Raw genomic sequence first — 57495 nt, 5'->3', positions numbered from 1 at the left:
AAACGGGCTCGGTGAAAAAGTACCCATACCGCCTGTGTTCAGTCCCTGATCTCCGTCTTTGGCACGCTTATGATCCTGTGCGGATGTCATCGGACGGATCGTCTTGCCATCCACAAAGGAAAGGACAGACACTTCACGTCCTGTCATAAATTCCTCGATGACCATTGTATTTCCTGCACTGCCGAACTTCTTGTCCTCCATGATCTCCTTAACTCCGGCTTCTGCTTCTTCCAGAGTATTGCAGATCAGAACACCCTTGCCGAGTGCAAGCCCGTCTGCCTTGAGCACGATCGGGAACTTGACCTGTGTATGTAAATAATCCAGTGCTTTCTGTGGATCGTCAAAGTTTTCGTATCCCGCTGTCGGAATTCCATATTTTTTCATGAGGTCTTTGGAAAATGCCTTGGATCCCTCCAGGATCGCTGCGTTCTTGCGAGGTCCGAACACCTTGAGTCCGCGTGTCTCGAACACATCTACAACACCGCCAACCAGCGGGTCATCCATTCCGATAATTGTAAGATCAACAGAATTCTTCTCCGCAAAATCAGCAAGTTTCTCAAATTCCATTGCTCCGATGTCTACACACTCCGCATATTCAGAAATTCCTGCATTTCCCGGTGCGCAATAGATCTTGTCTACCTTTGGGCTCTTGGCCACGCTCCAGGCAATTGCATGTTCTCTTCCGCCGCTTCCAACAATTAATACTTTCATATCTTTCGCTCCTCTGCAGAAAATCAATTATTGATGATAACTTTACCGTCCTGTACGGATACTTTGCCATTGGCGATCAGATCGATCGCAGCCGGCAGTATCTTCCATTCAGCCTCTTCCATAACACGTCTCTGAAGTACTTCCGGGGTATCTCCCTGGTGTACCTCTACCGCCTTCTGAAGAATGATAGGACCGGTATCTGTACCTGTATCTACAAAATGAACCGTCGCACCGGTCACCCTGACGCCTCTGGAAAGGACACCTTCATGGACATGAAGTCCATAATATCCTGTTCCACAAAAAGACGGAATCAGTGACGGATGGATATTGATGATCCGATTTGGATATGCTTCCACGATCATCGACGGCACTGCCACCAGAAATCCGGCAAGCACAACAAGATCTACCTGGTTCTCCTGAAGTTCTGCCAGAAGTGCCTTATGAAATTCTTTTCTGTCTGCATAGTCCTTCGGAGAAATGCATCTGGCAGGGATTCCCTTGTTCTCCGCTCTCTTGAGGGCATACGCACCCTTGTTGTTGCTGATCACGAGACCAACCTCTGCATTGGTGATCACACCTGCATCGATTGCGTCCATGATCGCCTGGAGATTTGTACCGCCTCCGGATACCAGAACACCCAGTTTTAACATAAGGTCACTCCCTTTTCGCCAGCCTCAATGCGGCCTACTACGTAAGGAGTATCTCCTTCTTTGCGGATTGCTTCCATCGTCTTGTCTACATCCTCAGGAGCTACTGCGAGGACCATTCCAAGACCCATGTTAAATGTATTATACATCATTTTCTCTTCGATGTTACCTTTTTTTGCAAGAAGTTTAAAAATTGGAAGAACCGGATAGCTGTCCCTCTCTACAACTGCATGTGTGCCTTCTTTGAGCATACGCGGAATATTTTCGTAGAAGCCGCCGCCTGTGATATGGCTGCATGCATGGATTCTCACGCCTGCATCGCGGATGCTCTTGAGTGCTTTGACATAAATCCTGGTCGGAGCGATCAGTGCTTCACCAAGTGTTGTTCCCAGTTCATCATAGTAAGTGTCAAGAGATTCTCTTGTCATCTCGAATACTTTGCGGACAAGAGAGAATCCGTTGCTGTGGACACCGGTAGAAGCCATACCGATCAGCACATCTCCAGGATTCAGTTCTTCTCCTGTGAGAAGATCCTTCTTGTCGATCACACCTACTGCAAATCCGGCAAGATCGTACTCATCTTCCGGCATAAGTCCAGGATGCTCTGCTGTCTCTCCACCGATCAGTGCCGCACCAGACTGTACACAGCCCTCTGCCACGCCGCTTACAATCTCAGCGATCTTCTCCGGATAGTTCTTACCGCATGCAATGTAATCCAGGAAAAACAGCGGCTCTGCGCCTGCACATGCAATGTCATTTACACACATGGCAACTGCATCGATTCCTATGGTATCATGTTTGTCCATGATCATGGCAAGTTTTACCTTGGTTCCGCATCCGTCTGTACCGGATACCAGTGTAGGTTCCTCCATGTTCTTAAATGCGCTCATGGAAAAAGCTCCGGAAAATCCGCCGATTCCTCCCAGTACCTCCGGTCTCATGGTTTTTGCGATATGTTTCTTCATCAGTTCAACTGACTTGTAGCCTGCTTCGATATCAACACCTGCGTTCTTGTAATCCATAGTTCCTGCTGCTAAAACATATACCAACAAGTATATGCTTAGATGAATAGCTACACTCTCACGATTTGTAGTTACTGCTTCACCGTGTATGCTTTTGTGATTATCAAATAATTCACTACTTACAAGTTCCTGTACACTCCACAGTCGTAAATTCCCGACAAGCCATCGGTACACACCTATTGTTATAGGTCTTCATCTAAAATAGCTTTTCCTTTCTTAAGATTTTAATATTATGCCACTTGGTTTTCGTGGCCGTATATTTAATAAGCCTGATATCCAACTTCCTGAAGGCGGGCATCCTTTGCTTCTACCTGTTCCTTCAGTTCCTGGCTGTATGCTTTCAGTTTCTCAAGAAGTTCCGGATCTGAAGTAGCCAGTATCTTGGCTGCCAGCAGTCCTGCATTTGCCCCTCCGTTGATTGCAACTGTTGCAACCGGGATTCCGGATGGCATCTGTACGATAGAATACAGTGAATCACGTCCTCCCAGAGAAGTGGTATGCATTGGAATACCGATCACAGGCATCGGGAAAATCGCTGCGCACATTCCCGGAAGATGTGCTGCCATTCCTGCACCTGCAATAATTACTTTGAATCCTCTTTCTTCTGCACTTCTTGCATATTCAAAGAACACGTCCGGTTCTCTGTGTGCAGAGATGATCTTCATTTCGTACTCAACGCCCAGCTTGTCAAGAATTGCTGCCGCTTTGCTCATAACCGGCATATCTGAGTCGCTTCCCATTACAATTCCAACTTTTTTCATTGGTGGCCTCCTTTTTTTCTATCCCAGGTTGATTCTACTAAGATTCTAAATTTGTGTCAACATAATTCCGGAAAAGAAATATTTAGATACGCAAACTCTTTTTGTATATAAAGTTTACTCTTCAAAAGGTTTATTGAGTTCTTCTGTACCAGGAAGTACAAAACATCCGTTCTCGATGATCGGAGTGCTTTCGCCTTCTTCGTCGATCACGCTGATATTTCCAAGTTCCTCATATGGAATGGTAATATCGGTGTGGCAGCCATAATATGCCATGCTGATATCTTCTTTACGCAGTGCGGAGATCTCGTTGTCGCGGGCAATAATCTCTCTTCCGTCCGGGTTAAATACCGGAGTATCTTCTGCCCAGCTGTAGCAGGTGTCGCCCACTGCAAAATGCGGTCCCATCTTTTCTGCAATCAGGATCGGAAGTTTGTCCGCGATGCCGTATTTCTCAGCAGCAACGTAGGCTGTCGTGTTGGTACCGATCGCAAATTCGCCCATCGGGATCTTGGCGTGATGGAACAGGATATTGTCCTCGATATACGCGCGGTTCTCTTCTTCTGTCTCAAAGTTTGAGCAGGTATAATCGATGACCTGTCCGCAGTCAAATACCAGTTTGAGATCACGGAACTGCAGACCATTTAAATATACTTTCTTGACATGAAGGATTCCGCCTGTTCCTGCAAGTACCGGAGATGTAAATACTTCTCCTACCGGAATGTTCACATCCGCTACACAGTTTTCGAAATTCGTCTGCTTCTTCACATCTTCGAGATCATGCAGGTGGATGATAAGGTCCGTCTCATTGTCGCCGCGTCCCTTGACTTCTACCCACTGGCAGGTGTCCAGAGTCTCAATGATCGTCTGCTGGATCCGCTCATATAATTTGTAATCCAGAGTGTTGATCTTGACGATCTCTGCAAAGATCTCCGGGAACTTCTCTCCGATCTCAGGAATCGGATAAGCAATGATCGTGAAGCTTCTCTCATCTCCCTTGATATAGCGGTTGACGATCTGTCCGGATTCATTGTCAAGTTCCACCTGCTGCTTCTGCTGTGTCTCGGAAAGTGTCCACGCCTCAGCCTTGGTCTCCGGTGCAAACGGTTCCTCTCCAAAAGTCTCAATGCATGCCGGACCGCCGTGTACTGCTGCCAGTTCCTTATAATTCTCGTAAGCATTCTGCATGGAGCGCAGTTTCCGCTGTACAAAATCACTGTCGAGGAAAAGTGCCTGGTCCTGTCTGTGATCATACTCATACTGCGGGTTTGCAACGCCGCCGGTAAAGCCGATTCTTGCATTTCCCCGCTTGTTGACTACATGTGTCGCATGACGGTAGATGACAGGTTCCAGTCCCATTGCACGGAATTTCAGGATCGCAGATCTTACCATTCTCTCAAATCCGAGATTATAGCGGATGTTGACTGTTTTTTTCCTGGTAATGTCTTTTCTTCCGTTGATAAAGCCGATGCGATATCCTTCTGTATAGGTTTCTGCCATGCTGTCGATCTGTTCCTGGGAAAGGCTGTTCAGAAATTCTGCCACACCTCTCTCATTTGCAGAAACATATTCTCCATAAGCGTAGAGATATTTAAGATCTGAAAGATCAGAATCCATGATAATACGGACTGCAAAATCGAGTTGCGGGTCAACGGCCTCCGCGATTCTCTGTTCCATCAGATCCTGGCAGTAGTCATTCACATAGGAGCGCAGAATATCCTCCACGGTCTTCACTGCCGGAAGTTCGCTGTCCTCAAAGGCAGCATAGATTTCCAGAAAAAGCTCTGCAGCGATGGTATAATCCCACCATTTTTTCTCATATGCATATGCGATCGTACCGCGGAGTTCTGCATACAGGAAACAAAACGCCTTGCCGTATTCGCCCAGTTTCACTGCTGCGTAGGAAGGATTTCCATAGCAGGTCCCATAGTTTTCCGGAAAAAGTTCTTCGTAGAGTTCTCTGTTTTCCTGTGCGAGTTCTTCTTCTGTCAGTCCTTCCTTTTCTCTCTCGAGAATAGCCGCCGTCTTTGTCAAAAAAGCGGCTGTCTTTTTGAAAAAGTCCTCAAAATCTGGCTGTGCTGTCTTTTCTGTGCAGATCTCACTGATCCGGTCTTTTGCCAGATGATAACGTTCCATCAGTAATTCGTCCAAATTCGTCTTCCTTTCTGTTTCTTATTCATCGATCACATGTCCGAGTTCGACATGTTTGTCTATTAATTTCTGCATATACTTCCAGATTTCCCTGGAACCTTCTGAAGTATGCTCATTTCGTTTGTAGATCTGGCTTTTGCGGACACCGTGTTCTGCCCAGCTTCTGCCATTGGAAGCATCGTTCAGAAGAAGCGGCTGGCAGTTATCAAGCACGTGTGCAAATTTGGCGTCTGCACTCTCATATGCCTCAAATTCGTCCCAGAGGTCCCGGAACCATCTGCCCTGATCTTCCGGAAGCATTCCAAAAATGCGGTCTGCCGCCTTTGTTTCCCGTTCCACTTTAGTCTGCGCGCCTGCTTCATCATATGCGTAGGTGTCGCCCGCATCGATCTCAACCAGATCGTGGATCAGCACCATCGGTACAACTTTCTTAAGGTCTACTTCCTCGTTGGAATATTCGCTGAGAAGAACTGCCATCAGTGCCAGATGCCAGGAATGTTCTGCATCGTCTTCCTTACGGCTTGCATCTGACAGATAGGTCTGCCGGATGATCTGCTTTACTTTGTCCACCTCAACGATAAAATCCATCTGTTTCTGTAAACGTTCCATATCCATCTCTTATACTCCCATCAAAAAAAAGACCAGCCATCCTACTGTGATCACTCCGTTCAGGATCGATCCCACAACGCTGGTCCGATGCATGCACTCTTCATCAGAAAAGCTCATAAGTCCCATCACAAAGCCGTAAGCAGAAAGCAGCACTGCAAACAGACAGAGCCCGCCTACGATAAAACCAAATTTCTCCTGTGCTATATAAGCCACGGCCACTGCCGCTACAAACAGAAGGAGGGAAGCAATCGCCAGCCCCACTGACAGCTTCCCCTTACCTGGTTCCTTTTTCTTTATGATCGCATATCTATATCTTCTTGCCATAACGTTTTCTCCTCAGGTAATTACAAACGGCAAAAGCCAGATACCCCAGTGCCGCTCCCAGTGTGTTCAGGATCAGATCATCCACATCGAAACATCCGACCTTCGTAATAAGCTGGATCGTCTCCACGACGAGGCTGAGTCCGAATCCTGACAAAATGATAAAAAATCCGCTGCGGCACTTCCTTGCTATGACCGGAAGAATAAATCCGTAGGGAACAAATCCAATCACATTCCCGAACAGATTTGTAACAACCGCAAACACCCCGAGTTGCTCTCTGTAGGTCCAGAACCGCCTGATCTCCACGAACGGGATCAGGTTGTACCGGTATACTCTTTCTTCTGCTGCGACCCGTCCATATTCCTCTGAAAAGAAAAGGAAATAGATCAGCAGCAGAATGTATAAGACAAACAGCATAGTCCCCAGATGTTTAATCCTGCGCTTTGCACTGTTTTTTGACATATTATATTATCCTAACCTTATACCGCCTCCGGTTCTTAGATCAAAATGTCGCCTTTTCTTTTGAGAAGGCGTGCGCCGCTGACGATCATGAGGATTCCTGCGGCAACTCCGGTAACAAGAGTGACGATCCCGACTGCAACGCTGCAGCCTCCTGTTCTCGCCATTGTTTTGTAGATTTTTTCGTTCAACTTCATTCCTCCTGAATATCCTTCTGACAGCAGACTCTTTTATTTTGCGCCGTACTGTGCGTAATATGCATCGATTGCTTTCTTGAGGTCGTCGTTGATGATGATCTCTCCTTTGTATTCTTTATTATAGAGATGTTCGATGACTTCTTCCATTGTTACGATGGCATTTGTCTCAAATCCGTACAGATCATGAACTTCTTCGAGTGCACACTTCACGCCGCCCTTGCCGACTTCCATACGGTCAAGAGATACCATGAGTCCGATGATCTCTACGTTTGCTGCTCCTCTTACCTTCGGAACAGTTTCTTCCATGGATTTACCGGAAGTTGTTACGTCTTCGATCATTACGACACGGTCTCCATCCTGAAGTTTGCTTCCAAGGAAACTTCCCTTATCTGCGCCGTGATCCTTCTCTTCCTTACGGTCAGAGCAGTAGCGGATCTCTTTACCGTATAATTCGCTGAAAGCGATCGCTGTTACTACGCTGAGCGGAATTCCCTTGTAAGCCGGTCCGAACAGCACATCAAAGTCATCACCGTATTTGTCGTGGATCGCCTTTGCATAATATTCTCCGAGTTTCTTAAGCTGGGAACCTGTCACATATGCACCTGCATTCATAAAAAACGGAGACTTTCTTCCGCTCTTGAGTGTGAATTCTCCAAATTTCAGTACATGGCTGTCTACCATAAATTCAATAAATTCCTGCTTGTATGCTTCCATGATTCATTCCTCCATATTAACTGTTCATACTTATCAATTGTTGAATGTCATTTTATTTTATCATACTTTTGTTCAAATAACAAACTGTTTACTCCATTCACTGCCGCCTGATCAGATACGTTTCACATATACTCTGTTTGGTTTGTAATTCGGGCGACCACCTCTGCCGCTGAGATTGTAGTCCATTCCACAATACCAGTCGATCCTGCCGGTTGCTTTTGCCCAGTTTGCATCATAAACTCTCCCGTTTACTTCTGCCCATCCATGTCCACCAGATGAAACTGCATATGATGTATACCCTACTGCATCAGCCAGGTATGCAAATGCACATCCAAATCCGAAGCAGTCACCTCTTCTTCTGCTAAGCACCCTGCTGCCATAGTAAATATCCCAGTTTGAACCTCCGGCAAAATCTCCACCGTCTCCATAATTATAATTTACAATATAGCGGAAACATGCTCTTAATTTCTGTGGTTTTGTCATTCTGTTATTGGTAATTCCATCTACGATCTGGTTTGCCCTGACCATAAGATTCAATTTCTGAAGCTGTGTCCTGTTATAAGATGCGCTGCCATCCTTTCTTACCTGAATCCCGTTAATTCTGGCAGAAGTTCTCATGTAACCAGCCCCGCCATTTATCTGTCCGAAGAAATAATATTTCTGTCCGACCTTACGCCATCCAGTACGTAGGATTCCTCTTGAATCCATATAATATTTCCTGCCCTTTACAGTTATTATTCCTTTCGCTTTTACACCTTTGGAATTAAAATAACTGATATTTCCATTCTGTGCCTTTACAAATTGATTTCTGTAACTCACTGCCGCTTCCGTATTTCTCGCCGGCAGAAAACAGATGCACAGTGCCAGAAGCACAAATACAAATATTCTTTTCCCTTTCATAAAATCCTCCTTATCTTCAAAATAATCTGATAAGTTTATTGTCACATAAAACCTGGTATTTGTCTATAAATAAATCTGCCTGATTTTTGATTTTACGCTGTCTACTCTGCCTTTGTGCTGTATTTTTTCATAGTATAAAAATAATACGGAATCAGCGGGATCAGTGCTGCGATCCATGCTGCCGGGTCTGCGAGACAGACTCCGGCAAAAGTTGTATGGCCTGCGACTAATACAACGATCAGGGTTCTTGCGACCAGTTCAAAAACACCTCCGAGCATCGGAACAAGTCCGTATCCCATTCCCTGCAGTGCATTTCGGAATACGAAGATCATGTCCAGGAATGGATACGCCCAGAATACCGTGTGGAAATAAGTCACAGACACCTGGATCACCTCTGTCTCGGACAGATTGATAAACAGGTAGGTGAAATATTTTCCTCCGAAATATACAAGAATCATCTGGATCACGCTCCAGACAAGAAGCATGATGCAGGAATATCTCACACCCTGTTTTACGCGGTCCATACGGTCTGCTCCACGATTCTGTCCGACATAAGTCGCGATCGTCGCACCCATGGAAACAGCCACCATGCCGATAACATTCTGGATCTTTCCTGCCGCAGAAAATCCTGCCATGTGGGTAGCCCCGTAAATATTTACCGCACTCTGTACGATAATGGTTCCGATCGCTGTGATAGAAAACTGAAGTCCCATCGGGATTCCAAGGATCAGAAGCTTACTCATGCTGCCTTTGCGCAATTCAAAGTTTTTCTTCTCCAGATGAAGGATCGGATATTTTTTCTTGATATAAACCAGACAGCAGACTGCCGAGACTCCCTGCGCGATCACAGTTGCATACGCGCAGCCTTCTACGCCCATTCCCACAAAACGGATCAGGACAACATCAAGGATCACATTGATTCCTGCGGAAATGATCAGGAAATACAACGGGGATTTGGAATCACCCAGCGCACGCAGGAACGCCGCAAGTGTATTATATGCCGCTGTCACAAGAAGTCCTGCGTAGATGATCCCCATATATCCTGCGACATCCCCCATCAGATCTGCCGGTGAATTCATCAGTTTCAGGATCGGTACATTGAATACCAGGAATCCAACCGTCATCGCTGCCGCAAATCCAAACATCAGATAGATGGACATCGCTACGAAATGTCTCATATCATCATATTTCTTAGCTCCAAACATCTGTGCCACAATGATTCCGAATCCACTGCTGAGGCCATTCAGCCATCCGGTCACAAAGAACATCAGCGAACCGGTACTTCCGATCGCTGCAAGTGCATCTACACCGATAAACTGTCCGGCAACGATCGAATCCACAATGTTATAAAACTGCTGAAAAATATTTCCCAGGAACATCGGGATCATAAACATAATGATCAGTTTGATCGGATTCCCTGTTGTCATGTCATTTGTTCGATTTTTTTCCACTTTTACTCCTCTCCCACAAAAAGCAGGAAAAAGCACTGTGCTCTTTCCTGCCATTTTGTGATCTTACATTTACTTATTACTATGCTTTGATACTTTTTATTTTACTGCTCCGATGAGCTCGTGGATATCCTCCACATGCTGTGCTTCCATAAATTTCTCAATCCCCTCTGCAATCTCAACAGTCGCATACGGATTGAAGAAGTTTGCAGTTCCCACAGATACTGCTGTCGCACCTGCCATGATAAATTCCAGTGCATCCTCTGCTGTTGCGATTCCGCCCATTCCGATGATCGGAAGAGAAACAGCCTGCGCCACCTGATAAACCATGCGGACTGCGATCGGCTTCACTGCCGGACCTGACATTCCACCGGTCTTGTTTGCCAGTGCGAAGGTCCTTCTGTTAATATCGATCTTCATTCCTGTCAGAGTATTGATGAGGGAAAGAATATCTGCGCCGCCTGCTTCTGCTGCCTTCGCCATCTCTGTAATGTCAGTCACATTCGGGCTGAGTTTCATGATGATCGGCTGTTTTGCATACTTCTTAACTTCCTTAGTGATCGCTTCCAGAGCTTTCGGGTCCTGTCCAAAAGCAATTCCACCTTCTTTGACATTCGGGCAGGAAACATTGATCTCAAGGAGGTCAACCGGTTCATTTCCCAGACGCTCTACAACTTCACAGTAATCCTCGGTGCTTTTTCCACATACATTCACAACGATCTTTGTGTCATACTGCTTCAGAAACGGAATGTCTCTCTTACAGAAAAGGTCGATTCCTGGATTCTGAAGTCCGATTGCATTCAGCATACCGCTTGCTGTCTCTGTTACTCGCGGTGTCGGGTTTCCCGGCCACGGCACATTGGCAACACCCTTGGTCACAACTGCACCAAGACGGTTCAGATCTACAAACTCACTGTATTCGGCTCCGGATCCAAAGGTTCCGGAAGCTGTCATTACAGGATTTTTTAATTCTACTCCCGCAAGAGTCACGCCTGTTTTTATCATAACTCTACCTCCGTGCTTAAGAATACCGGGCCATCCTTGCAGACACGTTTGTTGTGCACCTGAGAATGTGCGTCGATTTCTTTTGATCTGCAGACACATGCAAGACAGGCTCCAACGCCGCATGCCATACGCTCCTCCATGGAGATCCAGCATGTGATATTTTTTTCTGCTGCATATTCCTTGAGGGCACGAAGCATAGGTGTCGGTCCGCAGGCAAAGATCACCTCTGCTTCCAGGGCTTTCTCCTTGATTGCGTTGAGGACATTCCCTTTGGTTCCTGCACTTCCATCCTCTGTCGCCACATAGACATCTGCATATTTCTCAAACTCATCATTCAGAAAAAGCTCATCTCTGTAGCCGAGAACGGCTGTCTTCTCTGCCTTAAGTTCTTTGGCAGTCTGAAGCATCGGCGGAATTCCGATGCCTCCTCCGATCAGGAACACTTTCTTTCCTTCAGCTTCTTCAAGCGGAAATCCGTTACCGAGAGGTCCCATTGCCTCCACCTGGATTCCAGGGTGAAGTCTGGAAAATTCCTCTGTTCCTGTATTTTTGCCTGTCACACGATATACAAGACGGATCCTGCCATTCTCTCTGTCAATCTCGCAGATACTGATCGGACGCGGAAGGAGTTTGCTTCCATTTCTTGTGTATAAGGATAAAAACTGTCCCGGTCTGGCAGCTTCTGCCATACGGTCAGCCTGAAGCCACATACTGAAGATCCCTGTGCCGATCTCCTCCTGACTTACGATCTTAAGACTTTCTTTTGTCTTTGTGCTCATTTGTCTTCCTCCAAAAATCATCTTAGCGGTTGTTAAGTGCTCCGCTGATATCCTCGATCATCACCTCTACTGCCTTACGGGATGCATCTGCATAGTTCAGTTCTCCGAAAGATGCGTATGCTTCCTGCTTGTATGCAGCAATGATTCCTCTGGAAGAGTTTACGATCGCGCCGAGTCCGTCTTCATTAAAGAAGTGAACAAGATCTGCGCCCTTGCCGCCCTGTGCACCGTATCCAGGTACAAGAATAAATGTCTTCGGCATCAGTTTACGGAGGATTTTGCCCATTTCCGGATAAGTTGCTCCGACAACAGCTCCGATGTAGCTGTATTCTTTGCCCATGTGGTCTTCACCCCACTGTGCAACCTTCTCTCCTACCCATTCATAAAGCGGTCTGCCATCGATCACTCGATCCTGAAATTCACCGCTTGATGGATTAGATGTTTTGACAAGGATAAAAAGTCCCTTGTTTTCTTCTTTGCAGACATCGATGAATGGTTTCACACCATCAGATCCGAGATATGGATTGACTGTTGCAAAGTCCTCATCAAATCCGGCATATTTCTTACTTCCTACCTGCACATGTCCGAGATGTCCGACTGCATATGCTGCGGATGTAGATCCGATGTCACCTCTCTTGATATCGCCGATCACTACAAGGTCTTTGGATTTGCAGTAATCTACGGTCTTTTTATATGCCTGAAGCCCTGGAATCCCGAACTGTTCGTACATTGCGATCTGCGGTTTCACTGCCGGGATCAGATCATAAGTTGCATCAACGATGCCTTTGTTAAACTGCCAGATTGCCTCTGCAGCACCTTCCAGTGTCTCCCCGAATTCCGCAAACGCATTCTCCTGGATATGCTTCGGAATATAGTTCAGCATCGGATCCAGTCCTACTACGATCGGTGCATTTGTTTTACGGATTTTTTCAATAAGTTTGTTAATCATAACGGCTCCTCCTGGAATTTATCTTTGTAATTATTTATGTACAATTACGTTATCACCAACATCATACACGAAATATTTGATTTAATAAAGTCTTTTTTAAATAACCTTGACAATTTTATCCACCGGATATATAATTCAGTCATAGACCAATAGATTCTTAATGTAAAATCACTAGTTTTTAGAGATTATATATTATTAATATAGTCTGTAAAATCTGGTGATTTTTGTCGTCAGATGGTCTTTTAACTTTTTATTTTTTATGGAGGTAACATCATGAACAAGGGAACTGTAAAATGGTTCAACGCAGAAAAAGGCTATGGTTTCATCACAGGAGAGGATGGAGCTGACGTATTCGTACACTTCTCTGCAATCAATGGCGAAGGATTCAAATCCTTAGACGAAGGACAGGCAGTAACTTATGATTTAACAGAAGGCGCTCGCGGAATGCAGGCTGCTAACGTTACAAAATTATAATTAACATCCGATACTTCAGGTTTTATAACCATTCAACAAAAAACCCCAGCTGGATCAGCCGGGGTTTTTTATTGTTCATTTTCATTTGGCTTATTGTGTATCGGAAGAAAGTCCTGACACATAATTATCGATCGCTGAAGTATCTACAACCGTTTCCTTCACTACGGAAGCTTCCTTGGCAGTTATCTTTGCATATGCGGAAAATCCGATCCATGCAACCATACACACACAGATTGCTACCCATGCAAGGATCTCTAATCTGTCGATCAGTTTCTCTTTTCTGGCTGCTCTGCTGCGGTTGTTCTTACCAGCTTTGTAGCTGTCTACTTTTTTCTGACTCATTTGCGAATCTCCTTTGCTGCATATAAGTACTCATTGCATTATAGCACAGGAAAGTCCAAAAGTGAAGTACCTTTCCGGGATATTCCAGGCTTATACGGCAACGATCACGCCTCCGTCATTTGCATACATGCTGCTTACACCTGCAGTATCCAGGATTACAATATCCTTCACGTTCATGCGCTCCTGAAGTGCATTTCGAAGAAGGACTGCTCTCTCATGGCAGTTGCAGTGTGAGATCGCGAGTGTCTTGGTTTCACTATTCTGTGTCTTGGCTACGATCTGTTCTGCCATTTTGACCAGTGCTTTATTCATTCCGCGCGCCTGATCAAGCTGACAGATACTTCCTTCATCTGTAGATCCCATGACCGGTTTGATCTTCAGTGCGCTGGCAACAAGTGCCTTTGCTTTGCTGAGTCTTCCATTCTTGCGAAGTGTTTCCAGATTATCCAGTACAAAGAAGGTGTGCTGTCCTGCAATATATGCATCCACAGTCTCAATTACTTTCTCAAAGGAATACCCGGCTTCTTCACACTCCTGGATCTTCATCGCGATCAGGGTCTGACCGACAGAAGCCGATCTGGAATTAAAAACATGGATCTGTCTGCCCGGTTTCTCCTCATTCAAAAGATTACTTCCCAGAACTGCACTGTTATAAGAACCGCTGAGTTCTGCTGAGAGTGTCACTGCATAGATATGATCTGCTTCACAGTCAAAAGCCCTCATATAACGTTCCGGAGAAGGACACGCTGATTTCGGGCACTCCGGGCATGCAGCTACTTTCTTAAGGAAATCTGCCTGATCAAAAGTCTCATCATCTATAATATTCTCGCCGCCTACATTCAAAGTAAGCGCTACCGATTCAAAATGTTCATTATTCTTCCATTCTTCTAACAATTCACCGCAACTATCTATAATAATCTTATAACTCAATTATATCGTCCTCTTTCCCGTAATATGTAGTTTCGAATACCACATCTATATTAACATATAGCCCATTGTTTGAAAAGAGTTTTTGTAAAAACTATATTCTTTTTTTCAGTTCTGCTTTATAATAGAAGCAACAGTAAACAGAAAGGAGTTCTTTAATGCTTGCACTCAAGATCAATACTACCAAAGCTTTTATGCACAAATTACTGATCGGAGATACCTTCCATATATTTTCTCTAGCCGAAGCATCCATTACAACCTTTAACCAGTTCCATATAGACGGAAAACTGCATATGGATTTTTTTGACACTGATACTGCACAGCAGTTATCTGAAAACGGTGACATTTACTCTTCCTGGAAAGATGTAAAATCCTATTGTTATTCCATCATACGGGGAAAGCTCCCGCCTCTCCAGTTTAAATTTGTAATGCGTCTTTCGCCCCAACAGATGATGCTTCTTCCTCTTTCAGAAGACCCGTCTGTTCCCGCCGATGAAATTTCGGATCTGTTCCTGAATATTCAATACAAAAACCATGAATTATTCTGTACAACGGGTACCTTTTCCAGACTTTTTACACTGGACAAAACTTTCGAAACTACATGGGATAATGCTGTGATGAATTTTTTCAGAGGACATCAGATTGATTTCACCATATTATAATCTGGATATAATTTTCTGTCAGAATGCGTCGTCTCAATTTCCATCTGCATCAGATAATATGCCATCATATCTATAAATTCGCTGTTTGTCGGCTTATAACGCAATGGATAACCGGCAATTTCATTCATGGCTTCTTTATTTGATTCCCAACAGACATTGATCACCGTTCGGATATCATGTTCCACATTTACCGGTGTGGACTTAAACTGTTTTGCCAGAGATGGATATATATCTTTTGTGATTTTTATAGGATGATCCTGAATTTCCATGAACATTCTTACCGCTTCTGCCACATAGTAATAACCTTTATATTTGGAAGTTACTCCTAATTGCCGTATCAACCGATATACTTTTCTCATACCTTTTTCCCTCCGGTTTTTTCTTTCTCAATATTATACGACATATTTTGCTTCATTTCTCATATCCTAGCAAAATAGTCTTTCCTCGATAAAAGATTACATTTCCGGAAAAATATCTCGATTTTTCGACAAAAACAACATCTACATACAAAAATAGCATAAAAATTTTTGTACCATTTGTCAATCATGCAAAAGAAATTCCCGGATGTGGTTTTTGACTGTTGTCCACATCCGGGAATTTGGAAATTAATCTTACATTTTCTAATGAAATTTTATTTAGCAATCATCATCAGGATGTCATTGCTTCTCTGAACAAACTTGGTCATCTCATCTGGCGAAAGCTGTTTATGGCTGATCATAGCCAGATCATACAGTTGCTCGCAGATCACTGCTGCATGTTCAGACTCCTGATTCTTGCCGAGGAACTGTACCAGCGGATGGTTTGCATTGAGTACCAGTGTCTCCTGTCCACCAAACATGGACGGATCCATTCCATACATGTTGTACATCTTCATCATATCCTGCATACGGCGGCTCTCCTCAGAAAGCATCATCATTGCAGCTACGGAGTCATTCTTGAGGTTCTCTACTTTGACTTCGAGTTTCTCTTTGCCAAGGCTCTTGCGGAACAGATCTGTCAGAGTCTTTGTTGTCTCTTCATCTGCAGCGCCCTCTCCCTTGAGTTCTTCTGTAAGATCAGCATCAATTCTCTTGAACTGGATGGTCTGGTCCTTCTGCTCAAGATGAGAAATGAAGGCAGTGTCGATATTGTGTGACAGGATCACTGCATTCTTGCCTGCTTCCTTGAACATGTTGATGTACTGGCTCTGCTGTACCGGATCTGTTACATAGAAGATGGTTGTCTTCTCCGGCTCTTTGTTCTCATCATCATCTTTCTTTTCTTCTGACTCTGCTTCTTTTGTTTCGGAAGTCTCTTCTCTTTCTTCTTTCTTGTTCTGCTCGATGCAGTCCTTGAGAGTCATATATTTGTTATCCAGGTCTTTGAACAGAATGTAGTCATGCAGTTTCTCTGCAAACTTCGCATCCTTGATGCAGCCATATTTGATGAACGGGCTGATGTCATCCCAGTATTTCTCATAGGATTCACGGTCAGTCTTGCACATGCCTGTCAGCTTGTCTGCAACTTTCTTGGAAATGTATTCAGAAATCTTCTGAACAAATCCGTCATTCTGCAGGGCACTTCTGGATACGTTCAGCGGAAGATCCGGGCAGTCGATCACGCCTTTGAGAAGGAGCAGGAATTCCGGAATGACTTCCTTGATATTGTCTGCGATGAATACCTGGTTGTTGTACAGTTTGATGGTTCCTTCGATGGAATCATATTCTGTGTTGATCTTCGGGAAGTACAGGATACCTTTGAGGTTGAACGGATAATCCATGTTCAGATGGATCCAGAACAGAGGCTCCTTGTAATCCATAAATACTTTGCGGTAGAAATCCTTGTAATCCTCATCGCTGCATTCATTCGGATGTCTCATCCACAGCGGATTCGGATCACTTAAGGATACCGGGCGTTTGTTGATCTTTACTTTGTCCTTTGCAGGTGAAACTTCTACGACTTCTTTCTCGCCGTTTTCGTTTTCCTTTTCTTCTGTCTTGGCGTCTTCGTGGATGTGTTCTACAACTACATCGTCATCGCGAAGTTCAGATTCATCAATCGTCTCATATTCCTGCTCTGCGTTTGCTTTGGACAGGTAGATGTTCACCGGCATAAAGGAACAGTATTTCTCGATTACTTCACGCATGCGGTATTCATTACAGAACTCCAGGCTCTCTTCGTTCAGGAATAAGGTGATCTCTGTACCTGGTGTGGTTCTGTCGCCGTCCTGCATATCATATTCTGTACCGCCATCACAAGTCCAGTGTACTGCTGTTGCTCCATCCTTATAGGAAAGTGTATCAATGTGCACCTCATCAGCAACCATGAATGCAGAATAAAATCCCAGTCCGAAATGTCCGATCATCTGGTCATCTGTTGTTTTATCTTTGTATTTCTCAAGGAATTCTGTTGCACCGGAAAAAGCGATCTGTGTGATGTATTCTTCTACTTCATCACCAGTCATACCGATACCGTTATCAATGAATTTCAGGGTTTTGGCATCCGGATCCACTACTACCTGAACTGCTGCTTTATAGTCATCCGGGAAAGTGTACTCTCCCATTACTTCCAGTTTCTTAAGTTTGGTGATCGCATCACATCCGTTGGATACAAGCTCTCTTACAAAGATATCATGGTCTGAATACAGCCATTTCTTTATGATAGGAAAAATATTTTCACTGTTAATTGACAAATTTCCATGTTTTGCTGCCATAAAAAACACGCTCCTTTGTTTTCGTAATTTCATTTTTTATATATACTAATACCATTTTTTATAAAAGTCAAGGAAAAATTAGCACTCATTTAAAATGAGTGCTAACAAAATATATTTTATTATTTCTTTTTCTTCTTGTAATAGATCACGCCGTATACAGCTCCTGCTGCAATAATCAAGATGACCACAAATGGAATGATATCCGTTGGATCATTTGTCTTGACAGATTTTTTCTGATTTGCAGATGGAGTAAGATTTGTTCCCGGTGCTGTGACCTTCGCCTCTGAAATACTGAAAGCTACCTGTTTGGTATCCTGACTGTCAGTATTTTTCCAGTTTTTGCCATTGTACTGCTGCTGCTGGAAAACGACTTTCAATGTATAATCACCGCTCTTGGAAAGTCCGAAGCATGCTGTATAAGGAGCTTTATCCCATGCATTTGTATTGATGACAGTCCAGTTCAGCGGAACATAACGGATATCACCTTTCTTAGGAGAATTGTTGTCCATTCCTGCTCCTACTGCTGTGAAAGAGATTTTGGACTGAGTTGTATAAACGCCATTTACCTCAATTCCTGTTATCTTATTATCATCTGCGGAGACAGTCTTTGGTGTATAGGCTTCTACATTTACTTTAACATAGGCTAACAGATCTATATTATTGTTATTGTCCACGCCATCCGGAAGTGTTACTGCTCCTTTGACTGTAAAACTCTGTGCTGCTGTATCAGCGGCATTATAAGAACAGTTCTTGACATCCCAGGCTACTTTGGCTTTGGCCTTTCCTCCGGTAGTCTCGATCACTACTGTGGACGGCAGTTTCAGCTTCTGTGCATCTTTGGCTGTGCCATTTGCAATTCCGCTGATCTCTGATGGATTCTGGATCTTTGTAAGAGAAACAGTTCCTTTGAGTACCTGGAAGGATGCCTTGCACACAGTTTCTGTCGCCGCTGAAGCAATCGTGATATTTTCCTGATAACTATTTACGTCCAGGCCATCCTTCGGTGCTACTGTAAATACCGCTGATTCTCCTGGCTGGATTGTCAGTCCGGTGGCTGCTGTTATCGTGAAATATTTTGCAGAAGGCTGTACAAGTGTCTCTGCCACATTTCCATTGTTTGTAACAGTGATCTGCTGTGCACTGACTCCGCTGTATCCTTTCTTTGCACTTGCAAAATCAAGTGTATCTGTTGAGATTCCAAGACTGTGGCTCGCTGTATTTACAGTAACCGTTGCCGTGATCACGATCCCCTGTCCGGAAGTTGTATCATTGATCGTAAATGCCTCTGTATAGGTACCGGCACTCAGCCCATTCTTCGGGCGCACGGTAAATGTTGCTGTACCTCCATTTGCACTGATTTCCTGTGCAGATAATGCCGCATCAAAATATTTAATTTCTCCCTGATCACTGTATATATCTGACAGAACTGCATCTGCATTGCCTTCATTGGTCAGTGTGATCGTCTGTGCCTGCGGTGCCTCTGTATAGCCTTCTACGACACTGCCAAAATCTGCCGCGCCTGTATCGGCATTTACCTTACTCACTGCCGGTACCTGTGTCGGTTCCGATGTTGGTGTATCCTGTGGTGTCTCCGTCGGCTCCGGTGTCGGTGTATCTTGTGGTGTCTCTGTCGGTTCCGGTGTCGGTGTATCCTGCGGCACCTCCGTCGGTTCCGGTGTATCTTCACTTTCGACAGTCATTTGTGCTTTGAAAGAAGCTGTTGCTCCTTCTTCTGTCTTATATGTGATCGTATCCTCATAACTGCCAGGCTCTGTTCCAACCCGCGGTGCGATCCATACCTGTACGCTCTGACCGGCTTCCAGAGGCTCGGTGATATCCTGGACTGCAAAATGCTCCGGGCTTATATCTATGAAATTCAGAGTTTCTGTACCGGTATTTTTGATGGTCACATACTGTGCCTGTTCGTCTTCCTGTCCTGAAACAACCGTGCCAAATGCCAAAACATCACTGCTTCCGTCGCCGACTTCTGCTTCTGCCTGATAAGATGCCTCATCTGTATCTGACGGACTTTCTGTTTCTGTATTATCTTCTGTGTTATTGTATGTTCCATCTTCTTTTGCTTCCGGGATTCCTTCTACAGAAGTGCTTCCAGCCTCCTCTGAATCCTGTTCGTTCTTTTCTGTGCTGCCAGTTTCATCCGCAGGCTGTAATTCTTCCTGATATTCGTTCTGTTCCAGTTCTTCTTCAGAGTTTTCATTCTCCTGCTCTGATGATTCTGCATCATTTGTTGCTGCCGGAATGCCATCTACAGATTCTGATCCGGCCTCGTTATCATTCGCTGCCTCCGGAATTTCCTGTGTTTCCTCTGATGAAGCATCCTCTGCTGTGGAGGTATCCTGATTCTGTTCCTCTGTTGAAGCTTCTGTATTCTGTTCTGTTTCTGCTGCTTTAGGATCTGCTGTCTCTGTAACAGTCGCTGTCACAGCTGTCAGACTGCCGCTGAATCCCTTATCCTCCAAACCGGTAATCGTCAGAACGATCTTTGAATCTATATCATCTTTGGTGATCGTATAAGTTTTTTCTTTACTGAGGGATTTCAGTTCAGGTTTCTCTCCCTGCTGTTCTTTCTTTTCATCATCGGAAGTTTTGCGAAACCACTGATAACTGACACTGTCCTCTGTTATCCCTTCGTTCTTTATCCCCTGCATATCTGCTTTCAATGTCGTTCCTGCTACTGCCGTGCCCTGGATCTTGAGCTGTCCATCCAGCACAGCGGCGGTTGTCTCTGCAAATACTGTCACCGGCAGCAGCGACAATATCATAAACACAGACATAATGATCGCCAGAAATCTCCTTCTGTTCATAATTTTCCTCCTTTTTGGGTTTCTATCACAAATATTCACGGATATGACCCTTTTATTGATACTATATTCCCCACTTCCCGTATCGTCATTATAGCATGACAGGGAAAGGCTATGTAATTTCTATTTTACATAACCTTTCCCTGTCATAAAAAATTTCTACTTCAAATATCGGCTCACCCTTCTACCAGAAGATATCCGCCTGACGGAAGAACAAATACTTCACTTGCATCTTCCAGTTCCTCATCTGTCATTCCACTGATGTCTGCACCTGCTTCATCAAAGTATGCACGTACTTCTTTGAGCGTTTTCAGCTCTACCGCCATACAGTCTTCAAGGAATTCTTCTGCTTCCTCATAGGAAGATGCAACTGCTTCGTCAAAAAGCTGTCCCTGGTTTTTGAGAAATGTTTCTACGCTTTCTTCTGTATACATTATTTAATTACCTCCTCTATGTTTCCACCTGCGCGGATCAGTTTCTTAAGAATATATTCTACGCGCTCTGTCTGATAAGACGCTGCTTTTTTGACCCCCGGCTTCGCGTGAGCCATGGCAAAACTGTATGGTACGGATTCCAGCATCGCAATGTCATTATACTCATCACCAAACACAATACATTCTTCCGGTCTGATACCAAGCAGTTTCTGATATTCCCTGAGACCTTTTGCCTTATTGGTCTCAAACGGGATAAAATCAACCCAGGCAAAACCGGATGTCACTACCGTACATCTGTCTCCGAACCGTTCCTTCCAGTACCGGATAGAATCCTCCTGGATTCCTTCCCTTTCGTATACAGCTACTTTCATGCATGGCTCTGTTATCTCATCAAAGCTATCGATCTCTTTGCAGTTATTTTTGACCACATTCAGCATCAGGTCTCTGTAATGCTCTGTCTTTGGACGGATGTAATAAAAATCCTTAGTCGAACAGGTAAAGTCGGCATCCTTCTTATCATAGATCGCTTCTACGATTTCTCTGACAAGTTCCTTCGGAAAGCTGTCCTGATAGAGTACTTTCTCATTCTGGATCGCCAGACCGCCGTTTTCAGCAATAAACGCCATGTCATCCACCACCGGTGCAAACATGCGCTTCATATTTGCATACTGTCTGCCGCTTGCTGCCACAAACAAAATGCCAAGTTCTTTTAGTTCTTTTATTAATGGAAAAAGTTCTTCCGGCAGACTCTGCGCTCCGTTGAGCAGCAAAGTCCCATCCAGATCACTTGCAACCAGTTTAATCATGATTCAGTCCCTCATATATCTTAAGTAAATCTTCTGGTTTCTCCGCAACGATCTCTGCACCGCTGCTTTCAAGTTCTTCTCTGTCACGGAATCCCCATAAAGCACCGATCGTATGCATGCCTGCCGCTGTACCGGTTTCCATATCTGTCCTGGTGTCTCCGATATACATACACTCTTCTGAAGAAGCACCGAATTCTGCTGCTGCTTTAAGCGGACCGTCCGGTGCCGGTTTCCTGCGGATCGCATCGCTCTGTCCGATCACCAGGTCAAAATATCCCGGGAACATCTTGTCGATCACCTTGACTGCGGCTATATGCGGCTTGTTGGAGCAGACAGCAAGCTTCACTCCTGCATTCTTCAGTGTCTGAAGTGTGTCCCTGATTCCTTCATACGGAACTACCTTATATAAAGGATCCTCGTCAAATTTCTTTCTGTAAAGAGCCCTGCACTCCTCAAAATGGGTAAGTTCCGGGTCTCCGGCATCTTTGAGGCAGCGGCGTACCAGCATATCTGCTCCCTCACCGCTGTAATATTTAAAATTCTCTGTCGGCTGTTCCTTAAGTCCCATTCCCCTGAGGATCTCATTGGCAACGTATGCCATAGAATCCAGTGTATTTGCCAGGGTGCCGTCCAGATCAAAAATACATGCTTTTATCATGATCTTATCCTCGTAATTCTATTCCATGTTTCTTCGTTTCGTAAAACAGTCTGCCCACAGGAAGGCCTACTACATTTGTATAGTCCCCGCGGATTCCCTTTACATAAGCACCAAATCCGCCCTGGATACCGTAGCTTCCTGCCTTGTCCATCGGTTCGCCTGTTGCTACATATGCCCTGATCTCTTCCTCGGAAACCGGATAGAAAGAAACATCTGTACATTCTGCAAAAGTGATCGTTTCCCATTTGGAATCCTTACGTTCCATAACTGTCACTCCGGTATAGACCTGATGCGTATTCCCCTGGAGCATGGATAATGTATTTACCGCATCCTCTTCATTCTTTGGTTTGCCAAGGATCTTATTATCAAAAGATACGATCGTATCTGCTCCCAGAATGACCGTTCCTTCTTCCATGTCAAATTTCAACGCCGTCGCCATTGCTTTCTGCAGGGACAGTTCCTTTACGATGTCTTCCGGAATCTCCTTCGTGATCTTTTCCTCGCTGTTCCCAGGACATACCTGAAAGATCACTCCGGCATTCGCCAGAAGTTCTCTCCTTCTCGGAGATGCCGAAGCAAGTATGATTTTTCTCATAATTCAAGTCTTCCTTTACTTTTCTTCTGTTCCAGTATACCCTGTCCCTTTCAAACTGGCAACTATCAAAATAGCAAAAAGTATTCCTCAAAAAAGATCAAAAAAAGTTAAAATAAAGTGTTGACAACTTCTTGTACTTCTGTTAATATTATCAACTGTGAGCGGCAGATAAACGCTTCACAAAGTAATTGCTGATGTGGCTCAGTCGGTAGAGCGTCGCCTTGGTAAGGCGGAGGTCACGGGTTCGATTCCCGTCATCAGCTTTATTTTTTTGCCTATTTTACAGTGTTTTCGGTTACTTTTTCAGCACATCCCTCTTATCCCCTCACCATCTCACACTCATCTTGCACAGTGATACCTGCAAGCCAGCATATAGATATTTTCATCATCTATCTGATAAATAAGCCTGTCCTTATCATTAATGCGTCTTGACCAAAATCCTGCCAAATTACCTGTCAATGGTTCCGGCTTACCGATTCCCTGATTACCATTCCTGCATATATCCTCTATCAGAGCATTAATCTTCTTCAGTGTCTTTTTGTCTTCTGTTTCCCAGTAAACGTAGTCTTCCCATCCGTTCTGTGTGAACACTTTATTCATCATTCAACCTCTTTTAACTTATGAATACCTGCTTTTCCTGCCTGTAACTGTTTCTTTGATTCCATGATCCAGTCATAATTTGCCCGATCTTCCATAAGATAGAGATTTTCCATAAGATTATTGTAGGATTCTTCCGACATCATTACCACGTTTCTATTGTTTTTGCGAGTAACTATCATGGTTTCGTAATCATCTGTGACCTTATCCATATAATTTTTCATATTCTCTCGTAAATTTGTATAGTTCACCGCTAACATATGCAGTCCTCCTTTTCTGTACAGTATTCTGTACTTTTATTATACGTACAGTATATGCGGCTGTCAATGATCTATACGAAAGCTGACCAAAAAGAGAGGCAACTGAAAACTCAATTGCCTCTCTCTGATATGCTTCTCTCTAAAATATTGTCGGATTGTATAATACCGTTTCTTCGCCTGTTTCATTCTGTTATTTGTCATATGTGTGGGATTTCCTCCTTGTTTTATTTTGAATTATGTTATACAATATAAAAGTTATTTAACTTTCTATACACTTTGCATTTATACTGTGATATAATGCAAAGTAATCAAAACCAGATTTTCGATGAAAACCTTGTATTTTCTTGATTTTTTGACTGTTAGGATAATCAAAAGTAATCAAGCCGAAAGTCTGGAAACCATTGAATCACTCAGGAGGGACAGAGATGGAAAACGAAACTGTTTCCAAAAATTTTATTGAGAACATCATTGACGAGGATCTGGCCGAAGGTGTTTATGATACCGTACACACCCGTTTCCCACCGGAACCGAACGGGTACCTCCATATCGGACATGCCAAATCCATTCTTTTAAACTATGGACTTGCACAGAAATACAACGGCAAATTCAACATGCGTTTCGATGATACCAACCCGACCAAAGAAAAGAGCGAATTTGTAGAGTCCATCAAAGCGGACATCAAATGGCTCGGTGCTGACTGGGAAGACAGACTTTTCTTTGCGTCTGATTATTTCCCGCAGATGTATGAAGCTGCTGTCAAGCTCATCAAGAAGGGCAAAGCTTATGTCTGCGATCTGACTGCCGATCAGATCCGCGAATACCGTGGTACTCTTACAGAGCCAGGCAAAGAAAGCCCATACCGTAACCGCAGCGTCGAAGAAAACCTTCAGCTTTTTGAAGAAATGAAAGACGGCAAATACCAGGATGGAGAGAAAGTTCTCCGTGCCAAGATCGATATGGCATCCCCGAACATGAACATGCGTGACCCGGTCATCTACCGTGTTGCTCATATGACTCACCACAGAACCGGCGATACCTGGTGCATCTATCCAATGTACGACTTTGCTCATCCGATCGAGGATGCGATCGAGGGAATCACACATTCTATCTGTACACTGGAATTTGAGGATCACAGACCGCTTTATGACTGGGTAGTAAGAGAACTGGAATACCCGCAGCCACCGAAGCAGATCGAATTTGCAAAATTATACCTGACAAACGTTGTTACCGGCAAGCGTTACATCAAGAAACTTGTTGAGGACGGCATCGTAGACGGATGGGATGATCCGCGTCTCGTTTCCATCGCCGCTCTCCGCAGAAGAGGTTTCACTCCGGAATCCATCAAGATGTTCGTTGAACTCTGCGGTGTATCCAAGGCCAACAGTTCCGTTGACTACGCTATGCTTGAATACTGTATCCGTGAGGATCTCAAGTTCAAACGTCCGCGTATGATGGCAATCCTTGATCCGATCAAACTCGTGATTGACAACTATCCGGAAGGTCAGGTTGAATACCTGGAAGCTCCGAACAACATGGAAAACGAAGCTCTCGGAACACGTAAGCTTCCATTTGGCAAGGAGCTTTATATCGAGCGTGAGGACTTCATGATCGAGCCTCCACGTAAATACAAGAGACTTTTTGTAGGTGCTGAAGTTCGTCTTATGAACGCTTACTTCGTTACCTGTACAGGATATGAAGCAGATGATGACGGTACTGTACGTGTTGTACACTGTACTTACGATCCTGCTACCAAGGGCGGCAACGCTCCTGACGGACGTAAAGTCAAAGGAACGATCCACTGGGTAGAAGCTTCCAATGCAGGCAAAGCAACCGTTCGTCTCTACGAAAACATCGTAGATGAAGAAAAGGGTGTTTACAACAAAGAAGACGGTTCCCTCAATGTGAACCCGAATTCTCTGACCACCGTAACTGCTTATGTAGAGCCAGTTCTTATGGAAGCCAAAGGATACGACAGCTTCCAGTTCGTAAGAAACGGATTCTTCTGTGCAGATATCCACGACTCCAAAGAAGGCGAGCCGGTATTCAACCGCATCGTTTCTCTCAAGAGTTCCTTCAAGCTTCCAAAAGCCTGATCCAGATTCACGCAATTACGCAAAAGTGCCCCGCCGGTAGTTGATCCGGCGAGGCACTTTTTATTTAATGAAATTATTCTTCTGTTTCAGGAGCTTTTTCTTCTGCTTCTTCTGTTTCCTGAACTTCTTCTTTTATTTCTTCTTCAAGAGCTTCTTCAGCCTCTGTTTCCTCTGCTTCTTCTTCCGCAGATTCCTCTACAGCTTCTTCGCTTTCTTCCCATGCTTCAAAGGATTCGTGAGCTTCTTTCTTTTCTTCTTTCTTCGGCTCTTCCTCTTCTTCAAAGTCATCATCGAAATCGTCGTCAAAATCGTCCTCGAAATCCTCGAGAGGTTTCTTCTTGAATGCCAGTGCTGCTACAGCTCCTGCCGCTGCGGCTGCTACGGCTCCGACTGCAACAAATCCCCAATATTTGTTTAATTTTGCCATAATACTCTGCTCCTTTCATATAACAGTTTGTTCTTTGTCACAAAGATTAGAATAATTATACTATTTTTTGTCCCAAAAAGAAAGGGAAAAGTTTCGTATCTTGCCTCTTATCCTCTGAAGTGCATTATCGATCGACTTGGGTGTTTTTCCCATAATCTTTGCGATCTGGATGTAACCATAACCCTTAAGATAATACTCCAGCACCTTATTTTCCATTGGACTTAATGTCCGGTGGATCTCCTGTTCAAGGCTCCTCGTGCTTTCCTGGTCAATGATGATATTTTCAGGATTTTCCCACCAGGAACCTTCCAGCTCATCCGTTTCCTCCGGTTCTTCACTAAGTGAAATATAGGAGTTCAGAGGCATATGCTTCTGCCGGTTTGAATTTTGGATAGCACTGTAAAGCTGTCGGTCAATGCACATCCCCGCAAATGTCCGAAAAGAAGCATCTTTGTCAGGCTGATAACTCTGTACCGCCTTAAAAAGCCCGATCATTCCTTCCTGTATCAGATCATCGGTCTCACCGCCGATCAGGAACATGGCTCTTGCTTTCTGGCGGACAAATCCTTTGTATTTTTCCATCAGATAATCTGATATCTCTTCCTCACCAGATCTCAGCCTGGTGAGCAATTCTTCATCTGTGCATTTTTCATACTGGCACATAGAGAATCTCCATTTCTTATTTGCTTTCTGCCACGAGACGCTGTCTTACGATCTCATACGCAAGGACACCTGCTGCAACGGATGCATTTAGAGAATCGATATCTCCCTTCATCGGGATAGATGCGGTAAAGTCACATGCCTCTCTCACAAGACGACTGACTCCTTCGCCCTCGTTTCCGATCACAAGACCGATCGGTCCCGTCAGATTCATACGGTACATGCTCTCTCCGCCCATATCTGCACAGACGAACCAGATGCCTTTTTGCTTAAGTTCTTCCATGGTACGTACCAGATTGGTAACTTTGGCAACCGGTGTGTAATTGATCGCACCGGCAGATGTCTTGGCAACTGTGGAAGTCAGTCCGACAGCTCTGCGCTTCGGAATGATAACACCATGTGCACCTGCCAGGTTAGCTGTACGGATGATCGCACCAAGATTATGCGGATCCTCTACATTGTCCAGAAGGATCAGAAACGGCGGCTCACCCTTCTCCTCTGCCTTGGCGAGGATGTCTTCTACGGTGCTGTATTCATAAGCTGCAACCTGTGCGATCACACCCTGATGTGCATGTGTCTCACTGAGCTGGTCCAGTCTTTCTTTGGATACATAATTGATGATCGTGTCTTTTTTGCGAGCCTCTCTTGCGATCGTGCGGACTGGTCCGTCCTGGCATCCATCCAGGATAAAAAGCTTGTCCACGCATTTGCCTGAACGAAAAGCTTCCAGTACCGCGTTGCGGCCTTCTATCTGTTCACTCATAATCTGTCCTCTCCGATTCCCATACGGACAAGTTCAAGCATCCGTGTGTAATCTCCCTTTAAATATAAGTATCCCATCAATGCCTCAAAGCCTGTTGCCCTTCTATAATCAGCCATGGTTGCATGCTTTGCCATTGTAGGAGAATGTGCGTTGCGGCCTCTGCGGTAGATGTTATGCTCTTCCTCGGTCAGTTTCTCCTCTATCACTTCCATGATCGCTGACTGAGAAGCTGCCTTTACCAGACTGCTTGCTTTTTTGTGAAGCTGGTTGACCGGACAGTTGCCCTTCCTGACAAGGACTGTACGGATGATCAGCTCATAGATCCCATCTCCGATATACGCCAGAGTCAGCGGAGAATAACTCCGCAGATCCTGGTTTTCAAGATGAAACAGTTCATCAAGCTGCATCAGATTCGTTTCCATTTTACGCCCTCACGAGTATCTTTCAGTTCGATGCCTTTTTCAAGAAGCAGTCCACGGATCTCATCTGCTCTTGCGAAATCTTTGGCTTTTCTTGCTGCCTGACGTTCTGCGATCAGGTTTTCGATCTCTTCGTCAAGGATCTCTTCTTTCTTCTCAAGAGTCAGTCCGAGAACATCGCAGAGTTTTGTCATAACTTCCAGAGTGTGTGCTGCAAATTCTGCGGAGCTTCCTTCCTGTACATTTGTGTTGGCAAATTTGACAAGTTCAAAGATCGCAGCCAGCGCATCAGCTGTGTTGAAGTCGTCATCCATAGCTTCCTCGAACTTAGTCACAAATGCAGTTTCTTCCTGCATCAGTTTCTCCTCGTCTTCTGTTGCTTCCTGCACAGCCGCTGCTGCCTTGCGGTCGCGAAGTCTTGCTGCTGCCTCTGTGATTCTCTCAAGCGCGTTCTTGGAGGATTCCATCAGATCTGCACTGAAATTGAGCGGGCTTCTGTAATGTGCGTTCAGCATGAAGAAACGAAGCACCTGCAGATCATACTGTTCACTGATCTCACGGACAGTACGGAAGTTTCCAAGAGACTTGGACATCTTGCGGTTGTCAATGTTCAGGAATGCATTGTGCATCCAGTATTTCGCAAAAGGAACTCCATTGCAGCATTCACTCTGTGCGATCTCATTCTCATGGTGAGGGAACACAAGGTCTTCGCCACCGGCATGGATGTCGATCTCCTCTCCAAGATATTTCTTGGACATAACGGAGCACTCAATATGCCAGCCCGGTCTTCCGTCGCACCATGGAGAGGTCCAGTATGGCTCTCCTTCTTTCTTCGGTTTCCAGAGTACGAAATCCAGCGGATCTTCCTTCTGATCCTCACCGGATACCTGCAGGGAACGGAATCCTGACTGCAGATCATCAAGGTTCTTATGAGAAAGCTTACCGTATTCTTTGAATTTCTTTACACGGAAGTATACAGTTCCATCGGCAACCGGATATGCATAACCCTTGTCGATCAGTGTCTGGATCATATCGATCATTCCGTCAATCTCCTGTGTTGCAAGCGGATGTGTGGTAGCCGGTTTTACGTTCATGCCTGCCATGTCCTTCTTGCACTCTGCGATATAACGCTGTGAAACTTCCTCTGCGCTTACGCCTTCCTCGATCGCTTTCTTAATGATCTTGTCATCTACGTCTGTGAAGTTGGATACATAGTTTACTTCGTATCCTTTGTACTCCAGATAACGGCGTACCGTATCAAAAATGATCATCGGTCTTGCATTTCCGATATGGATCAGGTTGTACACAGTCGGTCCGCATACATACATGCGTACCTTGCCCTCTTCCAGCGGTACAAATTCTTCTTTTCTTCGTGACATTGTATTAAAAAGTTTCATGTCTCTTTCCTCCGATATTATTTTGTAACAAGATCAGTCCTGGATCTCTGTGAGCAGGCAGATTGCCTGAGAAGAAATCCCTTCCCCGCTTCCGGTAAATCCAAGTCCTTCTTCTGTAGTTGCCTTGACATTGATCTTTGATTCCGGGATTCCAAGAGCATCCGCCATATTTTTACGCATCTGCGGAATATGCGGTGCCATCTTTGGTTTCTGGGCGATGATCGTCGCATCAATGTTCCCTACTTCATATCCATGTTCCTTAAGAAGCTCTGACACATGAATCAGAAGCTTCACACTGGAAATCCCTTTGTATTTGGGATCTGTGTCCGGGAAATGTTTTCCGATATCTCCAAGAGCCGCAGCCCCAAGCAAAGCATCCATCACTGCATGGATCAGCACATCCGCATCAGAATGTCCGAGAAGACCCTTTTCCCACGGGATCTTGACTCCCCCGAGGATCAGGTCACTGTTTTCTGTCAGCTTATGTACATCATATCCCATTCCAACTCTCATAATCATTCTCCTTCTATTTCGAGCATTCTGCTGACTCTCAGAAAACTGAGGCGCCGTCTGACATAAGGAGCCAGTTTCAGGCTCTGTGGTATGATTTCCTCTGTGAGTCCGATCTCGTATACACTCTGCTTACATCCAGCCTTATCCATCGCATGAACAAGTTCCTCTTCTCGCGGAAGTTCTTCAATTATATCTGCAATTTCAGAAAGACAGGATTCCAGTCTTGCCGGACTGACTTCCTCCAGTGGATCCGGTGTGTTTTCTTCGATAATTCCCTCCAGCAGATGTTTCTTACCGAATGTTTTTTCAAGAAGTTCTGTATCATCCTCACGTTCTGATAATACCCTGCATCTGCCTTCACGGATTGCTCTGGCAATACGGTTATATTCTCTGAGAACGATCAGGGTTCCAATCGAGACTTTCTCACCGTGAAGCGCATCCAGCGGTCCATTGATCACTTCCATCTCCCACAGATGAGAAAGGTGATGTTCTGCACAGGAAGCCGGTCTGGAATTTCCAACCATCTGCATCGCCAGCCCGGACAGAATCAGCGCATACATCAGTTTCTCACAGCTTTCTCTGTCACCTTGTGCAATATCATCCAGACAGGAGCGTACTGTCCTGAGTGCTTTTTCTTCCAGTTCAATAATCTCATCACAAATGTATTCATCTGTCAGCATATGAGCAATCTTCCAGTCTGCAAGACAGATATATTTTCCAAAAAGATCAGATACACCGGATGCATTCAGCCGTCTCGGTGCCGCTGCAAAAATATTTGAATCAGCATAAACTGCAATAGGCGGTGCCGCCGGCACTGTTTTTTTGAGCCCATTCCAGGTCATTGCTGCAACTGTAGATACGAATCCGTCCACGCTTGCCGCTGTTGGAACGGAAATAAAGGGAATTTTGTACTGAAAAGCCACATAACGGCTGATGTCATGGATCGTACCTGTTCCCACTGCCAGGATCAGGTCTATATCCTCTTCCATGTTATTCTCTACTACTTCGATTGCATGCTGGTCTGCATGAAGACCCTCAGCATCCAGCACAAGTACCTGACATCGGTCATAGATATCTTCCATGATCTCCTCTGTCACCTTGCATGTGTTTGTGTCACAGATCAGAAGCGGTGAAATATATTCCTTGAGAAACCCGTCTGACATTGCTTCTTCCAGCTTCTCCACTACTCCTTCTTCAATTAAAATTTCCTTTACTTCTATATGGTGATTCTTCCCGCACCCACAAGGTCGGGCAAAGTCATCCGTATCGACTCGCATGTAATTTATTCCTCCTGATTATACTCTATTTATCGAAATCTCCAAGTTACTGTTCACTCCACAGTAACATATCCTGTCCTGGAGCAGACAGTATTTACTGGTCATCAGACCAGTTTGTTACAGTTCGATATTATACATGATTTCCTGTCAAAAAGCAACGCAGGCATGCAGGAAACCAAAGATTTACAGGTTGAGGTAATTATAGACCATACTGGAAATATTCTGGATGTTCTGCACTGCATCACCGCCGCTTTTCCAGCCCTCTGACATCACACAGAGAATGTATGTGGTCTTTGCTCCGTACACGATCGCGATATCATGCTGGTCCTCATCTGTCTCACCTGTCTTGTTTGCTGTCGGAACTTCTGCCTTGATCCCTGCAGGGATCTTGCTGGTATTTTCCTGCCGTTTCAGAAGGTCCAGCATCTGTGCAGATGCTTCTTCACTCACGCATTCTCCCCTGTAGATCCGCTCCAAAAGAAGTCCGCAGTCTTTTACCGAAGTCATATTTCTTCCACCAAGACTGATCTTTGCTGAAGAAGACGGATGAAGCGTACTCTGGTAACTCGTCTCGGAATAGCCTTCTTTTTTGAGATATTCATTGACCTTCTCTGCTCCGTCAAGGAAATCATGTTTTTCCGACTGCAGTCTGCCAAGTTCATTACAGGATTCATTGTCACTGACTGTGATCATGTTTGTGAGGAGATTATCGATTTTTGTCTGTACTGCTGCATTTGCGGCATCGGTCTTCATCTGCTTCGCTTCGTTCTCCAGAACAAGATCCATATCCTCAAACGTCTTTGCCATCACGAAAGCTTTGATAAGACTTGCTGAATACATCGGCTCGTCATTGATCACAAACTCTTCCTCTGTTTCCAGATCCTTGACGTAAACACTCCAGTTTCCATCATAACCGGATACCGTCGCCTCAAGCTGCGGTTCCAGATTTTCAATTCCAAGTGCATCAAGCCCCTGCACTTTGCCTGTTTCATCCACCGGGAATCCATCCGGCGTAGTCCCTGCTTTCTGCTCAAGAACACCATTTGCCCCACCGAAATAATACGTTCCGGAAAACATCTGACCATTCGAAGTCATCTCAAGTTCATGTGTTCCCGGCTCCGTCACCATCCGTCCTGTCTCATCAAAATAATAATAGCCGTCAAAGGTCGTCCCATCCATTGTCAGACCATCTATATATCTCACCTGCGGCGCGGCAGAAAGTTTTCCAAGATTGTTTACCATATAGTATCCGTCAAACGTATACTCTGCCGGCTCTCCCGTTTCATCTGTCCCCATACAGGTAAGCTTGCTGATCTTTACCATATGAGGGCTTGCCGCCAGATAGCATCCGTCCGCATCATGATAATAAAAACCATCCAGTACAGTGCCGTCTATTTCCATTTTGTCAAAATAATGAACAGATACCGCTGTATCCTTGCTTCCGTCTTCTTTGAGGCAGTAAAAACCGTCGCTTTTCATAAGGTATCTGCCGGACCCATCCCCGATCGGCTGAATCTGTGCTTCTTCTGTTACTGACAAAAGACTGTCAGAAGCCGCAGCCACACCCACAGGTGTACCGGCTAATGTCAGACACAGACACAATGCCAGAACCGTTCGTCTCTTCATCTTCTTCTCCTTTTGTATCTATCCCACGATTACTTTTTTGCAAACTGATTGTTCATAGTATACCTGAAATCACACATATGTCAAGCATCCGCGCCATCCTCCTGCTCCGGCCCGGTCCCTTCGTTTCCACAGCTTTCCATTTCTGAAACCTGCTCCCAGAAATCCTTAAGCGATGCCTCCACCGTCCCGATCGTGCACGTTTTTACAGACGACCACTCACGCGGAAAAAGCATCCGGTATTCCCGGTTCATGAAACGTTCATCCATAAGCAGGATCACGCCGATATCTTCCCGGGTCCTGATCACGCGGCCTGCCGCCTGGAGCACCTTGTTCATGCCAGGATAACGATAAGCATAATCAAAGCCCGGCTCCCCTTTCTCGTCATAATATTCTTTCAGGATCTCTCTTTCGCAACCGATCTGCGGAATCCCTGTTCCGACAACCGCCACGCCGATCAACCTGTCACCGATCAGATCGATCCCTTCCGAAAAAATCCCTCCCATGACGCAGAAGCCAAGAAGTGTTTTTTCACCCTGCGCCTGAAATTCTCTGAGGAATTCTTCCCGCTCCCGTTCATTCATTGAAGCCTGCTGACAGATGCAGTCCACCCAGTCAGCCGAAAATTCCTCCTGATAAACTTCAAACACATCTTCCATCAGTTTATAGGACGGAAAAAAGATCATATAATTTCCTTTTTTCTTCCAGGACATCCGCGCAATGTATTCTGCAATCCTGCGGTATTCTTCATACCCTCTTCTGGTGTATCTGCTGCTGACATCGCGGCACAGGAGAAGGCATCTTTTTTCTTCCTCAAAAGGAGAATTTACATACATGCCGAAATTTTCATTTCTGGTACTCAGCATCTTCCTGTAGTAAGCAAGCGGCAGAAGTGTTGCCGAAAAAAATACCGTGCTGACTCCACGGTCCAGGCATCTCTGCAGATTTGCCGCCGGATTTACACAAAACAGTTTCATACGGAACTTTCCGTCTTCATCCGTCGAAACATACGTCACATAATTTTCATCCACCAGTTCTGCAATGTTCAGGAAATCCCGTACCGCAAAATAAAATTCCAGGATTCCATCCACGAATTCCTGTGACGGCGGTTCTTCCAAAAGTTTGTCCATCTCTCCCTGAATACTCAGAAGCGTCACAGGAAGTGTCCCCGCATTTTCCAGCACCTGCCAGGAGGAACTGCTTTCTTCCTTCAGTACTTCCAGTTGTTTTGCAGCTTTGCCAAGCATACGATACAGTCTGCTACTGTGTGCTCTTACGAATCTGCGGGTGCTTTCTATCTCTTCTTTGCACAGGGAAGCACTGTACATTTCTCTTCCACGGTCCACCAGATTGTGTGCTTCATCGATCAGGAAGAGATATTTTCCTTTTATATTTTCCCCGAAAAACCGTTTCAGATAAACATTTGGATCAAACACATAATTATAATCACAGACGATCCCGTCCATCCACACTGCCAGGTCAAGTGTTATCTCAAATGGACAGACACTGTATTTCTCTGCCTGTGCAAGAATCGTCTCACGGTCAAAAGCTTCTTCTTTCGTCCACAGTTCATAGACGGCATCGTTTATCCTGTCATAATGCCCCTTCGCATAAGGACATTTCTGCGGGTCACAGTCCATCTCATCACAGAAGCACATTTTTTCTTTTGCTGTGATCGTGATAGATTTGAAGTGCAGACCTTTCCCGCGGAGAATTGAAAATGCATCCTCTGCCACAGTCCGCGTGATCGTCCTGGCCGTCAGATAAAAGACCGTCTCGCCTTTTCCCTGTCCCACAGCACGGACTGCCGGAAAGATTGCAGACATCGTCTTACCGATCCCGGTCGGAGCCTGGATAAAAATCTGCGCCTCTTCTGAGATCGCATGGTAAACTCCGGCAACCATTTCTCTCTGCCCTTTGCGGTATGGAAACGGGAATTCCAGAGTTTCCATGGATGCATTTCTCTCTTTTCGCCAGGCGAGCTGATAAGAGACCCATTTATAGTACTCATCTGTCAGATCCTGATACCATTTCTCCAGTTTTTCTCTGGCGATCGTTTCCCGGAATCTCCGGATTTCCTCCGTATCAAGCTGACCATATGTCATCTGGATATCAATCCTTTCCAGATCATGGGCTTCCATATAGATCCAGCCATAACAGAGTGCCTGTGCACGATGGATCTGCACCGGTTCTTCCAGACTGTCAAGACTTTTGTAAATTCCTTTGATCTCATCGATACAAACAGTTTCGTTCTCTGCAAAAATACCGTCAGCTCTTCCCTCTACACACAGGATCAGATCTTCATATTCACTTTCTTTTTTGAGCGGAACTTCTGCCTGATAGGTGCTGCCCATCTGTTTCTGGATCTTTCGGTGAAAGCGGCTGCCCTTGAGCATGGCTTCTTTGTCTGCTGCCGTTCCGCTCCTGCTTGTCAGATCACCGCTTCTCAAAATAAATTCTACCAGATTTCGAACTGAAATACGGATTACCGGTTTTTCCATCCTGCTTTCTCTCCTGCTTCCCATACATTCAAAAAGGCACATATCCTTTCTCTGAATATGTGCCCGCTCCTGCCAAACTTCTGATACAGTTATGCTACTGCAAATTTGTCCATAACTTTATTGAATTTCTGGCTCTCTCCATAACATCTGACTGTCAGTTCCCGTGTAAGGTCCATGCTCAGGATTCCCAGAAGAGACTTGGCATCAATGATGATACGGTTATAAGAAATATCAATATCAAAGCTGCATTTTGCTGCCTCGTTCACAAATTCCTGTACATCTTCTGTCGCGTTTAATTTAATCTGTCTTGTAATCATATAATTCCTCCTCGTGTTCTGACTCAAGTGCAAAAAGACCCGGTTTCCCGGATCTTTTTATTTATTAGATCTGTGTCAGAACAAAAATGTCGTAAATTGCCTTCAATGCTGTCTCAAAATCTCTGTTTTCAACACCGATGATGATATTCAGCTCACTGGATCCCTGGTCGATCATCTTTACATTGACATGTGCATGTGCCAGAGCTGCAAATACACGCGCTGCAGTTCCTCTCTGGGACTTCATACCACGGCCTACGACTGCGATCAGCGCAAGGTCAGATTCCATCTCCACGAAATCAGGCTGTACTGCTCTGTGGATTCCGGCGATCACCTGCTGTTCTTTTTCTTCAAATTCGTCCTGATGAACATAGATCGTCATGGTATCAATACCGGACGGTACATGCTCAAAGCTGATTCCCTGGTCTTCAAATACCTGGAGAACCTTTCTTCCGAAACCAACTTCGCTGTTCATCATGGATTTCTCAATATTGATAGAGCAGAATCCCTTCTTACCTGCGATACCTGTGATCACATATTTCGGTTTACGGCATGTGCTCTCTACGATAAAGGTTCCTTTATCCTCCGGACGGTTGGTGTTACGGATGTTGATCGGGATTCCCTCTTTACGGACAGGGAAGATCGCATCCTCATGAAGAACAGTTGCACCCATGTAGGAAAGCTCTCTCAGCTCACGGTATGTGATGGTCTCGATCACTGCCGGATTATCCACGATCCTCGGATCTGTTACCAGGAAACCGGAAACATCTGTCCAGTTCTCGTAGATGTCTGCATGGATCGCTTTGGCTACAAGAGAACCTGTAACATCAGATCCACCTCTGGAGAAAGTCTTGACAGTTCCGTCTTCCATACCACCATAGAATCCCGGAATAACTGCCTTTTCGCATTTCTGAAGACGTTTTGCAAGAAGTTTGTCTGTCTTGTCTGCATCAAAGTTTCCGTTCTTGTCAAAACGGATCACAGTTGCGGCATCTACGAATTCATATCCGAGATATGCAGCCATCACTTTACCATTCAGAAACTCTCCTCGGGATGCTGCGTACTCTGCGCCTGCCTGTGCTTTGAAATCAGCTTCGATCTGACGGAACTCTTCCTCGAGGGAAAGCTCAATCTTCAGACCCTTGATGATCTCATAAAAACGTTCTTTGATCTCGTTGAGGATACCTGTAAAGTCAGCACCTGCTGCGGCCTTGTCATAGCATGCATACAAAAGATCTGTTACCTTGGTGTCTCCCGAGTATCTCTTACCCGGTGCAGACGGAACCACATAACGTCTGCTCTCCTCGCTTCTGATGATATCCCCTACTTTTTTGAACTGTTCTGCGTTCGCAAGGGAGCTTCCTCCAAATTTCACAACTTTTTTCATAATAATTCTCACCCTTCTGTGTTCCTCTAAAACTAAAAAGTGCTAAAAGCTGTTTTATATTGTATTGAAAAACAGAAAGTTTTGCAAGTATTTCTTACGAATATTGACGAAAAATCCTGAAAAAATTATTATGCACAGTACTCACGGAGAATACTTTCAAGAGCAGATGCACTGCTTGTGTGGCATCTACATACCGGGATAGATTTTCTTTTTGCTTCTTCAACTGCACAGTTTACCATCTTATGAGACACCGTACTGGTAAACAGGATCATAAGATCCGGCGCGCCGATCTTTTTCTTCATGGCACCTTTTTCTTTAGCAAAAACTTTCGCTTTACATCCGAATCCTTTGCAGATATCTTCATACTGACATACCATTCTTTCATTTCCACCTACGATCACAATACTCATATTCTCACCTCTTATTTTGTTATTCTAAACTAACTTCATATTTTAAAAGAAAGCGGCTCATTGCGTCCGCTTTATGTTTTCAGTTTCTTTTGGTTAGCTCATGCTAACTATCTAAGAGCATAGTACCATAGATTCCTTTGTTTGTCAAAGGATTTTTCATTTTAATTTTATCACATCACAAACGTAAAGTATTTCTTCTCTGACTTTGAAGTGCACATCGTTCTCTCCATAGGCGATCCCGTAGACTCTCTCCGGGTTCTTCTGGTATCTCGGACGCGGGTCATTGGCGAGCACTTCTATCAGTGCCTCCCTCTGTGATTCCGGGATCTTTTGCAGCAGTTCTTCTGGAAATTCCACTTTAAGGATATGTTCTTCGATATGGTCTGTGAAGCCGCCTTTTGCTTCCGGATGGCTGTCCACATAGGGAAGGTACGGTTTGATATCGTAGATCGGCGTTCCATCCATCAGATCCGCCCCTGAGATGTGCAGGACCGTACCAAGATCCGAATGATATTCAATCTCTTCCAGGCGGACTGATGAGAGTCCCAGACTGTTGGGGCGGAATGGGGATCTGGTCGCAAACACGCCCATTCTTGTATTTCCTCCAAGTCTTGGCGGGCGTACTGTCGGAGACCAGTTCTCGCGTACTGCCTCCGAAAACTGCCAGATGAGCCAGATATAATCGTAATCTTCCAGACCACGGAATGCCTCCGTTACCCGGTATTCCGGCTCAAACACGATCGTTGCCTTTAATGCACTCAGCCGGTTGCTCTGATGTGGGATTCCAAACTTTGTCGGAAAATCATTGTGGATCCTTGCAATGATCTTCATATTATTTTGTTCTGACATGTATTTTTCCTCTGTATTTTCTCTGTAAAAAATAAACAGCAGCCCGGCTGCCATAAGTACTGCCGGGCCGCTGTATGTATTTTAGCTTATCCGATTTCAGCGGTCAATGATTTCTATTTCTGTATCGTCTTTGGCATCCAGATTGTTGATGTATTTCCTGGTCTCTGCCACGATCACATTCGAAAGGAGCAGGACCGCCACAAGGTTTGGAAGTGCCATCAGCGCATTCAGGATATCCGCGATCGTCCATACCAGGTTCAGAGAAATGACCGGTGCGATCACTGCCACTGCGATGTAAAGGACTCTGTACGGGATCAGGCCTTTTTTTCCTGCAAAATATTCTACGCAGCGTTCTCCGTAGTATGCCCATCCAAGAACCGTAGAATACGCAAAAGAAATAATTCCAATTACAAGGATCACCGGACCGAGGACCGGAATCTGCTGGAATGCCAGTGTTGTCAGGACACCTCCGTTTGTGATCTCTCCCATGTCAATCGCCGGATTTTTCATGATGCTTGTGACAAGCACCAGTCCTGTCATCAGACATACGACAACGGTATCCCAGAAAGTACCTGTGCTGGATACAAGGGCCTGACGCACCGGATTTCGTGTCTGTGCCGCTGCTGCTGCGATCGGAGCAGAACCCATACCGGATTCATTGGAAAAAAGTCCTCGTGCGATTCCATACTGCATTGCCATCATGATACCACGGCCAACCAGGCCGCCTGCTGCAGCTCCCGGTGTAAATGCCAGTTTACAGATCGTTGTCACTGCCGGGATAATAAAATCATAATTGATACACAGGATCACAAAACAGCCAAGTACATAAAAAGCTGCCATGAACGGAACCAGTTTCTCACATACATTTGCGATAGATTTGATCCCGCCAAAAATAACAAGTGCTGTCAGTACTGCAACGACGATTCCAACTACAAACGGTGGAATACTCAAGTTTTCCTGACAGACCGTCGCGATCGCATTGACCTGCGTGGCACAGCCGATCCCAAAAGATGCAAAGCCGCCAAAGACAGCAAAGATCATTCCAAACCACTTCATATTCAGTCCACGTTCCAGCGCATACATCGCACCGCCCTGCATACGTCCGTCCTTCGTTTTTACACGGTATTTTACAGCGATCAGAGATTCACTGTACTTCGTTGCGATCCCAAAAACGCCGGTAAGCCAGCACCACAGGACTGCACCCGGACCTCCCAGTGCGATCGCGGTTCCCACACCGATGATGTTTCCTGTTCCGATCGTGGATGCCAGGGCTGTCGTCAGTGCGCCAAACTGGCTGACCTCGCCTTCTCCGTCAGGATCTTTTGTCACAGATAAGCGGATCGCGGTGCCGATCTTTCTCTGGATGACTCCTGTACGGATCGTCATAAAAATGTGGGTTCCCAGGAGCAGAAGGATCATCCACCAGCCCCATACCCAGGTGTCGATCTGATTGATCATGTTTTCAACTGCACTATACATCTCTCGTCCTCCCTTGTCGTTTTTTGTGTGAAGGAACTTCTGACTGTTCAGATAAAACAAAAGGGCGCACAGACATTCTTATGTCTGTACACCCTTGTACTTTCCTTTTCACTGTTTCAGTGTCACACTTATGTGTTTTATTATACTGAATCCCAGTCCTTTTTGCAACTGGCTTTTATCTTTAATGGTCAGAATTTTAAATCCTCCGAAAAAAGCTCTCTTACCTTTTTTCTTCTTCCATCCATTCTTTCAGTGCCTTCATACGGACTCTGGCATCCATCATTCCCCTCTCGTAGACACTCTGGATCACATCGAGATCTGTCTCCATACGGCTGATCTCAAGCTTTTCAGATGGCTGGATCACAAAAACTTCTCCCGCCTCTTCCAGACGGTGGATCTCCTTTAATGACTGATTGTAGACACTATGACGCTCTTTGAGTGCCTCGGCAAATTCCGGGTATTTATGGTATCTCAGCTCTGCCATCTTTGCATTCTGTGGCTTCTTTACATAGCCTTTGTGCTGTGTGAGGATTACAACATTTTTCTCAAAACCCATCCTGCGAAATGCTTCCAACGGAATACTGTCTGTACAGCCGCCGTCCAGAAGCTTCATTCCCTGATAATCTACAAGTTTCGACACATATGGCATGGATGCGGATGCGCGCAGGACATCAATCTGGTTCAGCATATCTGTGATCTTTATGTATTCTGCCTTCCCTGTCTCTACATTGGAGCAGGTCGCATAAAACTCTGTATCTGATTTCAGAAATGCCTCATAATCATACGGATCAAGTCTTTCCGGAATATCATGATAGCATAACTGTTTTCCAACCACTTCCCCTGTATGGACCAGGTTCCACATACTCATAAAATGCTTATCATTCCTGTATTTCTTAAAATAACGGATGCTTCTGCCCTTCTGTCCCGAAACGAAAGAACAGCCATGGAGTGCCCCGGCAGACACTCCGATCACTCCGTCAAAATGCAGCCCCTGCTCCATAAATACATCCAAAACGCCGGCTGTATAAATGCCGCGCATTGCTCCACCTTCCAAAACCAGTCCTGTCTTCATCACTGTTGCCTCACCTTTCTGTCTTCCAGCAGTTTACTATTGTATCATATGCTTCCCTGAAACTGATACCCGCCTTCCCTGCAAGTGCTGATGCACTGTCATATTCAGGATAGCATCTCTCTTTTCCATTCGGAAGTGTACAGATCTTTACCTGTGCCTCGCCTATGGAAGTCCGGATCTTCTCTGCACGGCGTTTCAGGATCGTCCGTTCCAGTTCGCTCCGTCTGATGCCGATCGTCGTTGTCTCTGTAAAAAGGATCTCCTCCATTCTGGAGATCTTGTCTTTTTTGCAGAGGACCACCAGCTCATATGCCGGTCTGTTTTTCTTCATAAAGACCGGTGTATAATGAACTTCTCTCGCACCATTCTCCAGAAGGATCTGCATCACATGTCCCATTGCTTCGCCGCTGCAGTCGTCAATGTCTGTTTCCAGCCGCCAGATATGATCTGACTCCTGTTTTTCTGCCTCAACCGACCGGATCAGCATTGCTCTTAGGATTCCCGGGCAGCGATACTGGCGTTTGCCTGCTCCGAGCCCTGTTGCAAGGATCTCAAAATCTTCCGGAAGTTTCTCAGAAGTCCGGACTGCCGCTACGACTGCTGCTCCTGTCGGAGTGACCAGTTCTCCTTCGATATCTGTGATCTTAAGTTTGAGATGATTTGCCTGTGCCACATTTACAACAGCCGGAACCGGAACCGGGATCTGACCGTGCTGACAGCGGATAAAACCTGTTCCGTCATAAAGTACCGGCACAACCACATCTGTGACATCCAGATCATCCAGGCAGACTGCGATCGATACAATGTCCACGATGGAATCCACTGCTCCAACCTCGTGGAAATGCACTTCCTCCACCGGTACGCCGTGAGCTTTTGATTCCGCTTCTGCCAGAATCTCAAAAATCCTGAGAGCCGTCTGTTTCGCTCTGGTGCTGATCGAAGAACCTTCGATGATCTCCCTGATCTCCTTCATTCCACGATGTTCATGTCCGTGTTTATGGACATGTGAATGTTCCTCATCAGAGTGTCCATGCAGATATTCCATATCATGATCGTGATTATCCTGATCCAGAATCACGGAGAAATCACAGGCATCGAGCCCAGACTTCACAACCCTTGAAACTTCTGTACGGAATCCCTGAACCGGAAGACCTGATAATGCCGCTTCCAGATGCTTCTGATCTGCACCAAGATCCAGAAGTGCCGCCACGGTCATGTCACCGCTGATTCCGGAATAACATTCCAAATATAAAGTTTTTCCCATAATATCTCCCATTAGTTACTGTTCCTGATTTTCTCTGACTGCAAGGCGGTTGATCTGCGTTGCAATGTAACCTGCCCCGTAGCCATTGTCGATATTTACCACCGCAATCCCGTTCGCGCAGGAATTGATCATCGTCAGAAGTGCGGAAAGTCCATGCATGCTCGCTCCGTATCCCACAGAAGTCGGGACTGCGATCACCGGCTTATCCACCAGACCTCCGAGAACACTCGCAAGCGCTCCCTCCATTCCGGCAACTGCAACCACACAGTTTGCCTCCTGGATCACTTCCAGTCTGGAAAAAAGTCTGTGGATCCCACTCACACCCACATCAAAGATACGCTCTACGTGAGTTCCGAAGTATTCTGCAGTCTGTGCAGCTTCCTCTGCAACCGGGATATCGGCTGTACCTGCGGTACAGACTGCGATCTTGCCGATGTGCTCTTTGTGCTTCTTTTCGATCTTGATGATGTGTGACAGATCATCGTATTCCACACCCGGAAGAAGATCTTTCACCAGCTCATACTGATGTCTGGACGCTCTCGTTCCAAAAACTTCTCCGTTGTCCTCATATAACTTCTGAAAAATATGGACAAAATGCTCATCTGCCTTGCCGCTGCAAAAGATCACTTCCGGGAATCCGGAGCGAACCTCTCTGTGGGAATCCAGCTTCGCATAGCCTCCCATTTTCTCAAATGGTTCTTTTCGAAAGTAATGTTCTGCCTCTTCTAAAGTGATCTCGTTTTTTTTGAATCGGGTCAATATTTCTCTTGCTTCCAAAAAATGCATCCTCCCCGTCTGTTACTTTATGTGATACAAAATCATGCCACCCTTTTTGTCATATCCGGTGTCCCAGAGTTCCTTCAGAGAAAACCATTTGTATTCCCCATAGGAAACTGCCTTCACCATAAGATCATCCTCTGTTTCTTCATAACCTGCAAGGATAAACCAGTGCCATATGTAATCCTCCAGATGTCCGTTCTTGTTCTGGTGTTTCAGCATCAGATATGGGATCGGGCTGTCGCTGTCGATCTGCCTTATGACAGCCTCTCTTGCTTCTTCATAAGCATGTGTCCCATGAAAAGCCTCCATCATAAGATTCTCCTCATGTACATCCTTCAGATATTCTCCAAAACCTTCCATATATAATTCCAGGGTATCGATCCCGTTCGGCCTTGGACAGAGATAATGCTTCATGATATATGCAAAATCATGGTACTCTTCCCATGTGATCTCTTCGAGTTTATGCGGATAAAGTTTCTTCTTATCCGCTCTTCGGGCAAAATAAATACAGCTCTCACAAGCTGCCACTGCTCCACATCCTCCGTCTCTCATTGATACCTCTGGAAAAAGATCCTGATTTCCCCCATAGGATTCTTCTACAAAGAAGTAATCCAGTTCATTCTTCTTATGTACTCCGGTCTGTATCACCGTTTCTCCCCCCTCTGTCGTCAGTATCAAACTGATACTATGCAAGTAACTATACCATATTTTACATTAAAATTAAACACTGTTTTTTCCAGAAAAATCCGGAAGAATGTTAAACACTCTTCCGGATATCCACGATCCACTCTCTTATGAATAAGAAGTAAAGCCAAGATCCTTCGCTGTCATCTGCACATTCGCGAGGAATACATCAAATGCCCCCATCGTTCTTTTCAGAACAGCATTTGACTGCTTCTGGAAAAAGTCATTTGCTGTTTTATCGTTTGTTGCATATTTGAATACATATCCTGTATTTGCAGTATGTCTGGACGGATTCAGATTTGAATATGTCACATATGCTTTTTCACCTTTAATATAAGCAAATACAGCCTGTGCAATATCTGTTCTCTGGCAGTTAAAGCTCATCGTGATCCCACGGTAATTTTCTCCCGTGGTGTCGAGAAATTCAATATATGTAGCTTCTATCAGATCATCTTTTTTGTTATAGGCTACAAGGACCGCCGAATTCGAAAAATCCTGTTCCACTTCATAATTTCCATCATCATTGATCTCACCATTCTGCTGGATATATTTTTTGAGTTTTGTGTAATTCTTGGTCCATTTATTGGATACAGGAGTATTTTTTACCGTTACTGTACAGTTAAATTTCTTTCCTCCAAGAGTTGCCGTTATCGTTGCTTTACCTGCTTTTTTCGCAAGAACCCTGCCATTTCGGTATACCCAGGCAGTCTTTGTATCACTGGATTTCCACTGTGGAACCAGTTTCGTTCCATTGATCTTGAGAGTATCATATTTTCCCACATACAACGTCATACTTGTCTTATTAAGTTTCAGACTATTGAGTCCTGCAATTGTCGTCAGACCGTTTCTGTCATATCCACTCCACACAAGGCTTCCATTAATTCTCCTGTATGCACGAACTGTGTACGTATACTGAACGCCCGTAGTTACACGTACATCCTGATAAGTTGTTGTCTGATATCCAGAAAAATTACGCACTGCCTGCCATTTTCCTCCGTCCGTCTTTCTGTAAACACGATAACCGTTTACACCTTTTACCGTGCTCCATTTCAGCACGATTTTGTTTGTGCCATAAGGCTTTGCTGAAAGCAGTTTCGGTGCTGTTACTTTCACTGCCGCCTGTACTTCCTTCACGCCATAACTTCCCGGAAATACCACTGGAACTGCCAGTGCCAGCATCATAAATGTAATTATGCCAAATAATCTTTTTTTGAATTTTTTCATATTCTGATACCTCCCTTCTTACCTTCACTTTACTATACAATTGACAGTTATTCAATCCAAATCTGCAATATTCTTATGCATTCTTTCCAACCCGCAGATTTTCTGTTATACTTAATCTCAAATCAAACATTATGGAGGTTTTTTGTATGATCCACACACTTGAAAATGACCAGCTCCGTGTAAAGATCGCCGATCACGGTGCTGAGCTGTCAGAAATCTACGATAAAACAAACGACCATCAGGTACTCTGGAATGCTGATCCGGCCTACTGGAAACGCCATGCTCCGGTGCTTTTCCCGAATGTTGGACGCTATTATGAAGATCACTGTCTGATAAACGGTAACTCCTACACATCCGGTCAGCACGGATTTGCCCGCGATATGGAATTCACCTGCACGGACAAAACCGATACATCCGTTACTCATCTGCTGGAATCCACCGCAGAAACTCAGAAGATCTGGCCATATGCTTTCCAGCTTTCTATCACACATACGCTCAATGGTCGTGACCTGACTGTTTCATGGAAAGTCGTAAACAAAGATCAGGAAACCATGTATTTCACGATCGGTGCTCATCCTGCATTTAATGTGCCTGTACTTTCTGATACCATTCGGAGTCAGTATCACCTTACCTTCAATGGAGAAAAAGAACTGACCTACTGCCTGCTTGACCCAGAGTACGGTACTGCCATTCCTGACAAGACCTACACCCTTCCTCTTGAAAATAATTCCTGCACGATCGATGAGCACATGTTTGACCACGATGCTCTGGTCTTTGACAACGGTCAGATCACTAAAGCCGGTATCGCCCTTCCGGATGGAACTCCTTATGTAGAGATCAGCTGCGAGGGATTCCCAAACTTCGGTATCTGGTCCGCTGTCGGTGCTCCGTTTGTCTGCCTGGAACCATGGATGGGACGCTGCGATAATATAGGATATAACGGAGAACTGTCCGATAAACCGGGCATCAATATACTTGATCCTGCCAAAACATTTGAGAAGTCTTATGTAATCTCAGTTAAATAATGCCCCTGCATTTATAACTTAAAAAGGGAAATCCCCCGCCGCCTGCACTTTCTGCAGTTGCGACGGGGGACTTCCCTCTTTTTATGTCTTTTGTTCTTTTTATTTTTTGATATCGTCTGTGCGGATTGCGAACTGTACCAGTCCTATGTCCTTATTGTCTGCTGAGACGAAAGATACCGGTGTGTAATCGCTTCCTGAGATCTTGTCAAACATTTCATCAATCTCATCATCGATCTGCTGGTCAATGTCAGATGTCTTATCTTTGGATTCCACTGTTCCGTCCTTCAGTTCTGCAGCTCCGTCATCCAGTTTTTTCAGGCCGTCTGTAAGTTCACTGCTTCCGGATTTAAGGGAATCTGCTCCGCTCTTGAGTGACTGGATTCCACTGGCTGCACTTCCGATTCCTCCGGTAAGCTGGCTTGCTCCGGATACCAGGCTGGAGGCACCGTTTCTTAAGGAAAGAGATGCGACCGATAACTGATTTGCACCTTCAAGAAGGCTGGAGTCATTCTTTGTAAGTTTCGTAAATCCTGCATTCAGCTGTTTCATTCCTTTTGCAACTTCCGGAAGATCTTTTGTCGCTGCCTGAAGCAATGAAGCGTCGTTCCCTGCACATACGGAATCGCGAGGTTGATCCAGATGGACAGCTCGATCACCAGTGTCAGGATCACCGGAAGTGTGATCGACTTGAAGTTAAACAGAAGGATTGCAAATACAAACGCGATCGCCAGGGTATTGACCCTGCTGTTATCCTCTGTGATCGTTTCTTTCAGATCCCTGGTACTTGCCAGGTCGCCTGCGATCCTGGCCTCATCGCCATAATATTTCTCGCAGATTTTATAAACTTCGTTCAGTTTTTCTGTCCATCCTTCTTCGGATTCCTCAGTGCTTATAGTCACTACAAAACGGCTGTAATTCTCTGAATAAAGCTGTGAAAGTGAATCCGACGGAACAAAGCCGTCCGGGATCGTTGAACCTACACTGTCTACATAGGAAATGACAGAAGTCACATTTTCATTGTCTTTTAATTCTTCACTCAATGCACTTTCTTTGCTTGTATCCCCTTTCGGCACCATGATGACGAGAGGGTTGGACGCGCCATATTCCTCTTCAACGCTCAGGAGGTCGCGTCCCATCTGAGTGGCATCCGTGCTGTAAATACGGCTGCCGCCATAGAGGAAAGAGTTTCCCCCCTGTGCAATGAAGCACGGAACCGCAATCACCACTGCAATAAGAAATGCAGGTATGCGGAGTTTCATAACAGTGCCGGCAAACTTATGAAAGTCCGGAAAAAAGGCCTTATGCTGAGTCTTATCGATCAGTTTATAAGTACTGATCCTGTTGACTGTTTTACTGCCGCCACCATAGCGTCCTGGACATCCTTGCCTTCTGCTCTGTTTTCGGCAAATCTGTGAAGAAGGAAGATGGAATAGTCCATGGAAACTGCAAGCTGCAGAACACTTCCCGCTGCATTGGTAACGAAAGAAATCTCTCCAAACAGCAGGTTTGTTCCTCTGTTCAGCATGATTGCGATACCGATTGTGATCATAAAAAGTACTGGTTCAAACCATGAATTCGTTGTCAGAAGCAGTACGATAAATGTCACCGGAAGGACAAACAGCATGATCTTCTGGATATCTGACGAGGTGTGGAACGGTGACAATGCATCTGTGACTGCTGTTCCTGACATAGAATTGTCATCCCCGATAATGTCACGGATCTCATCAACTGCTGCCTTTTTTTCTGTTTCATCGTCAACTACCGTGATGGAATACAGGGCATCGGAATCTTTGTACCACTCATCGATCGTATCCTGGTCTGCATTTTCCAGTGGTTCATAGATGTCCACCACATCATCCAGCCAGTTGACCTCGTCTACTCCGTCGACCTGCTCCAGTTTCTTCTTATAATCCAGTGCCTGCGGGATCGTCACATCGTGGATGACTACTCTCATATTTGGTACAGGCTGGCTGTATTCTTCAAAGGGAAAAAATCGAAGTGTACAGCGCACACAGGCACTGCTCAAAGACGGGCTTACAGAGCTGATGCAGACCAAACCGGTACAGAATATCACAGTCCGTGAACTGACAGACTATGTCAATCTGAACCGTGGAACCTTTTATCTGCATTACAGGGATATCCAGGATCTTCTGGAGCACCTGGAAAATGATATACTGGATGAATTTATCGAAATCACCAACGCCCACCAGCCACAGGATATGAAGGGTAAACCTTTCCCTCTGATCTGTGACCTGTATAAATTTCTAGAAAAAAACTCCGATTTCGTAAAACTTGTTCTGGTCAATAACCAGGAACAGAATTTTATGAATCGGATCAAGGAGATTATCCGGGAACGCTGCGTGAATGACTGGGACGAGATTTTTGCCAATGCAGATCCCAGGCTGAGCGAGATCTACTCTTCCTACGTCCTCTCCGGCTGTATCGGCATCATTGAAAACTGGATCCGAAATGGCACCCGCCAGAGCCCGGAGGAACTCGCACGCTATACGGAGGATATTATGCTAAATGGGTTGAATATACTGAAATAGATGTATTATGTTACTATTCACAGGTAGTATCCCGCGAGGCGTTTTGCCATGAATATGGCAAAATCCCGAGACATACAGGGCAAAATGCCATCCCCTAAGGTGATTTGGAATGCATTTTGACCAAGTTACTGTGAACGGAGTGAACAGTAACTGTATTATCACTCCGTTCACGGTAACTTGAGTATCCAGACACAAATTTGCTTGTGCATAATATATAATAGAAGTATACTTAATATAAATACTACTCTCTAAGGAGGATTCAAGATGAAAAAGAAGAAACTAATCTGCGGTCTTTTATCTGCATCCATGGTACTTACAATAGGCGGTCTTATCTCTGTTTATGCTGCGGACACCGAAACCCTTGCTGATTATCCGGAATATAAAGAAATCGTGCAGAAATATTATGACGGTGCTTCTGCCGCATGGAATATCAGCCAGTTTCAGGAAAATAATCTCTGTTATCTGGCAGGATATTATTCAGATATCAATAAACTCGGATATTTTCTTCAGGATATTGATAATAATGGTACCGCAGAACTGTTTATAGGTGCCATTGACGATGGCACTGACAGTTATGAGGGAATGTTTTTTGATATGTACACCCTTGTTAACGGAAGGCTTTCTCTGGTCACTACCAGCGGTGAACGCGACAGATATTATCTGTGCAAAGACAACACTATAGCCAATGAAGCTTCCGGCAGTGCTTTTCTGTCCCTGTACCATTATTATACTTATACTGACGGACAGCTGAACTTAAAAGAATCCGTGGTCTATGATGAAGAAAGAAATCCGCAGAATCCGTGGTTCTTCAGCACAACAGCTTCAACTGAGTATAATGCAGATGAATTTACTTCTATTTCAGAAGCAGATGCAGCTTCTATCAAGAATAAGTATGAATATGCGGAACTTCCGTTTATTTCACTGGCAGATATGAAATAGTCAAAATTATTCACATAAAAAGCCCCCACAAATCGTTTTCTCACGTTTTGTGGGGGCTTCTTAGTATATTATAATTATCAGTTCTGCTCTACAATATGTCTTGCTACGTAAATACCACTTGCGGATGCGTGGGACAGGGAGTGGGTGACGCCACTTCCGTCTCCGATCACGTACAGACCTTTGTGGCAGCTTTCGAGGTTGTCGTCGATCTCAACTTCCATGTTGTAGAATTTAACTTCCACGCCGTACAGAAGGGTATCATCGTTTGCAGTTCCCGGAGCTACTTTGTCCAGGGCGTAGATCATTTCGATGATGCCGTCCAGGATACGTTTCGGAAGTACGAGGCTTAAGTCTCCAGGTGTTGCTGTGAGAGTCGGTGTTACGAGGCCTTCCTCAACACGTTTCACGGTACTTCTACGTCCGCGGACAAGGTCGCCGAAACGCTGTACGATAACACCGCCGCCAAGCATGTTGGAAAGTCTTGCGATGCTTTCGCCGTATCCATTGCTGTCCTTAAATGGCTCGGAGAAATGTTTGGAAACAAGAAGTGCGAAGTTGGTGTTATCGGTCTTTTTCTCATCACCCTCATAGCTATGTCCGTTTACAGTGATGATGCCGTTGGTATTTTCGTTTACTACGATTCCGTTCGGGTTCATGCAGAAAGTACGGACGTTATCTTCGAATTTCTCTGTACGGTAGACGATCTTGCTCTCATACAGTTCATCTGTCAGATGTGAAAAGATAACTGCCGGAAGTTCCACGCGGACACCGATATCCACACGGTTGGATTTGGTCGGGATGTTCAGATCTTTACAGACAGTCTCCATCCATTTGCTTCCGCTTCGTCCTACGGAAACGATACATTTCTTACAGTCGTAAGTTCCTTTTTCGCAGATCACACGGTAACCGTCTTCCAGGATCTCCAGTTTCTGTACCGGTGTGTCGAAGTAGAAATCTACATGATCTTTCATTGCATTGTACAGGTTCTCAAGAACGATATAATTGATATCCGTTCCCAGATGACGTACAGATGCATCCAGAAGGTTCAGTTTGTTCTGCAGGCAGAGTTTCTTAAACTTGGTTCCTGCTGTGGAATAAAGCTTAGTTCCCTGACCACCGTATTCCATGTTGATATCATCAACATATTTCATCAGCTCGATTGCCTGGCTTTTACCGATATGCTCATACAGAGTTCCACCGAAATCGTTGGTGATGTTATATTTTCCATCAGAGAATGCACCTGCACCGCCAAAGCCGCACATGATAGAACATCTCTTACAGTTGATACAGTTCTTTATCTTCTTGCCGTCGATCGGGCATTTTCTCTTCTCAAGGGAGTATCCCTCTTCAAAAACTGCCACTTTGCAGTCCGGCTTTTCTTTCATTAATTCATACGCTGCAAAAATTCCTCCAGGACCAGCGCCGATAATGATTACATCATAGTTCATGCCTTATCCTCCTTGTAAGCATTACTTCCCTTTTTGTTTATATCCCTCATCCATATACAGCAGAACCCACAGTCCTGTTGCATAAAAAAAGCTGTCGCAGAATTTCTCGTGACGGATCCTGTCACTTCCATTCATTACGGCAGTTGGAAAAATGGTTACTGTAATCTTTAACGTTAATCATATTCCTAATCTATACTACAGGATTGCCATCGCTTTGTCAAGTGTTGTTTTTGTATGAAAATCAGATGTTTTTCCGTAAAACACAAAAACACTGCCATTTTCAGACAGTGCTTCCGCTTAATTTAAAAGAAAGATAAAGAAATTCAGATAACCTGCAAAAGTCAGCCATACAAGATACGGGATCATCAGGTATCCTGCGTTCCTGGAGATATCCGAAAATCCTTTCGTGCAGAGGTACACCAGATACCACAGAAGCACAAGCCATACAAATGCAAAGAAATACCATCCTGCATTAAAGAAAAATACCGGCCACAGGAAATTTACTGCAAGCTGCACTCCATACAAGAACAGTGCTCTGTTTCTCTTTTCTGTTTTCGGCGAAATTGCCACAAGGTAAGATGCTGTTCCCATCATGGCAAACAGTCCTGTCCATACCACAGGAAATACCCAGCCCGGCGGTGTCAGAGGCGGCTGTTTTAATTTTTCAAACGTATCCATGCTTCCCTGCGTAAGAAATCCCGAAACCGCCCCAACTCCCAGCGGCACCGCCAGCGCGGTCAGCAGAGTTTTTGTTTTTTTCTTCAAAAAAATTCCTCCTGTTCTCATCATCACTGTCTAGTGTATGAAGAACAGAAGGAATTATGCGTTTCCAAAATTTTATTTACATTTTATGCTTCTCTGCTTTGAAGAATGCTTTGGTTTCTTTCGCAACGACTCCGCTCAGTGCGAACAGTGCGATCATATTCGGGATTGCCATCAGACCATTGAAGATATCTGCGATAGTCCATACAGCACTTACTGTCATGTATGGTCCGATGAATACTGCAAAAATATATAACCAGCGGTATACGATGATCTTCGTCTTGTGTCCGTTTGTCAGGTATTCGAGACAACGTTCACTGTAATAATCCCATCCAAGGATTGTTGTAAATGCGAAGAATACGAGGCAGAGCATCAGTACAAACGCTGTGAACTTGGCCGGAAGCGGAAGTCCATGCTGGAATGCATAGGTAGTAACCTGTACACCCTCGATTCCCTCTACCTGCCATGCACCTGTCAGGACGATGGAAAGTCCTGTCATGGTACAGATCAGGATCGTATCAATAAAAGTACCTGTCATGCTGACAAGACCCTGACGTACCGGCTCTTTTGTCTGCGCTGCTGCTGCCGCGATCGGAGCGCTACCAAGACCTGCTTCGTTGGAAAAGATTCCTCGTGCAACACCTTTCTGCATTGCTACGATCATAGAACCAACAACACCACCTGTCACTGCTTTAGGATTAAATGCCGCTGTAACAACAGTTACGATTGCATTCGGGATCTCTGTAATGTTGCAGATGATCAGGGCAACGCTGAAGATGATATAAATTACTGCCATAAACGGCACGATAATCTGGCTGACTGCTGCAATTCGTTTTACTCCTCCGATCAGGATCGCTGCTACGCAAAATGCAAGGATCAGAGAAGAAACAACAACTGCTACGGAATACTGTCCCAGGAATGGGATATTGATGCAGTTTGTCTTGTCCGGATCAAAGAAGTTCTGTACAGCACTTGAAATACCATTTACCTGGCTGAATGTACCGATACCAAAAAGACCTACACAGACACCAAAGAATGCAAAGATCTTACCAAGCCATTTCCATTTCGCTCCCATACCTTTCTCAATATAGTAGAATGGTCCGCCAAGACTGTGTCCGTCTTCTGCAACCACACGGTATTTTACCGCCAGAAGACCTTCAGAATATTTGGTTGCCATTCCGAAGAATGCTGCCACGATCATCCAGAAAAGTGCTCCCGGACCTCCGGCACAGACTGCTGTTGCAACACCTACGATATTACCGGTACCGATTGTTGCACTCAATGCTGTACACAGAGCTGCAAAACTGGAGATCTCACCGTCTCCCTCTTCTTCATTCTTAAACATCCATTTCAGTGCCAATGGAAGGCGGCGTACCTGAAGCAGCCCAAGTCTGCTGGTAAGAAGAACACCACCGGCTATGATCAGTACCATAAGCGGCACGCCCCAGACTTTGTCATCCACTGCAACTAAGAAATTGTTGATTGCTTCCCACATCTCAAAAAGTTCTCCTTCTGTATGTATTTTTCAGCATCATAAAAAGGGAATAAAGATAAAGAATCGTTCTCAGATAGACTGGTAAGAATCTAATAATATCAGACAATAAAAAATAGATAAAAATCAAAAAATAGAATTCAGGATGTAATTAGGTCATAGCATCCTCTGTCCTTTTGCCTGAGAGATTCAAGACGCTTGCGCGTCGCTTGCACCTTCGGCCCCTGTAATAAAACAGGCGTCTCCAGAGAAACGATCCATTTGCAGTTTGTGTCCGATATTACGGATACCTGAGAGTTTTACTCCTTCGGTGGGCATGCGCCTCTTTCCTGCAAACTTCTCCTCGTTATTGCTGTTACTGCGTTATACTATAGTGCTAAATCATAAAAAAGTCAAGAGGGAAAAAATATTCTTCCCTCTTGACTTTTTTTGGCGTTTTTTGATGTTTTATTTCGGGCTGACGATCTTACCTGCGATCGCACATGCTGCTGCCGTCTTTGGAGATGCCAGATAGATTTCTACCTTGGAAGTTCCCATACGGCCAAGGAAGTTACGGTTGTTTGTCGCCACAACACTCTCTCCGTCTGTCAGGATACCGCCTGCACGTCCACAGCACAGTCCGCATCCCGGATGTGTGATCATTGCACCTGCTTCTGCCAGAGTGTCCAGAATACCAAGCTCAATCGCCTGTCTGTAGATCTTGCGGCTTGCCGGTGTCACGATCAGTTTTACATAGTCAGCAACTTTTTTGCCCTTGAGGACTTCCGCTGCTGCTGCGAGATCCTCCAGACGGCCATTTGTACAGGAACCGATGAATACCTGATCAATCTCAGTTCCCTCAAGAGTGCTGACGTCACGGATCTTGTCTACCTGTGACGGGCATGCCATGACCGGAACAAGGTCCTCTGCACGGTAAGTTACAGTCTTGATGTATTTTGCGTCCTCATCGCCGACAAGGCTCTTCTGGAAATCGTTCAGTTCAATCTCACAGTATTCTGCTGTCTTTTCATCTGGTGTGAAGAGAGCACATTTTGCACCAGCTTCGATTGCCATGTTTGACATGGTCATTCGGCTTGCCACGGACATATTCTTTACTGCACTTCCTGTGAATTCCAGTGCACGGTAAGTAGCGCCATCTGCACCGAGATCACCGATCAGACGCAGGATCACATCCTTGGACATCACGTTCTCCGGAAGCTCTCCCTCGATCACAACTTTAATGGTCTCCGGAACTTTGATCCACATGGTTCCTGTTCCGAGGATACTTGCCATCTCTGTATATCCGATACCGGAAGAAAATGCGCCGACACATCCATAAGTAGTTGTATGGCTGTCTGTACCAAATACGATATTACCAGGTTTTACATAGCCTGCCTCTGTCATCAGCTGGTGGCAGATTCCGTCGCTTCTGTGCACGTTTTTCATTCCGTATTTTTCTGCAAAAGCATCTCCTGTATGGAAATGTCTGGTATCATCAAGCTGGCTTGCCGGAACAAGGTGATCATAGATCAGAACTACCTTATCCGGATCCCATAATTTCTTGAATCCCATTTCTTCAAATTTATCCGCAACAAACGGAATAAAAATATCATGGATCATCACTCTGTCTACATTGACTGTTACGATATCGCCAGGTTTTACGGCATGACCCACATTGTTTCTGATAATCTTTTCGATAACTGTTTCGCCCATCTGCTTCTCCTCCTTAGTCCAGTCCATTCAGTTTACGCATGGCTTTTACAAGTCCGCCGGCCTGGATGATGCTCATCAGGTTCTCCGGCAGAGAAGCGATCGGGTACTGTTTTCCATCATAGTCAACATGTTCATTCATCACAACGTTCACGGTATCTCCCTCTTTGATATCATCGTGAAGATCCGGCTGCTCGATCAGCAGAAGTCCGTTGTTGATGGAGTTCCTGAAGAAAATTCTTGCAAAAGATTTTGCAATGACGCACTGAACGCCCAGTGCTTTGATGATCTCCGGTGCCTGCTCTCTGGAAGAACCGCAGCCGAAGTTTTTGCCGGCAACAATGATGTCGCCTTTCTGGATCTGTCCAGCCAGTTCCGGACGGAGCGGACTGAATCCATACTGTTTCATATCGTCGATTGTTTTGAGTGCCAGATACTCGGTCGGGATGATGATATCGGTATCAATGTCATCGCCAAGTACCCATACTTTACCTGTAAACTTTTCCATAATCTATGTATTCCTCACTGAATATATTGTAGGTGTTTCTGTTGTACTTTATCAGATTTCAGATGGCAGTGCGATTTTTCCTGCGATTGCAGATGCTGTAACAGTCGCTGCGGATCCAAGATATACTTTGGAACTTGGATGTCCTGCACGTCCTTTGAAGTTACGCGTTCCTGTACTGATCAGGACTTCGTTTTCACCGATAACACCCTGGCAGCTTCCCCAGCATACACTGCAGTTCGGGTTCATAACGATCGCACCTGCTTCCATGAAAATGTCGATCAGGCCTTCTTTTAATGCCTGACGGTAAATTGTCTGGCTTGCCGGAACAACGAGGAAACGTACCTTGTCAGATACTTTCTTTCCTTTGATGATCTCGGCACCTACGCGCAGATCTTCGATACGTCCGTTGTTGCAGGAGCCAAGGAATGCTTCGTTGATCTCGATTCCACATGCTTCTTCTGCCGGAACAACATTGTCTACAAAATCCGGTTTTGCGACTACCGGGCGGACTTTGCTGAGGTCAAAAGTATATTCTCTTACGTATTTTGCATCCGGATCACTGTGGAATACAGCTTTTGGCTCACGTCCATGTTCTTTGAGGTATTCCATGGCTTTTTCGTCTGCTTCAAAGATACCGGTCTTTGCACCTGCCTCTACTGCCATGTTGCAGAGAGTCATACGGTCACTGATGCTTAAAGTCTTAGCACCTTCTCCGGTGAATTCCATTACCTGATAGTTGCATCCGTTTGCACCTACTTCACCAATGATGGTAAGGATCAGGTCACGGGCAGTCACACCTTCCGGAAGCTTACCGATGAGGTTGAATTTTACAGATTCCGGAACCAGTACCCAGGAAGTTCCTGTCACCATTCCATAGAGGAAGTCTGTGCATCCGACACCGGTACCGAATGCGCCAAGTGCACCATAAGAACAGGTATGGCTGTCTGCGCCAAAGATCAGTTCACCCGGGCGAACATAATTCTCGATCATAACCTGGTGGCAGACACCCTTGCCTTCCCAGAAATCAATGTTGTTTTCTTTTGCAAAGTCTCTCATCTTCTTCTGGGATGCTGCTGTCTTCGGGCAGTCAGACGGTACGTTGTGGTCAACGATGAAAACGAGTTTCTTTGTATCTGCAATGTGCGGATGGTTCAGCTTGTTTTTGTACATATCTACAGTCAGATGAGTAGTTCCGTCATTGCTCATCAGACGGTCAAGCTGTACCGTATGGATATCGCCAGGTTTGACGCTGTCTACACCGGCTGCTGCTGCGATGATTTTTTCTGCAATTGTCATTCCCATGGTTATTTCTCCTCCTTGTTCAGTGAAGCGATCAGACCGCCCTGATTCAGAATTCCCTGCATATATTCCGGAAGTTTGGTACAGGTATATGTCTTGCCGTTTGCAACTGCTGTACCGTCGGACATATGAAGTTCCATGGTATCTCCGGTCTGTACATCATCCGGAAGATCTTTACAGACGATTGCCGGAAGCCCGATGTTGATCGCATTTCTGAAAAAAATTCTTGCGAAGGATTTGGCGATGACTGCCTGTACACCAAGTGCTTTGAGGACGCCCGGTGCCTGCTCTCTGGAAGAACCACAGCCGAAGTTCTCGCCGCCTACTACGAAATCTCCTGGTTTTACTTTCTTTGCAAAATCAGGATCTAATGATTCAAATGCATGACCTTTCATCTCATCCAGGTTCGGCAGAAGCAGATACTGGGATGCAATGATCTGGTCTGTATCAAGGTCATTATGAAATTTAAAAATTGTACCTTTTTCCATAATAATGATTCCTTTCCATGTATAACTATTCATTTTCTCTCTATTCTACCACAAAATCCACCATTAGCAAAATGGATATTTATAAGAATTATGCATTCGATGCGAAACATTATAAAAAAGCCTGGCCTTCATCTCATGTTCTATCGTGAAAGCCAGACTTTTTAAATTAACTTGTTGTGCTAGATAAAATAAAATATAAAGAAACTTCAACAAAATGTGC

The 57495-nt window shown here is 45.0% G+C and carries 61 protein-coding genes, 1 tRNA gene and 1 riboswitch (1 of these 63 only partly in view); of the genes, 7 read left to right on the top strand and 55 right to left on the bottom strand.

Annotated features, from left to right (window positions below; all coding sequences use genetic code 11):
- From purD to pyrF, 15 genes are all read right to left on the bottom strand, one after another.
- Positions 1–711 carry the 5' portion of a phosphoribosylamine--glycine ligase gene (purD, locus tag DWX28_RS13660; protein WP_118253051.1) on the bottom strand. The gene continues 564 nt to the left of window position 1, outside the view, so 711 of the gene's 1275 nt are visible here — the first part of the coding sequence; its start codon is at positions 709–711; its stop codon lies off the left edge, out of view.
- 23 nt (positions 712–734) lie between these two features.
- Positions 735–1361: a phosphoribosylglycinamide formyltransferase gene (gene purN / locus DWX28_RS13655; protein ID WP_022214727.1), complete on the bottom strand. Its 627-nt coding sequence runs from the start codon at positions 1359–1361 to the stop codon at positions 735–737.
- Complete coding sequence (gene purM, locus DWX28_RS13650) at positions 1355–2380, bottom strand: phosphoribosylformylglycinamidine cyclo-ligase (protein ID WP_022214726.1); 1026 nt, start codon at positions 2378–2380, stop codon at positions 1355–1357. The genes purN and purM overlap by 7 nt, the downstream gene beginning before the upstream one ends.
- A gap of 260 nt (positions 2381–2640) precedes the next feature.
- A complete protein-coding gene (gene purE, locus DWX28_RS13645; protein ID WP_022214725.1) occupies positions 2641–3141 on the bottom strand; it encodes a 5-(carboxyamino)imidazole ribonucleotide mutase in 501 nt (166 codons plus the stop codon).
- A 114-nt stretch (positions 3142–3255) separates the two neighbouring features.
- Positions 3256–5274: an aminopeptidase gene (locus tag DWX28_RS13640; RefSeq protein WP_118253074.1), complete on the bottom strand. Its 2019-nt coding sequence runs from the start codon at positions 5272–5274 to the stop codon at positions 3256–3258.
- A 36-nt stretch (positions 5275–5310) separates the two neighbouring features.
- The gene (locus tag DWX28_RS13635; RefSeq protein ID WP_118253071.1) at positions 5311–5898 is read right to left on the bottom strand and encodes an HD domain-containing protein; all 588 of its coding nucleotides are present in this window, start codon (positions 5896–5898) and stop codon (positions 5311–5313) included.
- A gap of 9 nt (positions 5899–5907) precedes the next feature.
- On the bottom strand, positions 5908–6222 hold the full coding sequence (locus tag DWX28_RS13630; RefSeq protein WP_118253049.1) for a hypothetical protein: 315 nt from the start codon (positions 6220–6222) through the stop codon (positions 5908–5910).
- Entirely contained in the window at positions 6206–6682 is a 477-nt protein-coding gene (locus tag DWX28_RS13625; RefSeq protein ID WP_022214721.1) for a VanZ family protein, read from the bottom strand. Before DWX28_RS13625 ends, DWX28_RS13630 begins: the two co-directional genes overlap by 17 nt.
- 35 nt (positions 6683–6717) lie before the next feature.
- A complete protein-coding gene (locus DWX28_RS19580) occupies positions 6718–6870 on the bottom strand; it encodes a hypothetical protein (protein WP_173905107.1) in 153 nt (50 codons plus the stop codon).
- A 39-nt stretch (positions 6871–6909) separates the two neighbouring features.
- Positions 6910–7590, bottom strand: a complete 681-nt coding sequence (gene pyrE / locus DWX28_RS13620; RefSeq protein ID WP_022214719.1) for an orotate phosphoribosyltransferase — start codon at positions 7588–7590, stop codon at positions 6910–6912.
- 111 nt (positions 7591–7701) lie between these two features.
- Positions 7702–8490: a hypothetical protein gene (locus DWX28_RS13615; protein ID WP_118253047.1), complete on the bottom strand. Its 789-nt coding sequence runs from the start codon at positions 8488–8490 to the stop codon at positions 7702–7704.
- A 101-nt stretch (positions 8491–8591) separates the two neighbouring features.
- Positions 8592–9917 carry an MATE family efflux transporter gene (locus DWX28_RS13610; RefSeq protein WP_118253068.1) on the bottom strand — a complete coding sequence of 442 codons (1326 nt, stop codon included), beginning with the start codon at positions 9915–9917 and terminating at the stop codon, positions 8592–8594.
- Between the two features lie 120 nt (positions 9918–10037).
- Positions 10038–10943 carry a dihydroorotate dehydrogenase gene (locus DWX28_RS13605; protein WP_118253045.1) on the bottom strand — a complete coding sequence of 302 codons (906 nt, stop codon included), beginning with the start codon at positions 10941–10943 and terminating at the stop codon, positions 10038–10040.
- Positions 10940–11722, bottom strand: coding sequence for a dihydroorotate dehydrogenase electron transfer subunit (locus tag DWX28_RS13600; protein ID WP_118253043.1), 783 nt, complete (start codon positions 11720–11722; stop codon positions 10940–10942). The genes DWX28_RS13605 and DWX28_RS13600 overlap by 4 nt, the downstream gene beginning before the upstream one ends.
- Positions 11723–11744: 22 nt before the next feature.
- Complete coding sequence (gene pyrF / locus DWX28_RS13595) at positions 11745–12671, bottom strand: orotidine-5'-phosphate decarboxylase (protein WP_022214714.1); 927 nt, start codon at positions 12669–12671, stop codon at positions 11745–11747.
- A gap of 273 nt (positions 12672–12944) precedes the next feature.
- On the opposite strand from pyrF, the gene DWX28_RS13590 reads away from it, so the two are divergent.
- A complete protein-coding gene (locus DWX28_RS13590; RefSeq protein WP_005425201.1) occupies positions 12945–13145 on the top strand; it encodes a cold-shock protein in 201 nt (66 codons plus the stop codon).
- Positions 13146–13235: 90 nt separating this feature from the next.
- Here the strand turns inward: DWX28_RS13590 and DWX28_RS13585 are convergent, their stop codons facing one another.
- Both DWX28_RS13585 and DWX28_RS13580 read right to left on the bottom strand, forming a co-directional pair.
- Entirely contained in the window at positions 13236–13487 is a 252-nt protein-coding gene (locus DWX28_RS13585; protein WP_022214713.1) for a hypothetical protein, read from the bottom strand.
- Positions 13488–13577: 90 nt separating this feature from the next.
- Positions 13578–14417: a DegV family protein gene (locus DWX28_RS13580; protein ID WP_022214712.1), complete on the bottom strand. Its 840-nt coding sequence runs from the start codon at positions 14415–14417 to the stop codon at positions 13578–13580.
- A gap of 155 nt (positions 14418–14572) precedes the next feature.
- Between DWX28_RS13580 and DWX28_RS13575 the strand changes: the two genes are divergently transcribed.
- The gene (locus tag DWX28_RS13575) at positions 14573–15076 is read left to right on the top strand and encodes a DUF5721 family protein (RefSeq protein WP_022214711.1); all 504 of its coding nucleotides are present in this window, start codon (positions 14573–14575) and stop codon (positions 15074–15076) included.
- Here DWX28_RS13575 and DWX28_RS13570 read toward each other — a convergent pair.
- The 7 genes from DWX28_RS13570 to DWX28_RS13540 form a co-directional block, all read right to left on the bottom strand.
- Entirely contained in the window at positions 15052–15435 is a 384-nt protein-coding gene (locus tag DWX28_RS13570; protein ID WP_022214710.1) for a sporulation initiation factor Spo0A C-terminal domain-containing protein, read from the bottom strand. The two genes, DWX28_RS13575 and DWX28_RS13570, sit on opposite strands and share 25 nt — an antisense overlap.
- Positions 15436–15707: 272 nt before the next feature.
- Positions 15708–17768 carry a molecular chaperone HtpG gene (gene htpG, locus DWX28_RS13565; protein ID WP_022214709.1) on the bottom strand — a complete coding sequence of 687 codons (2061 nt, stop codon included), beginning with the start codon at positions 17766–17768 and terminating at the stop codon, positions 15708–15710.
- A gap of 119 nt (positions 17769–17887) precedes the next feature.
- Positions 17888–20593, bottom strand: a complete 2706-nt coding sequence (locus DWX28_RS19985; RefSeq protein WP_022214708.1) for a hypothetical protein — start codon at positions 20591–20593, stop codon at positions 17888–17890.
- Between the two features lie 173 nt (positions 20594–20766).
- Positions 20767–21024 (bottom strand): hypothetical protein, encoded by a 258-nt coding sequence (locus tag DWX28_RS13555; protein WP_022214707.1) that lies wholly within the window; start codon positions 21022–21024, stop codon positions 20767–20769.
- The gene (locus DWX28_RS13550; protein WP_022214706.1) at positions 21024–21830 is read right to left on the bottom strand and encodes a Cof-type HAD-IIB family hydrolase; all 807 of its coding nucleotides are present in this window, start codon (positions 21828–21830) and stop codon (positions 21024–21026) included. The genes DWX28_RS13555 and DWX28_RS13550 overlap by 1 nt, the downstream gene beginning before the upstream one ends.
- Complete coding sequence (locus DWX28_RS13545; RefSeq protein WP_118253041.1) at positions 21823–22488, bottom strand: HAD family hydrolase; 666 nt, start codon at positions 22486–22488, stop codon at positions 21823–21825. Before DWX28_RS13545 ends, DWX28_RS13550 begins: the two co-directional genes overlap by 8 nt.
- A gap of 4 nt (positions 22489–22492) precedes the next feature.
- The gene (locus DWX28_RS13540) at positions 22493–23083 is read right to left on the bottom strand and encodes a Maf family protein (RefSeq protein WP_118253039.1); all 591 of its coding nucleotides are present in this window, start codon (positions 23081–23083) and stop codon (positions 22493–22495) included.
- A gap of 190 nt (positions 23084–23273) precedes the next feature.
- Here DWX28_RS13540 and DWX28_RS13535 point away from each other — a divergent pair.
- Positions 23274–23346 (top strand) — tRNA-Thr (locus tag DWX28_RS13535).
- Positions 23347–23422: 76 nt separating this feature from the next.
- Here the strand turns inward: DWX28_RS13535 and DWX28_RS13530 are convergent.
- Positions 23423–23683 (bottom strand): Txe/YoeB family addiction module toxin, encoded by a 261-nt coding sequence (locus DWX28_RS13530; RefSeq protein ID WP_118253037.1) that lies wholly within the window; start codon positions 23681–23683, stop codon positions 23423–23425.
- Positions 23683–23940 (bottom strand): type II toxin-antitoxin system Phd/YefM family antitoxin, encoded by a 258-nt coding sequence (locus tag DWX28_RS13525; protein ID WP_022214702.1) that lies wholly within the window; start codon positions 23938–23940, stop codon positions 23683–23685. Before DWX28_RS13525 ends, DWX28_RS13530 begins: the two co-directional genes overlap by 1 nt.
- A gap of 425 nt (positions 23941–24365) precedes the next feature.
- Here DWX28_RS13525 and DWX28_RS13520 point away from each other — a divergent pair, with 425 nt between their 5' ends.
- Entirely contained in the window at positions 24366–26033 is a 1668-nt protein-coding gene (locus DWX28_RS13520; RefSeq protein WP_118253035.1) for a glutamine--tRNA ligase/YqeY domain fusion protein, read from the top strand.
- A gap of 73 nt (positions 26034–26106) precedes the next feature.
- On the opposite strand, the gene DWX28_RS20805 is transcribed toward DWX28_RS13520, so the two are convergent.
- The 19 genes from DWX28_RS20805 to DWX28_RS13425 form a co-directional block, all read right to left on the bottom strand.
- Positions 26107–26460, bottom strand: coding sequence for a hypothetical protein (locus tag DWX28_RS20805; RefSeq protein ID WP_118253032.1), 354 nt, complete (start codon positions 26458–26460; stop codon positions 26107–26109).
- 60 nt (positions 26461–26520) lie between these two features.
- Positions 26521–27123, bottom strand: a complete 603-nt coding sequence (locus tag DWX28_RS13510; RefSeq protein WP_118253030.1) for a sigma-70 family RNA polymerase sigma factor — start codon at positions 27121–27123, stop codon at positions 26521–26523.
- A 16-nt stretch (positions 27124–27139) separates the two neighbouring features.
- On the bottom strand, positions 27140–27883 hold the full coding sequence (gene rlmB / locus DWX28_RS13505; RefSeq protein WP_022214700.1) for a 23S rRNA (guanosine(2251)-2'-O)-methyltransferase RlmB: 744 nt from the start codon (positions 27881–27883) through the stop codon (positions 27140–27142).
- Positions 27880–28305 (bottom strand): Mini-ribonuclease 3, encoded by a 426-nt coding sequence (locus DWX28_RS13500; RefSeq protein ID WP_118253028.1) that lies wholly within the window; start codon positions 28303–28305, stop codon positions 27880–27882. Before DWX28_RS13500 ends, rlmB begins: the two co-directional genes overlap by 4 nt.
- On the bottom strand, positions 28290–29699 hold the full coding sequence (gene cysS, locus DWX28_RS13495) for a cysteine--tRNA ligase (RefSeq protein WP_022214698.1): 1410 nt from the start codon (positions 29697–29699) through the stop codon (positions 28290–28292). Before cysS ends, DWX28_RS13500 begins: the two co-directional genes overlap by 16 nt.
- Before the next feature lie 33 nt (positions 29700–29732).
- A complete protein-coding gene (ispF, locus tag DWX28_RS13490) occupies positions 29733–30212 on the bottom strand; it encodes a 2-C-methyl-D-erythritol 2,4-cyclodiphosphate synthase (RefSeq protein ID WP_022214697.1) in 480 nt (159 codons plus the stop codon).
- Positions 30213–30214: 2 nt separating this feature from the next.
- Positions 30215–31489, bottom strand: a complete 1275-nt coding sequence (locus DWX28_RS13485; RefSeq protein ID WP_118253025.1) for a sn-glycerol-1-phosphate dehydrogenase — start codon at positions 31487–31489, stop codon at positions 30215–30217.
- A 183-nt stretch (positions 31490–31672) separates the two neighbouring features.
- A complete protein-coding gene (locus DWX28_RS13480; protein ID WP_118253023.1) occupies positions 31673–33115 on the bottom strand; it encodes a serine hydrolase in 1443 nt (480 codons plus the stop codon).
- 80 nt (positions 33116–33195) lie between these two features.
- Positions 33196–35613: an ATP-dependent DNA helicase gene (locus DWX28_RS13475; protein ID WP_118253020.1), complete on the bottom strand. Its 2418-nt coding sequence runs from the start codon at positions 35611–35613 to the stop codon at positions 33196–33198.
- 89 nt (positions 35614–35702) lie between these two features.
- Positions 35703–35930 carry an HPr family phosphocarrier protein gene (locus DWX28_RS13470; RefSeq protein ID WP_022214693.1) on the bottom strand — a complete coding sequence of 76 codons (228 nt, stop codon included), beginning with the start codon at positions 35928–35930 and terminating at the stop codon, positions 35703–35705.
- A gap of 64 nt (positions 35931–35994) precedes the next feature.
- Positions 35995–37314 (bottom strand): aspartate kinase, encoded by a 1320-nt coding sequence (locus tag DWX28_RS13465; RefSeq protein ID WP_118253017.1) that lies wholly within the window; start codon positions 37312–37314, stop codon positions 35995–35997.
- A gap of 128 nt (positions 37315–37442) precedes the next feature.
- On the bottom strand, positions 37443–37724 hold the full coding sequence (locus DWX28_RS13460) for a DUF2325 domain-containing protein (RefSeq protein WP_022214691.1): 282 nt from the start codon (positions 37722–37724) through the stop codon (positions 37443–37445).
- A gap of 156 nt (positions 37725–37880) precedes the next feature.
- Positions 37881–38573: a tRNA (N6-threonylcarbamoyladenosine(37)-N6)-methyltransferase TrmO gene (gene tsaA / locus DWX28_RS13455; RefSeq protein WP_022214690.1), complete on the bottom strand. Its 693-nt coding sequence runs from the start codon at positions 38571–38573 to the stop codon at positions 37881–37883.
- Between the two features lie 96 nt (positions 38574–38669).
- Positions 38670–40052, bottom strand: coding sequence for an alanine/glycine:cation symporter family protein (locus DWX28_RS13450; RefSeq protein WP_118253015.1), 1383 nt, complete (start codon positions 40050–40052; stop codon positions 38670–38672).
- A 220-nt stretch (positions 40053–40272) separates the two neighbouring features.
- Positions 40273–41124: a patatin-like phospholipase family protein gene (locus DWX28_RS13445; RefSeq protein ID WP_118253012.1), complete on the bottom strand. Its 852-nt coding sequence runs from the start codon at positions 41122–41124 to the stop codon at positions 40273–40275.
- 10 nt (positions 41125–41134) lie between these two features.
- A complete protein-coding gene (gene larC, locus DWX28_RS13440) occupies positions 41135–42388 on the bottom strand; it encodes a nickel pincer cofactor biosynthesis protein LarC (protein ID WP_022214687.1) in 1254 nt (417 codons plus the stop codon).
- A gap of 15 nt (positions 42389–42403) precedes the next feature.
- Positions 42404–43165 (bottom strand): nickel pincer cofactor biosynthesis protein LarB, encoded by a 762-nt coding sequence (larB, locus tag DWX28_RS13435; RefSeq protein WP_118253009.1) that lies wholly within the window; start codon positions 43163–43165, stop codon positions 42404–42406.
- A gap of 21 nt (positions 43166–43186) precedes the next feature.
- On the bottom strand, positions 43187–43816 hold the full coding sequence (locus DWX28_RS13430) for a hypothetical protein (protein WP_243002436.1): 630 nt from the start codon (positions 43814–43816) through the stop codon (positions 43187–43189).
- Between the two features lie 144 nt (positions 43817–43960).
- Positions 43961–45076: an Ig-like domain-containing protein gene (locus DWX28_RS13425; RefSeq protein ID WP_118253006.1), complete on the bottom strand. Its 1116-nt coding sequence runs from the start codon at positions 45074–45076 to the stop codon at positions 43961–43963.
- Between the two features lie 146 nt (positions 45077–45222).
- On the opposite strand from DWX28_RS13425, the gene DWX28_RS13420 reads away from it, so the two are divergent.
- Positions 45223–46101 carry an aldose 1-epimerase family protein gene (locus tag DWX28_RS13420; RefSeq protein WP_022214683.1) on the top strand — a complete coding sequence of 293 codons (879 nt, stop codon included), beginning with the start codon at positions 45223–45225 and terminating at the stop codon, positions 46099–46101.
- Between the two features lie 99 nt (positions 46102–46200).
- On the opposite strand, the gene DWX28_RS13415 is transcribed toward DWX28_RS13420, so the two are convergent.
- The 3 genes from DWX28_RS13415 to DWX28_RS13405 are packed head-to-tail and all read right to left on the bottom strand — an operon-like array spanning position 46201 to position 48055.
- Positions 46201–46650 (bottom strand): hypothetical protein, encoded by a 450-nt coding sequence (locus DWX28_RS13415; RefSeq protein WP_022214682.1) that lies wholly within the window; start codon positions 46648–46650, stop codon positions 46201–46203.
- The gene (locus tag DWX28_RS13410; protein ID WP_118253000.1) at positions 46647–47360 is read right to left on the bottom strand and encodes an MMPL family transporter; all 714 of its coding nucleotides are present in this window, start codon (positions 47358–47360) and stop codon (positions 46647–46649) included. Before DWX28_RS13410 ends, DWX28_RS13415 begins: the two co-directional genes overlap by 4 nt.
- Before the next feature lie 59 nt (positions 47361–47419).
- Positions 47420–48055: an MMPL family transporter gene (locus tag DWX28_RS13405; RefSeq protein ID WP_118252997.1), complete on the bottom strand. Its 636-nt coding sequence runs from the start codon at positions 48053–48055 to the stop codon at positions 47420–47422.
- Here DWX28_RS13405 and DWX28_RS13400 point away from each other — a divergent pair.
- Both DWX28_RS13400 and DWX28_RS13395 read left to right on the top strand, forming a co-directional pair.
- A complete protein-coding gene (locus DWX28_RS13400; RefSeq protein WP_118252994.1) occupies positions 48042–48650 on the top strand; it encodes a TetR/AcrR family transcriptional regulator in 609 nt (202 codons plus the stop codon). The two genes, DWX28_RS13405 and DWX28_RS13400, sit on opposite strands and share 14 nt — an antisense overlap.
- A 264-nt stretch (positions 48651–48914) precedes the next feature.
- On the top strand, positions 48915–49589 hold the full coding sequence (locus tag DWX28_RS13395; RefSeq protein WP_022214678.1) for a hypothetical protein: 675 nt from the start codon (positions 48915–48917) through the stop codon (positions 49587–49589).
- Between the two features lie 77 nt (positions 49590–49666).
- Here the strand turns inward: DWX28_RS13395 and DWX28_RS13390 are convergent, their stop codons facing one another.
- From DWX28_RS13390 to DWX28_RS13360, 7 genes are all read right to left on the bottom strand, one after another.
- Positions 49667–51037: an NAD(P)/FAD-dependent oxidoreductase gene (locus DWX28_RS13390; protein WP_022214677.1), complete on the bottom strand. Its 1371-nt coding sequence runs from the start codon at positions 51035–51037 to the stop codon at positions 49667–49669.
- Positions 51038–51334: 297 nt separating this feature from the next.
- On the bottom strand, positions 51335–51802 hold the full coding sequence (locus DWX28_RS13385) for a TspO/MBR family protein (protein WP_022214676.1): 468 nt from the start codon (positions 51800–51802) through the stop codon (positions 51335–51337).
- Positions 51803–51878: 76 nt separating this feature from the next.
- Complete coding sequence (locus DWX28_RS13380) at positions 51879–53294, bottom strand: alanine/glycine:cation symporter family protein (protein ID WP_022214675.1); 1416 nt, start codon at positions 53292–53294, stop codon at positions 51879–51881.
- Positions 53295–53449: 155 nt separating this feature from the next.
- Positions 53450–53549, bottom strand: a riboswitch (glycine riboswitch).
- A gap of 189 nt (positions 53550–53738) precedes the next feature.
- The gene (locus DWX28_RS13375; RefSeq protein ID WP_118252991.1) at positions 53739–54983 is read right to left on the bottom strand and encodes a 3-isopropylmalate dehydratase large subunit; all 1245 of its coding nucleotides are present in this window, start codon (positions 54981–54983) and stop codon (positions 53739–53741) included.
- Positions 54984–54996: 13 nt separating this feature from the next.
- Entirely contained in the window at positions 54997–55488 is a 492-nt protein-coding gene (locus tag DWX28_RS13370) for a LeuD/DmdB family oxidoreductase small subunit (RefSeq protein ID WP_118252989.1), read from the bottom strand.
- A 51-nt stretch (positions 55489–55539) separates the two neighbouring features.
- The gene (locus DWX28_RS13365; RefSeq protein WP_118252987.1) at positions 55540–56790 is read right to left on the bottom strand and encodes a 3-isopropylmalate dehydratase large subunit; all 1251 of its coding nucleotides are present in this window, start codon (positions 56788–56790) and stop codon (positions 55540–55542) included.
- Positions 56791–56792: 2 nt separating this feature from the next.
- Positions 56793–57275 (bottom strand): LeuD/DmdB family oxidoreductase small subunit, encoded by a 483-nt coding sequence (locus DWX28_RS13360; RefSeq protein ID WP_022214671.1) that lies wholly within the window; start codon positions 57273–57275, stop codon positions 56793–56795.
- Positions 57276–57495: the final 220 nt, after the last annotated feature.

The sequence above is a fragment of the Blautia sp. AF19-10LB genome (assembly GCF_003461245.1).
GTDB lineage: Bacteria > Bacillota > Clostridia > Lachnospirales > Lachnospiraceae > Blautia_A > Blautia_A intestinihominis.
The sequence above is the reverse complement of the archived record's forward strand: the minus strand, read 5'-3'. Positions and strand labels throughout refer to the sequence as shown.

Bases quoted from the DNA above. Each gene is read 5' to 3' on its own strand.
- purN (WP_022214727.1), bottom strand. From the start codon at position 1,361: ATGTTAAAACTGGGTGTTCTGGTATCCGGAGGCGGTACAAATCTCCAG.
- purM (WP_022214726.1), bottom strand. From the start codon at position 2,380: ATGGATTACAAGAACGCAGGTGTTGATATCGAAGCAGGCTACAAGTCA.
- purE (WP_022214725.1), bottom strand. From the start codon at position 3,141: ATGAAAAAAGTTGGAATTGTAATGGGAAGCGACTCAGATATGCCGGTT.
- DWX28_RS13640 (WP_118253074.1), bottom strand. From the start codon at position 5,274: ATGGAACGTTATCATCTGGCAAAAGACCGGATCAGTGAGATCTGCACA.
- DWX28_RS13635 (WP_118253071.1), bottom strand. From the start codon at position 5,898: ATGGAACGTTTACAGAAACAGATGGATTTTATCGTTGAGGTGGACAAA.
- DWX28_RS13630 (WP_118253049.1), bottom strand. From the start codon at position 6,222: ATGGCAAGAAGATATAGATATGCGATCATAAAGAAAAAGGAACCAGGT.
- DWX28_RS13625 (WP_022214721.1), bottom strand. From the start codon at position 6,682: ATGTCAAAAAACAGTGCAAAGCGCAGGATTAAACATCTGGGGACTATG.
- pyrE (WP_022214719.1), bottom strand. From the start codon at position 7,590: ATGGAAGCATACAAGCAGGAATTTATTGAATTTATGGTAGACAGCCAT.
- DWX28_RS13615 (WP_118253047.1), bottom strand. From the start codon at position 8,490: ATGAAAGGGAAAAGAATATTTGTATTTGTGCTTCTGGCACTGTGCATC.
- DWX28_RS13610 (WP_118253068.1), bottom strand. From the start codon at position 9,917: ATGACAACAGGGAATCCGATCAAACTGATCATTATGTTTATGATCCCG.
- DWX28_RS13605 (WP_118253045.1), bottom strand. From the start codon at position 10,943: ATGATAAAAACAGGCGTGACTCTTGCGGGAGTAGAATTAAAAAATCCT.
- DWX28_RS13600 (WP_118253043.1), bottom strand. From the start codon at position 11,722: ATGAGCACAAAGACAAAAGAAAGTCTTAAGATCGTAAGTCAGGAGGAG.
- pyrF (WP_022214714.1), bottom strand. From the start codon at position 12,671: ATGATTAACAAACTTATTGAAAAAATCCGTAAAACAAATGCACCGATC.
- DWX28_RS13590 (WP_005425201.1), top strand. From the start codon at position 12,945: ATGAACAAGGGAACTGTAAAATGGTTCAACGCAGAAAAAGGCTATGGT.
- DWX28_RS13585 (WP_022214713.1), bottom strand. From the start codon at position 13,487: ATGAGTCAGAAAAAAGTAGACAGCTACAAAGCTGGTAAGAACAACCGC.
- DWX28_RS13575 (WP_022214711.1), top strand. From the start codon at position 14,573: ATGCTTGCACTCAAGATCAATACTACCAAAGCTTTTATGCACAAATTA.
- DWX28_RS13570 (WP_022214710.1), bottom strand. From the start codon at position 15,435: ATGAGAAAAGTATATCGGTTGATACGGCAATTAGGAGTAACTTCCAAA.
- htpG (WP_022214709.1), bottom strand. From the start codon at position 17,768: ATGGCAGCAAAACATGGAAATTTGTCAATTAACAGTGAAAATATTTTT.
- DWX28_RS19985 (WP_022214708.1), bottom strand. From the start codon at position 20,593: ATGAACAGAAGGAGATTTCTGGCGATCATTATGTCTGTGTTTATGATA.
- DWX28_RS13555 (WP_022214707.1), bottom strand. From the start codon at position 21,024: ATGTATACAGAAGAAAGCGTAGAAACATTTCTCAAAAACCAGGGACAG.
- DWX28_RS13550 (WP_022214706.1), bottom strand. From the start codon at position 21,830: ATGATTAAACTGGTTGCAAGTGATCTGGATGGGACTTTGCTGCTCAAC.
- DWX28_RS13545 (WP_118253041.1), bottom strand. From the start codon at position 22,488: ATGATAAAAGCATGTATTTTTGATCTGGACGGCACCCTGGCAAATACA.
- DWX28_RS13540 (WP_118253039.1), bottom strand. From the start codon at position 23,083: ATGAGAAAAATCATACTTGCTTCGGCATCTCCGAGAAGGAGAGAACTT.
- DWX28_RS13530 (WP_118253037.1), bottom strand. From the start codon at position 23,683: ATGAATAAAGTGTTCACACAGAACGGATGGGAAGACTACGTTTACTGG.
- DWX28_RS13525 (WP_022214702.1), bottom strand. From the start codon at position 23,940: ATGTTAGCGGTGAACTATACAAATTTACGAGAGAATATGAAAAATTAT.
- DWX28_RS13520 (WP_118253035.1), top strand. From the start codon at position 24,366: ATGGAAAACGAAACTGTTTCCAAAAATTTTATTGAGAACATCATTGAC.
- DWX28_RS20805 (WP_118253032.1), bottom strand. From the start codon at position 26,460: ATGGCAAAATTAAACAAATATTGGGGATTTGTTGCAGTCGGAGCCGTA.
- DWX28_RS13510 (WP_118253030.1), bottom strand. From the start codon at position 27,123: ATGTGCCAGTATGAAAAATGCACAGATGAAGAATTGCTCACCAGGCTG.
- rlmB (WP_022214700.1), bottom strand. From the start codon at position 27,883: ATGAGTGAACAGATAGAAGGCCGCAACGCGGTACTGGAAGCTTTTCGT.
- DWX28_RS13500 (WP_118253028.1), bottom strand. From the start codon at position 28,305: ATGGAAACGAATCTGATGCAGCTTGATGAACTGTTTCATCTTGAAAAC.
- cysS (WP_022214698.1), bottom strand. From the start codon at position 29,699: ATGAAACTTTTTAATACAATGTCACGAAGAAAAGAAGAATTTGTACCG.
- ispF (WP_022214697.1), bottom strand. From the start codon at position 30,212: ATGAGAGTTGGAATGGGATATGATGTACATAAGCTGACAGAAAACAGT.
- DWX28_RS13485 (WP_118253025.1), bottom strand. From the start codon at position 31,489: ATGCGAGTCGATACGGATGACTTTGCCCGACCTTGTGGGTGCGGGAAG.
- DWX28_RS13480 (WP_118253023.1), bottom strand. From the start codon at position 33,115: ATGAAGAGACGAACGGTTCTGGCATTGTGTCTGTGTCTGACATTAGCC.
- DWX28_RS13475 (WP_118253020.1), bottom strand. From the start codon at position 35,613: ATGGAAAAACCGGTAATCCGTATTTCAGTTCGAAATCTGGTAGAATTT.
- DWX28_RS13470 (WP_022214693.1), bottom strand. From the start codon at position 35,930: ATGATTACAAGACAGATTAAATTAAACGCGACAGAAGATGTACAGGAA.
- DWX28_RS13465 (WP_118253017.1), bottom strand. From the start codon at position 37,314: ATGAAAAAAGTTGTGAAATTTGGAGGAAGCTCCCTTGCGAACGCAGAA.
- DWX28_RS13460 (WP_022214691.1), bottom strand. From the start codon at position 37,724: ATGAGTATTGTGATCGTAGGTGGAAATGAAAGAATGGTATGTCAGTAT.
- tsaA (WP_022214690.1), bottom strand. From the start codon at position 38,573: ATGTCAGAACAAAATAATATGAAGATCATTGCAAGGATCCACAATGAT.
- DWX28_RS13450 (WP_118253015.1), bottom strand. From the start codon at position 40,052: ATGTATAGTGCAGTTGAAAACATGATCAATCAGATCGACACCTGGGTA.
- DWX28_RS13445 (WP_118253012.1), bottom strand. From the start codon at position 41,124: ATGAAGACAGGACTGGTTTTGGAAGGTGGAGCAATGCGCGGCATTTAT.
- larC (WP_022214687.1), bottom strand. From the start codon at position 42,388: ATGGGAAAAACTTTATATTTGGAATGTTATTCCGGAATCAGCGGTGAC.
- DWX28_RS13425 (WP_118253006.1), bottom strand. From the start codon at position 45,076: ATGAAAAAATTCAAAAAAAGATTATTTGGCATAATTACATTTATGATG.
- DWX28_RS13420 (WP_022214683.1), top strand. From the start codon at position 45,223: ATGATCCACACACTTGAAAATGACCAGCTCCGTGTAAAGATCGCCGAT.
- DWX28_RS13415 (WP_022214682.1), bottom strand. From the start codon at position 46,650: ATGAAACAGCTGAATGCAGGATTTACGAAACTTACAAAGAATGACTCC.
- DWX28_RS13410 (WP_118253000.1), bottom strand. From the start codon at position 47,360: ATGAAACTCCGCATACCTGCATTTCTTATTGCAGTGGTGATTGCGGTT.
- DWX28_RS13400 (WP_118252994.1), top strand. From the start codon at position 48,042: ATGACTACTCTCATATTTGGTACAGGCTGGCTGTATTCTTCAAAGGGA.
- DWX28_RS13405 (WP_118252997.1), bottom strand. From the start codon at position 48,055: ATGAGAGTAGTCATCCACGATGTGACGATCCCGCAGGCACTGGATTAT.
- DWX28_RS13395 (WP_022214678.1), top strand. From the start codon at position 48,915: ATGAAAAAGAAGAAACTAATCTGCGGTCTTTTATCTGCATCCATGGTA.
- DWX28_RS13390 (WP_022214677.1), bottom strand. From the start codon at position 51,037: ATGAACTATGATGTAATCATTATCGGCGCTGGTCCTGGAGGAATTTTT.
- DWX28_RS13380 (WP_022214675.1), bottom strand. From the start codon at position 53,294: ATGTGGGAAGCAATCAACAATTTCTTAGTTGCAGTGGATGACAAAGTC.
- DWX28_RS13375 (WP_118252991.1), bottom strand. From the start codon at position 54,983: ATGGGCGAAACAGTTATCGAAAAGATTATCAGAAACAATGTGGGTCAT.
- DWX28_RS13370 (WP_118252989.1), bottom strand. From the start codon at position 55,488: ATGGAAAAGTTTACAGGTAAAGTATGGGTACTTGGCGATGACATTGAT.
- DWX28_RS13365 (WP_118252987.1), bottom strand. From the start codon at position 56,790: ATGGGAATGACAATTGCAGAAAAAATCATCGCAGCAGCAGCCGGTGTA.
- DWX28_RS13360 (WP_022214671.1), bottom strand. From the start codon at position 57,275: ATGGAAAAAGGTACAATTTTTAAATTTCATAATGACCTTGATACAGAC.